Here is a 55115-nt window from a genome sequence, read left to right on the forward strand (position 1 = left end):
CACCATCCAATGATCCGACTCCAACCCGCAGTAATGGGTGGGTATTCCTTCCCGTTCCAGCAACTCGAACAGACATGCCGAGATCTGACAATTAAGTCGTCCTTTGTCTTCAAGTTGTGCGCACTTTTGGGCATTAAAAGCAGTGGCATCGTTCTTAAATTCAACCAAAACCTCAGCCTCTTTGTTTGAGGCATAGATGCGTTTGGCCTTGCCCTCATAGAGAAGCGGCCCACGGGTGCTGGTCATGGCGTGGCCAAGGGATTGGAAGCAGGAGCTTCGGATGCATCCGATTCTCCCAGGGAGGCATGTCCTCCTGCAGCGCGAGGAGAGCGGAGCTGGTCCTCAAGGTCTTGCACACGCTGAGGATCCAAATCTGGTGACATCTGTTCCAACTCGAGCAGCGTTAAGCGGTCATCAAGCCGGCGCGCCAAACGGCGCAACCGTTCGCGAGGTCGGTCGGCATCGCCACCCTGCTGCAGTGCTAAACGCAACTGCAGGCGGAGCAAATCTTCAGCAAGACCCCAGGCTTGCTCAGCGGCAGCTTGATCCAAAGCCGCTTCCAGCAATAGATCGCCTCGCTCTGGATCCAACGGCGCCAGCAACTCAGCAACTTGGCCAAGCCTGCGCGATGCCACAACTCCTGGAGTACGACCCGCCAGGAGAACCGTGACGGCCTCCTCGGGCCGGCCGGCTGCTAACTCATGGTTCGCAAGCAGATCAAGAGCTGAACGAGTCAGCGGCAAGCCATCATCCGATTGGCCCACGATCAATTGCTCAGTATCGAGACGCGTGAGATCACCATCAGCCAACCGCCGAAGCGCCAGCACAGCACGATCTTGATCGAGGGCCGCACTGGCGGCTTGCCATGACAGCAGCAACCATTCCCTTCGTTGCCATCCTGGCCCAGGTCCAAATCGACTCAGCACGATCTGGGTGCTATCGGGAGCCCTACAGGCCATCAGCGCCCGGGCATTCGCCATCACAACAGCAAACGGTTGCGGAGCAGGTGCCACCACCATCAAACGGTTGCGCAGCAGACGAAGGCGCTCTTGCAGACCAAAACGATCCGAATCGGCACACGCCTCCGATAACTCGTTAATGCCACCTTCTTCAAGGACCGCTTCAAAGACCTCTAGGGTCATCGGCAGGGCGACAGGTGGCACAGGAACCGCCTCCAACGGCGGAGCCGCAGCCAATAAAAACAACAGTGGCAGGGAGGAAAGCCCCATGGGCTGACAGTCGTTCAACAAAGATGGATAGGTCAGGGCAACGCGCCGAGCATTGCGCCTGAACTCCAAACCTAGGGGTCACCCCCCGTTCCGCACCCGCCCATGTCCATCTCCAACACCCGTCCCCTCTCACTGCCGCCGTTGCGCAATGTGCTCGTGGTGGGAGGTGGCGGCCGAGAGCAGGCGTTGGCCTGGGCCTTCAGACGCTGTCCAGAGATCGAAGGCATCTGGATCAGCCCAGGAAACGCTGGCACAGGCGATTTGGAAGGCTGCACTCCACTGGAGATCGCAGAAACGGATCACGAAGGCATGGTTGCGGCGTGCAGCGACTACGCCATCGATTTGGTGGTGATCGGTCCAGAAGCCCCCTTGGCCGATGGTCTTGCTGACACGCTTCGAGGACAAGGCTTTGCAGTCTTTGGCCCGAGTGCGGAGGGTGCACAGCTCGAGGCGAGTAAGGCCTGGGCGAAGCAATTAATGCAAGACGCGGAGATTCCCACGGCTGGGTACTGGACCGTGGCCAATGAGCAAGATGGGATTGCTCTTCTGGAACAACTTCAACGCCCCTTGGTTGTGAAGGCAGATGGACTCGCAGCGGGGAAAGGGGTGACCGTCGCGGACAGCGTGGAGGAGACTGCAGCCGCCATTCAAGAGGCGTTTCAAGGTCGTTTCGGACAGGCCGGTGAGCGGCTTGTCCTGGAAGAACGCCTCACCGGGCCAGAAGTGTCGGTGTTTGCCCTCTGTGATGGCGAAGAGATGGTTCTGCTTCCGCCTGCGCAGGATCACAAACGACTCATGGAGGGGGATCAAGGACCCAATACCGGGGGGATGGGGGCTTATGCACCGGCCCCCCTTCTCGATCAAGCGGGCCTCACACAGGTCCGCGAGCAGATCCTGGAACCAACCCTTGCTGCTTTGCGCAAGCGAGGAATCCTCTACCGAGGGGTCATTTATGCAGGGCTCATGCTCACGGCCGAGGGGCCACAGGTGATCGAATTCAATTGCCGCTTTGGCGATCCGGAATGCCAAACCCTGATGCCTCTGATGGGGCCTGAACTCGCACGAGTTCTCCAGGCCTGTGCGCTCGGACGTCTTGCAGAAGCACCACCGCTTACTCAGCTGGAGCTGTGCAGTGCCTGCGTGGTGACGGCAGCAGCTGGCTATCCCGATAGCCCCCGCAAAGGCGATCCAATTGCGGTTGCGTTCAATCTCGACCCAACGACAACCGACCCACTTCAGTTATTCCATGCCGGAACACGTCTCAGCAAGGATGGGGTGCTGGAGACCTCCGGCGGCCGCGTTTTAGCGATGGTGGCTCAGGCGACGGATTTTGATCAGGCCTTCGCTAAGGCCTACGAAGGATTGACGCAGATCCGTTACGAAGGCATGCAATTCAGAACGGACATTGGCCATCAAGTGCGCGCACCTAAGCTTTATTAAGCATTGATGCACCATGAGTAGCGGTTCGGCACCAGCTTCTGCGAACTCCACTGCATCCTCATGGGCAGGGTCAGTCTCTTCGGATACGGCCCAAGAGCAACAGGGTATTTGGAGTGGCATCCGCCTCTGGTGGGCCGAATTCAGCCTTCAGACCAAACTTCTGGCCATCGCCACGCTGGTGGTGAGCCTGATGATGACCAGCATTACCTTTTTCGCGCTCAATGGGATCCAACGCGATGCGGTGATGAATGACACCCGCTACGCCAGGGATTTGGGGCTGCTGTTAGCGGGCAATGTCACCGAGTTGGTGGCAGACGGACACGACCGAGAACTGGCCAATGTGGCCGAACAGTTTTGGCGCTCAAGCCGCAGCCTTCGCTACATCTTTTTTGCAGATCCCGAAGGCGTTGTCTACCTCGGCATTCCCATCAGTGGGAATGACGCAGATACCAGAGGAGACCTTCGTCTTAATCGACGCCTTGAACTCCCCAGTGAACTGAGATCGAGGCCTAAAAACCCCCTTGTCCGTCAACATCTGACCCCTGATGGGCAGGTCACCGATGTGTTTGTGCCCTTGATTCAGGAGGGCCGCTACCTCGGTGTTCTCGCCCTAGGAGTGAACCCCAATGACTCGGCTCTCGCGAGTGCCTCCCTCACCCGAGAGGTCACCGTGGCCGTCTTCATCTCGATCTGGGTCCTGGTGATTCTTGGCGCTGTCTTCAATGCGCTGACCATCACCCGACCCGTGAAGGAACTGCTTCGCGGCGTTCGCTCGATTGCTGCTGGAGATTTCCAAGCCCGTATCGGCCTCCCTATAGGCGGCGAACTTGGGGAGTTGTTGGATGGTTTTAATGCGATGGCCTTGAAGCTCCAGGACTACGACGCGGCCAACATCGAAGAGTTGCAAGCTGCCCAGGTGAAGCAGGCCTCGCTGATTGCAACGATGGCCGATGGCGCGGTCTTGCTGGATGAGAAGGGTCAAATTGTGTTGGCCAATCCAACGGCTCGTCGCTTGTTTCGCTGGGAGGGACGCAATCTTGAAGGGCAGGATTTTCTCAATTCGATCCCAGACTTATTAGCGATTGAGCTCCATGAGCCTCTCGATGGAGTCCTGAATCAAGGCCGTGACAGCAATGAATTACGAAGCAGCATCGGCGAGCCTCCTCGCACCCTGCGTTTCGTACTCCAAGCCGTTCGCGAACCCAGCGGAGAAAACCTAAAAGGGATCGCGGTGACCATGCAGGACCTCACCCGTGAAGTGGAGCTCAACGCGGCCCAGAGCCGCTTCATCAGCAACGTGTCCCATGAACTGCGCACTCCGCTGTTCAACATCAAGAGCTACGTCGAAACCCTCTACGAGATGGGGGATCAACTCAGCGACACAGACAAGCAAGAGTTTCTCGGCATTGCCAATGCTGAAACAGATCGACTCACGCGACTCGTGAACGATGTTCTCGATCTTTCAAGGCTCGAATCCCATCCCAGCGTTCAGTTTTCTGCACTCGATCTCAGGCCTGGCCTAGAGCAAACCCTTCGCAGCTATCAACTGAACGCATCCGACAAACAGGTGGAATTAGACCTGGAGGCGTCGATCGATCTGCCTGACATTCTTGGCAATTGGGACCTGATCCTCCAGGTGCTGGACAATCTCGTCGGGAATGCTCTCAAGTTCAGCCGCAGCGGAAGCCGCATCGTGATTCGTGCCTACGCCTGGCCCGACAGCTGCTGGATGGGACCTCTTCCAGACGATTCATTTCAGGCTCCGCAATGCGAAATGATCTCGCCTCTTCCAAAACTACGTGTGGAAGTAAGTGACACGGGTTATGGAATCAGCGAAGACAAACAACAACGAATTTTTGAACGCTTTTATCGCGTAGAAAATGCAGTCCATACGGAAGTAGGAACTGGCCTTGGCCTCTCCATCGTGAGAGGAATTCTTGAGAAACACAGCAGCGTGATTCGGATGGCAAGCGAACCAGATGTGGGCACAACATTTTGGTTTGACCTACCTCTCGCTCAATCAGATCAAGATGAAATCAAACTGCAAGCCGAGCGGCAAAGTCGTTATGACCAAGAAGAGATCAAGCTAAATTGAAGCAATTCAGATTCAATTTAATATCACCATTTCAAGGACTACTAATCCCTATTCTGGAGAAACTCCACGAGCGATACGCGACAATTCGCTACGCTCATCCATCGTCACACGATGAGGGACGCCGCTAATAATTCTCTCGAAATTCGAGAATGAATCTTGAATCTGTGGCCCATTACCCGTGATCAAGAATTCACGAATACCGCGATCATGCCAGGAGCCACGCATCTTGAATACATTGATTGCCCTAGCCATTTCGCCACGTATCTCGACATACTGGAGCAATAAAATAGTATCAGTAATGGTTGAGATATGAGAGTCAGTGATCGAATGACTTCCCATAAACTCTTCAGAAGTATTTGTAAAAAAGCCAGCAATTTCTTCTTGCTTAGCATATCCGGTCAATGCGATCACAAACTGCCTGAAGGCATTCCGACTTACACCACGGGCCAACGCAGACAACGAGTCAATCGCCATTCGTGTTGGCTTGAATTGACTGATCTCAGTTTTAATAATCTGCAAGTGGTCTTCCAAACCGGTGGACTCCGGGTAGGCGCAAATAATCTTCAGAAGGCCATCTTGCTCCATCTGCTCAAAATCAATGCCCCAACTTGCGCCATTACGCATCAATTGAGCACGTGATTCCTCATAGGCGAATAAAATTGCTCGCTCTTTATTATTGCAAGCATCCTCAATGAATTTTGAAATCAACAACGTCTTGCCTGTACCAGTTGCTCCCGTCGCAAGGATGATTGAATCCTTGAAGTAGCCTCCACCACACATTTCATCGAGCCGCGGCACGCCAGAACTAACCCGCACATTCGATGAACGCTGAGTGAGCCTCATCGCACCAAGAGGGAAGATGCTGATCCCGTGGACACCCATGGTGAAAGGGAATTCACCCTTCATGTGGGTAGTACCTCGCAACTTGAGAATTTCAACAGTCCGTCGTCGGCGCTCTCCCTCCAACACATTGCGGAGGATCACAACATTGTCAGAGACAAATTCTTCAACGCCGTAACGAGCGATAGGCCCATATTCATCAATTCTCTCGGTGGTCATCACAGTAGTGACACCAATCTCCTTCAAGCGTGCGATGAGACGGAAGATCTCCCGACGCACAACAAAAACCGCATCGTATTGTTGAAAGACAGCCGAAATGGAATCGATTGCCACCCTTTTGGCTTTGTACTTTCGTATGGCGTAATTAATTCTTTCAATCAGCCCGGAGAGATCGAAACTGCCAGCCACATCCTGACCATCTGGATCTGGCGAAGCATCAAGAATAAAAAGCTTGTCTTGCTCCACCATCTCCTGCAAGTTCCAGCCAAAACTTGCAGCATTACGCAAAATATCGAGAGGCGACTCCTCAAACGTGACAAAAATCCCTGGCTCATCGTAATGAGCAATTCCATTGTGGAGAAAATGCAAGGAAAAAACGGTTTTACCCGTTCCGGACGTTCCGCTAATCAGGGTGCTGCGTCCAATTGGCAAGCCGCCATGGCACACATCATCAAAGCCCTCGATTCCAGTCGGAAGCTTCTGGACCTGCATCTGAGGGGAACCGCTTGAGCTAGAAATCTGCATAACCGCGACCTTGCTCTCCAAGGTTAATAAGGAAAATCCACAGCACCCTCTAGATCACCCCGTGACTTAAGAATCTGCCTCTTCGATATCCGGGACTTCCAACGCGTCCATCAGGGAAGAGCTGAGGTCGTTGTCAACAAGCTCGTCGTAAAGAAGATCAAGTCCGATCAGCACGCGTTCGCGATCAGAAAGATCACCAATAATCCGACGCACAGGAGGCGGAAGAATTTTGGACAACGTGGGGGTTGCCAGAATTTTGTCTTCTTCTGCAAGCTGAGGATTTTTCAAGACATCAATGACCTTTAGGGCGTAGACACCCTTGAATTCAGTTTCAAGAATATTGCGAAGCGTTTTGAGTGCACGCATCGAATTTGGTGTGTTTCCTGCCACATACAGCTTGAGGATATAAGTCTTCCTAGGGCTCATAAGGTCACCTCCGAATTCTGTAGCTGACGACGTTGAGACCCGGCAGGAACTAAGGGAACATCTCCAGGCACTGACCGTCGGTACATTTCGCAGAGGTGAGCCATGACATCCAGCAGTGCAAGGCGGTAATCCTGAAGGAAGTCGTCTTTATGCCCTTCCACTCTGAGTTGTTTCCAAAAGTCGTCAATCAGATTCATATGGATCTCAACGGTTTGGGTAATGGGCAAGTCGCCAAAAAAAGCGGTATTCACAAAACTCTCTAGAGCCTGGTTGGCAGCAGCAGGGTCACGGAAATAACCAATCAACAGATCTCGATAGGTGCGCTGCAGTGACTGCAGCAACTCGCGCTGTTCATTCGGCGGAAGATTGGCCAAAAATCGCGAAGGATCTCGTTTGTAAAAGACTCCTAGGTAGCCAAGCCTCTCCTGCAAGCGGCTCGACAACTTCCAAGCACTTCCCTCAGGCTGCCCGCCAACCGGATCGGACTCAGAGGATCCGTCTTCAGGGCGAATGTCTTTCTGCCCGTGACGAAGAAAGCGTGAAATCGCTGCGTCAACGTTGTAGCCAAGCTGCTCAAGCTGATCACCGGGCAGGTGAACTTCTTCGGGGTGATAATCGACACGCCCCATCAACTCGCCCACGACAACGGCTGGAAACAACAAACCTCGAGCCAATAAGTCTTCCCGTGTCTGCTCTTGAAGGAGTGATTGCTCAATCACAACTGCATCAACGGCCTCACGTTGTCGTTCCAAAGCCGAGACAACATCAACCGCTGAGTCCTCCAGTCCAAGATCCACAGGCGTGTAGCGATTACCAGGCAACCACTGACAGCAAGCCGATTCGAGCTCAGGCGACCTCAACAAGAACGCGATCGTGAGTGCCGGCCTGGTCATCCAAAACGAAAAGTGTGCAATTAAATCTTGACGAAAGACAGCACGAAGGTCGAAGATCTTTGTTTGTCTTTCGATTGCGGCACAGGCCAAATCGGCGACTCCCAAGTCACCGAGCCTGGTTGCGTCCAGTAGCCCATGGCAGAAACCAGCAGCAGCAGCTCACAAACCACCCCAGAGACAGGCTCCTACGCCATCGTCGAGGCCTCTGGACAGCAATTTTGGGTGCAACCCAACCGTTATTACGACCTCGACCGTTTGCATGCAGATGTGGACGCCAAGATCACCCTTGACAAGGTGCTTTTAGTCAAGAACGGTGACGTAGCCACTGTTGGCAAGCCCTACGTTCAGGGCGCCAGCGTGGAACTCAAAGTGATGGCCCATCGTCGGGGTCAAAAGGTCATCGTTTACAAGATGCGCCCCAAAAAGAAGACACGCCGTAAGAATGGTCACAGACAGGAGCTCACGCGAGTGATGGTCGAATCCATTTCTGTCGGCGGCAAAGCGATCAGCTAATTGCTTCTACCAGCTTCCCTCTCACCATCTCTTTGATTTCCAATGGCCCACAAGAAAGGCACAGGCTCAACCCGTAACGGACGCGACTCCAATTCCAAACGCCTTGGCGTCAAGGCCTATGGCGGTGAAACAGTAACGGCTGGCTCGATTCTCATTCGGCAACGCGGCACCTCCGTGATGCCAGGCGTCAACGTTGGTCGCGGGAAGGATGACACCTTGTTTGCCTTGACCGACGGGATTGTCAAGTTTGAGTCGATCCGCCGCGGCCTCCGCAATCGCAAGCGCATCACTGTTGCTGCTGCTGAGTAATCCGAACCAATCAGAAGCGCAAAGGAATCACAACTTCATCCATCAAAGAGCAATGGTCCCTTCTGAGATCATTGCTCTTCTTTTGTTGGAACAATCATCGAAACAGTTGAGGATCCGACGCCGCGAGGCCGGAGTAGACCTCAATGAAAGAGTGAGTCGCGAAGTGCAGGGGGATTGCAATCCAAAGCAAAGCCAAAACAGACACCTGACCAAACCCAAACCAAATGATGACCGCCGCATCCACGGACAGGCTTAAAAATCATTAAGTTTTATCAACAACTTGTTTTGGGCTTTCCAAAATGTCAACCGAAATCCGCAACTGGGACCTTGTAGCCAAAGCGATGGAAGCGGCTGGGTCAACCTCAAGTCAAATGTATGTGCGTGCCAAAGCGCTAGCAGAAGGGAAACCTGATCCAATGCCAACGAGCTTCCCTCAAGCACCCCACAGCATCTCTGCCGTTGCTGGCTGAGCAAACGCCCTTCACACACACAATCAAATTCTCATTTTCATAAAATCATGTCTGATCAATCAGCCTCCCGCTTCGGCTTCGTGGAATTTGCTGAGACCTGGAATGGACGCCTTGCGATGATTGGATTCGTGATAGGTCTTGGAACAGAGTTACTCACAGGTCAGGGAATTCTGAACCAAATAGGGCTCTGAATATCAACCAACAAGGGGGCAATTCTGCACGCAAATCAATGCTTGCCAACACCATTACGGTAGTCAGCATTGCCCCACCACCAACCAAGCAATCCATTAAAAACATTTTTTCAGCCAGTCAAAGCGAACCATGTTTTGACTTAGCATTAACGCAATTCATAAAAAAGAATTTCGATGTATCACCATTAACTAGCAACTTTCAAAAGAGTCAATCATTATTTGTTTTTTGATTTCAACAATTTAGTGCTGATAATCTAATTGCTGCTTTTCAACAAGTCTACCCATCACTTGCTGACAAGTCCAACGAAGAGGTCTCCAATAAGCAGACCTGGAAAGTTCATAGATCATGTCCATTTGATCGTAAAGTTCAAGCTCCAGACATGCCCAAGCTGCTGCTATCCTCGACTTCGTGTATTGAGGAGTGGTTTCTGAGAGAGCAGCTCGAACCAAATCACTTTTTTGTTGAAATTTACGCAGACCAATAATACATGTAAGATAATAATGAGTCACATAATCAGACCATAACCTTTCTTGCATACTGTTTATTATGTCAAGGCAAGTATTTGACTCAATAGTCATGAGACTTAAAGCGGCCCCATACTGACGTGCTTCATCTCGGTGACTAAGGTTCCTTTCGATTTCAGCAGGATCCACATCGCACTTCCATTCACCTTTAAAGTTGAGATGTTGGGGATTATCAGTTAAAAGTTGTTCTAGAAGCGATTGATTTTTTGCCGTATCCATAGAGTTATTGGCATCAACAATCTCCAAGAAACTTTTTGCCCTAAGGGACATAGAGACTGGTGCTCGCACCAGATCGGACAGTCTACTTTCATCACCAGCATCACCTAAATCAATCACAGCCGAACGTCGCTTCCCAGCCACCAAATCAGTGAGTTGCGGAACCAAAGGATCCAAAAGATCAACCCTCCCGTAGATCTTTGCCTGATACGCTCGAGCTGCACCAGACACCAAGGCGCTCTCATGAGAACAAAGCTCATGGATAAGAGACTGAGATTTGGAATTTCTAATTTTTAGTCTGATGTGAGCTTGAATCACTGCCCGCACAAGGGTCACTTCACCGTTCAATAGTGATAAAAGTAGATCAATATCATCTGGAAGTGGTTCCCAACCAATTCTTACCAAGGAAGTAATGGCGTTAATCACAGCCTCAGTATCAGTACAGCTCAAAACACCAACTAAAGCGGGAATTGCTCGCACATCTTTTCTTCTTCCTAATGCTTCAATAGATTTTCGACGCGTGATCCTGTCATACAATTCATCGGTTGAGAGCCTATTAACAGCATGAAGAAGTAAATCAAGCGATTCCTCAGTAGTACTCAAGCCAAGCCTAGTTGCTGCAAAATAACGATCTGCGGGTCTCTGAACATTCAGAGTGTTTTCCAATAAAAGTTTTAAGGCGTCATTTTCACTCATCCCTTGAACAAGAACATCAAATCTTTCGGCCATAAGACAAAGATTAGCTCAACAAACTCTACTCAGACAATCAAATATCCACAGCAAAAACACAATTCATATGTCACACAATATAGACTATTATTGTCGCAATGATGCACTTCATAGTGAGCATAGTTTATTTGCATCAATACAACATAAGCATTGCGCATATGCAGCAATTCGGTTTTCATAGATCAATACGTCAGACAGGAAAGGCCGACTGAAGGCACACCAGGCGAACCCCTTATCAATCGCAAGGAAGAAGGGCTAAAGCTACATCCAAATACTCAAACCAACTAAAAGGAATAATTAAAAACAAGGAATATGATGACTTAGCTCAGCACAATACCAAGCACAAAGATCACTTCGATCGTTTATCAATTAATTCAATCAAGTGGGCATCATGCTTGTCACAGAAGTCGGAAACACACTGCCTAAGAATGTGCCCAATAGATAAAGACTCTGTATAACAAAGAAGCTTGAGCTTTCTATGAAGCTCATCATTCAACTCAAAGGTGATTCGTTTCATTCTCAAGCAGGATGTATTTGTCGAAAGCTCGACACAAATTAGATTCAGGATTTTCTCAATTATACTCTTTTTGATAAAAACCGGATACCCTAAGAAAAATCTTTATCTTTGCTTAACCCCTGCCAGGCCTCAGTTCTGAGGCATTAAATGTTTCATCAATACTATATTTTAAATAGGGAAATACTTGCTTGTAAGCTCACAAAAGCTTTGAACGCTTAAGTGTCTGGCTTGGCAACTCTCCAAAACTAGTAAAGTATCTTCTTGAAAATCTACCTTGATGCTTAAACCCAAATCGAATCGCTATTTCACGAATAGTGTTAATATCACAGCTTGAGTTCGTAGACTTATAAATCATTGCCCTTCTAGCTTCCTCCAGTCTTACCTGGGTCATCATTTCTATAATTCCCATTCCAAAATAATCTTGGCATACTCGATAGAGAGAAGCTTGGCCAGCATTTAAAAGTTGACAAACCTCTGATAAGGATAATGGTGGGCTCATTTTTTCAGAATCATGCGAAAGATTAACGATCTCAGCAAGTAATCTCTGATTCTTTACCTGTTTCTTTTTATAGCCCCTATGAATTCCTTCTTCAAGGCATATAGTCATTAAATCATAGTATTTAGATGGATTCGAAATTCCCTTCACCAAATCCCTTCGGGTGAGTCTTCGCAATTGGGCAAAAGCTTCATGGTCTATATCTAATCCTATAGATCGACTTAGACTGTCAATGGCATGACTTGCATTGCAATCTCGAAGATTCTTCAGAAGAATTTCCTTATCCAACATGCATGCAGTTGAAGAGCATGATTCTGAATATTTCCCCCACGAATCACCTGAATTTGTATGAAACGTATTAAGACCACCAAGACTATTAGTTTTCATATCATAACCTTCGCAATATCCAAAAGGATATTTTGTTTTCCGCATTGGCGTGATCCAATTAAAATCTACTGACCAACTTGTACCCCATCCCTCATATAAAAGTGGTTTTGATGCACTGATCTCTGCTATAGCCATGCTAGAGCATTTTTTATGTGAAACAGAATAACTACCTTCACCACTTTCAAGTTGTGTAATTCTCGTCACTTGACCATAGGCCTGAAGAGTCTCAGACAATTGCAATGGATCTGTATAAGCAAATTGTAATTTCATGCTCTGCTCCCTCGACGCAAGTCAGAGACAAGAACACTCATCTTGCTTGCCTTATCAATTGTTTCTTCAGGGCTCTCTTGAAACGTCTTAAAATAAAGAAGTTGAAAAGAATTCCAATTTTTGAAGCCATAATATAAAGCATTATGCTTTTTAGTAAATTGCTTCAATCCAGCAGGGACATATGGATTTAAGTATGACTTCTTAACTTGTTCTAGACGAATACTTTTAATGAGATCAAGAATATTCATGTTAAAGGTGGATCTACATACTTGGCCAACAGATTCCTTCTCAGAGTTTAAGTATTTTGTAATTTCTCCTATCGTCAGGGGTGGTAAACCTTCTCTATCTTCATGCAATAACTTGACAAGATCCTCTATCAGCTCCGTTGATTCAGATCTCTCTGTTATGTCATTCTGCTGTTCGCAAGGATCCTCTAGGGTTGCTATAGCTAAATCATAGAATTCATCGGCCGATGTCATTCCCTTCGAAAAATGCTTATCAAATAGCCTTTTAAGCTGAATGCTCGCATTACTATTGGAGTCAATGCCAATGCATTCTTCAATCCTCGCGTATGCATTGTACGCATTCATCTGATTTATTTTCTCTTTCATTATTTTCCACTTCAGGCTCATACAACAGAGGAGAGTATTTGCCCCAACAATGTCCCAAGTGTTTCCACCAGTTTTGTTTAAACGATTAAACCCTGCTATGCTTAAATCTCTCATCTTATGACCGCTGATTATAGTATTGCTGCCTGGCCTTTTGCCTTGATTATTTATCCAACAGAATGCAATTGAATTTTGATTTGCTTCCTCCTCGTATAACAATGTTTGATTTGACTTAAATATTTCAAGATGCACATTGTTAATTGGAGCGCAGATTGAACTCGTTTGCAATTCACCTTTGCTTAACTGGGTAATATTGCAAGAGAAATTGGAAGTGGAATAATAATCATTATAATGATTCTTGCAATATGTTTCCATTCCAAGCAAATTGCTGAAAACATATTCTTTTGCCTTCCTTGCCTTCATCTGAGTTACTGTCTTGGAGTGGGGTACTCTTTGTGAATTTATTAAGTCAAAATTATAATCTCTTTTGGCTTGTGATTGAAAAATCGTGATGATCTATGACATCTTAAGATGAAAAACTTTGCCTTGCCAAGGAGAAGCCTGGAACGGCCAAGCCATAGAAGCGTGACAAATATTTACGACAGGGTCAGCTAAGTCAGTCTTGCGAAAACCATAAAACCGCAAAAGCACATTCACTATTTCTGCATTGCACTCGATATTATTCGCAGTGAGTATGGTTTTGCCTCAATTTTGAGTCGATGCAGTGTATAAAAATAAAAGAGATTATTCTGCCATGTCTAAGTCTCAATTACATGCTTTTATTGATCGAGCACGTAGTGACGAGCAATTTCGTGCTCGGCTCGCATCAATGAATCCACAACAGATCATAGAGTTTGCCGCGGAGAGTGGCTTTCAATTCTCAGACGAAATCAAAGGGAGATTTATCAATCGCTGGAAAGGCGTTTATTTCTGCCCTCAGGCCATTGAAGTTGGAAATCTATGTCCAGGATTAGTGCCGCCTGGCTATAAAAATTTGATTCACTATGCTCAATCTACATGTAGTTCTAAAACTCTTAAGGAAGAAGAATATGATTTCAGAGCAGGAGGCGTTTACTAGTCTTGGGAATTAAACTGGCCCATAAGAGACAAACCATTTAATTTTCTCTGTCTTGCTTTTTAAAAAGCAATTCAAAAAATCTGATTTGGCACTATTGGCTTCAATCAGCAAGAAGATAGTCACTCTGATTATCATTAGATCTCTTAACCCTTAATCGAAACCACCACCAACAAATAGGCAATGCGTGAATTATTGCTTACTTTTGATTTTCAACGTCAAGGCCTATTGCTCCTAACCCCAAAGGATAGACATTAAAGCTGTTACCAATAGCCTTAAACATTCAAAAACTGCACTTGATTCTTCATGCGAGATTTGCATTGAAAGGCTTTCTTCAAAGCAATTGCCAGACTACTCACTGTTGTTTTTAAGGACGTATTACAACGTGATGGATCACACAGATTAAGTGTTAACAGCTATTGGCTTGTAGACCCTAGTCGTAATCAAAAGTGGATGAAAGACTTCGAGAAAGCGAGATTGTAACGTTCGAAAAAAGCAATCAACAAGGTCAGGATCATCAAAGTGAAAAGGATATTCGCCGCTATATCCTTTAAAGAAATACCAGTTCAATAAGGCCCGTCCGTCAGCATTCATCAATGAATGGAATTGCAGGAGCTGATCCGATGGAACAGGGAGGTGTTCCAAGACATCAAGGCAAACAACAGTATCGAAACGTTGACCGTTGAGATCGGCAAGATCACGATGAACGGACATTTTTTGATCCAAACCAAGAGCAACAGCCCTAGACCAGACGAAAGCCCTATTTTGTGGATTCAGATCAACAAAATGAACACGATCAACAGAATTCAATGCCGCTGCAGCCAAGGCATGGGTACCAATACCTCCTCCAAAATCAAGGACTGTGCCTCGAGCAAAATCCTCCTGCAAACGAAGCGTGTCCGCGATGTAGTCAGAGCTGCTGAGATGCCATGCTGCTAATTCAAAGAGATGGCCTGTCCCCACGGTGCTCTCATAAAACTCCGTGGCTTGATCTGGTTGAAACGCCCCCGGATGCAGTGCGGCTAAATCATCCTTCCCATCGGGGAGGCGCTGATCCACCTGCTCCAACGTGAGCTGAAGGTGTTGAGCCAAATGGTCGCGAACAGAAAAGCCGTTGTCTAAAAAGGTCTCAATGTCCACTCGGGAAGAATTGCTCAGACTTTGCATCTTCTGCCGGACGAACATCGTCAATGTACGTGCAGGCCGGATGCCACATTCAGAACAGCTGCCACTGGACCCCCTTGGATGCACCACTCGGCTTCGTGGTGATCGACAAGCCCTCAGGTCTCACCTCCCACGCTTGCGTGAGCCGAATGCGTCGCGTGCTCCAAACCAAAAGAGTTGGTCATGGAGGAACCCTGGACCCAGCTGTGACCGGTGTTCTACCGATTGCCGTGGGCCAGGCCACCCGACTGCTTCCCTACCTGCCAGGCGAGAAAACATATCGAGGTGTGATCCAGCTGGGCACCAGCACCAACACCGATGACCTAGAGGGAGAGGTCGTTGCGATTCAGGCCTGGCCGGATTTAAGCCTGGAGGAGATGGATCAGGCACTCAATCCCTTCCGCGGCAAAATCGAACAGTGTCCTCCCCAGGTTTCAGCGGTTCATGTCAACGGTGAACGCGCCCATGCCAGGGCCCGCCGCGGTGAGGTGATGGACTTACCAGCACGAAGTGTGACCATCCACTCCCTCTCTCTTCAGCACTGGGATAGGAAGGAAGGCAAGCTCACCCTTGAAGTGCACTGCTCTGCTGGCACCTACATCCGGTCGTTGGCCAGAGATCTAGGCCAAGCCCTCGGATGCGGCGGCTGCCTGGGCTGGCTACGGCGCACCCAGGCGCTGGGATTCGTGGAGGCCCATGCAATTGCACTGCCCTTGCATCCCAATGAACAGAGCACTCCAGCAATGGAGCCACTAACCCTCATCCCTCCCCAACTCGCCTTGACCCACCTACCAATCCGAACGCTCTCCAAGCTCGAACGCAATGACTGGAGCTGCGGACGCACAATTCCCCATCAAAATGGTGATGGGCCCACCGTTGTTCTCAGTGAAGACAACATCATGCTGGGTATTGGAATCGCCAACGGCGAAGACCAGCTCAGACCCAAGGTCGTGTTTGAAGCGCGCGGCTGATCCCAATCCTTCTCCCTATGGCTGGCCACAGCAAATGGTCTCAGATCAAACGCACCAAGGCGGTGATAGATGGGAAGCGAGGTGCTCTTTTCACCAGGCTTGGGCGCGAGATCACCGTGGCCGCCCGCAACGGAGCTGACCCCAACGGGAATTTTCAACTCCGAACAGCCATCACGAAAGCCCGATCGGCAGGATTACCAGCAGGCAACATTGAGCGGGCCATTGCCAAAGGATCGGGCCAAGGGGAGGCAGGATCCAGCCTGGAATTGATTCGATACGAGGGGTATGGCCCTGAAGGCATGGCAGTCCTAGTGGAAGCACTCAGCGACAACCGAAATCGCACGGCGGCCGAAGTGCGTCTGGCATTCAGCAAACACGGAGGAAAGCTCGGTGAAACCGGTTGCGTAAGTTATCTCTTTGAACATCGCAGCGAGGTGCGACTCGAAGGACATTGCGAAGAAGAACCACTGTTAGAGAATCTTCTCGAACTCGAGGCAGAGGGATATATCTTGCAAAGTGATGGCAGCACCATGGTTCATGGTGGCTTCGAGGCTCTCGAACAGCTTCAACAAGGGCTGCATGATCGTGGGTGGAACGTGTTGGATTGGGAGCACTGCTGGCACCCCTTGGCACTTTTGGAGATCGAAGACCCAGATCTTGCAGAAAGCTGCCAACGCTTACAAGAAGCCTTGGAGTCGCTCGATGATGTCTGCAACGTGAGCACCAACCTTGCACCAATCGAATCGTCCCAAAATTAGAAAAACTTGTTTGTCAATAACTTGTCCTAGAAGTGAAGATTCAGCGAAGGTGCATCGATGGAGAACGGGTTTACGCAACCAAAGCAAGAACCAAAATCACGAACGCCCCAATACTTCGATCTCCCCATTACAAACAAACTGAAGGCTGAAACCCAGCAGCTATTTCCCTTCAAAGCCGTGCAATGCCAACCTCTTGCCAAGCCCTGTAGCCTTCAGCATCATTGGCTGATTTGTGCGATAGAGCACCACATGCATCTGTGATCATGGAATCATCATCGCTTAAATAAACAGGTCTAGTGACCACCAAATTCCTTGACAATGTTTGAGCTAAGCACATGAACAGCCAGAAAAGCATTGGATAGTCAAAGCAGGCTTAATTAAACTTGCTCTATAAATCATGTCAGTACACGAATTATTTACTCCCGATCAACTAGAAGCCCTTAAGAATGGAGAGGCTATTAGTGGTTCAGTAAAACATGGTGCTGTTGAAGCTCGTGTGTTTCAACCATCTACAACCACTCCTATCTCTGGATATGGCACAAACCTGAAGCCAGTCATTAAGGACAACAGTGGTAAGCCAATCCAACAAGAGTTGGTGACTCGTCCAAACATTGACAGACACAACAAAGCAGCTGCTGAGCGTGCCCTGAGGGATCTTGAACTAGCTGAGGCTGCTAAGGCTGAACAAGCAAAGCTAGACCCTGCTGCTATCAATGCTTCTCTACAAGCACTCAGTCGCAAAGTGGCACGTTTGGAGAAATCATTAAAGGCTTTGAATTAAGATTAACGATTACAACCCCAATGCTTCTTTTGCCTTAGTTTGGCTATCACCGCAATACTTTATCATCACATAATCATCGCCCCATTCGTTTCTACACTTTGAAAGAATTTGATTGTCCATCACAGGGGCAGGCATAATATAAACAGCTTTTGCTGTATTCAGAACTGCCTTCATACCAGCTTTACCGCACAGAAGCTCGGCAGTCTTATTAATCCCAGCATTCGCTTGGGCGATTAGTTTGTTGTATTTGTGAGTTGCTTCAGCATCCTGATGTGCTGAGAGGGGTTGGAAAATATCCAGCCCATGCTCCTGCCTGAAAAGCGTGCTTTCATTAAACTTATTACAGGCTAGCTTCCAGTCTTTGTTCTTTGCGGCTTCCAATACTTCCTCAGCTAGCGAATTTACCTTTTTGCCTAGCTTAACTTTCTCTTCTTGCCTTTTGTTCCACCTCCTTAACCCTTCAAGATCTTCAGCGTTAGCAGGTGCATAAAAGCCCAGAAAAGCTATAGCGATTGTTATCAAAAACATACAAATTATTCAATCGAATCCTTTATACATCATTCAATACTGTACAAAGAGAAACATATGACAGTCACCAAAACCTTTAATCTTACAGAAATAAAACCTCCCAAGATTGCTAAGGAGATGTTGTCCAGGGACTACAATTCTGCAAAGAAAGAAAAGGGTGTTCGTGTGGAAAGTGAAGGTGGTCATCTAACAACCACAGCATCTTTCACAACTAGTGCTAAGGAACAAGACTCAAACAAGGAGAAGCGTTCTGAGCGTGGAGGTGATGCAGATTCGTTCTGTCTCTACGATGGTGTGGAAGTCAGGAGGGACGACCTACCAATCAAATGATTAAACAACTTCTCACCGTTGGACTTGTCGTCATCCCGACGATGATCCCTATTGGAGCAATAGCGGGAATACCACCAACATTTGCCCTAAATAAACTGAGGGCTATCGGTCAGGCATCATTAAGGATGTGCTTTGTAAGTAAAGGCAAATTATCTGAAGCAGAGAGCCTCACAATTATGATGAAAAATCTTAAAAATGCTGGTATCGACTATCTATATCCATGGCTGGAGACAGCGGAAGCTAAAGAAGCCGTTCAGGTTGCAAAGAAATACCTGAGATCTGATTGCCAGGGATTCAATGATGAAGATGCAATGGCGAAAGCACTTATGCCCTATGTCCTTTAATTCGTTCTAACCATAATTAAACATTTTCTTACTCTTGGCGCACTCCTTACACGGCAGCCAGCCGCGAAAAAGTATTACTCCCACGGCATAACCGCATTTCTACATTCTTCGCTAACTGGCCATTCTTCCCTACCCCTCCAGGGCGGGGTGACGCTATTCATCCATGCAGCTATTCGAACATTTACGCATTGCCCCCATTTGTCTTCTACATACTCAGCGATTGGAATAACAACAGCCAAGGTAATCCCAGGGGCAACAATAAAAATAAGTGTCAACCGCCAAATAAACCAAAGGCAACCTTCTTCTTTAGCTTTTTTAGTCATCACTAACGCTGCGTTCCGCTGTTCATCATCTCCGTGTAGGTCATCCTCGTAGCGCTAGTGAGTGTTTTGATGTGAAGTTACACCCTGAGGTAAAGGAGGTGTTTGATCACTGGGGTTAATCAAGGACTTTCACGTAAACAGGATTCCACTGCTCTCCCGTCTGAGTGAGCTGCGCATTGCTCAGTAGAGGCACCGATAAGATCGCCATCGCCAGCAGGGTGATCGATGCAGGCATTGCAAGCTTGATCCAGTCGTCTTTCGTCATTGAGTTTAGGAGTTGTTTTTAGAATATAGACTTTGATTAGAAAGTGAAGTGTTTAGAGAACATTAAACACTTCAGTTAGGACAACCTACTTTGTAAAGACCTAGACCGTAGAAGATAAAAGCACCGGCAAAGGCAGTAGCAAAAAGAATCTTTGGATTGTTAAGTCCACCGTCTCCATTCTCTTCTCCTGCAATACCAATCATTACATGGTGAAGTTGTCCGTAGGCAAGGAATGCAACGGAGATGCAAGCGATTTTGAAAAGATCTCTGAAGAACTCAACTTTAACAAAAGGATGTCCCAATGATGTGTATAAAGCGTACAGCAGAACTACAGCAAGGAAAGAACCAAGGATCTTGAGGATCTTCATTAGTACCTGTGAAGTTGCATCAAGTTGATGTGTGGAGTGTAGAGAGTACCGAAACCGCCAGCACTTTGATTAGTTTCTTTATCGCTAATCCTTAGATCTGATCTGCTTGCTCGCGATTGTGACGATGGATCTCCTTCCAAAAGTCCGTTTGAGCTTGCAGTGGCGGAGACATACGTTCTCTCTGGCAGTCCTGACACTCAGATGTCTTCTGCCCTGCTCTTATGGCCATGCCTACATACCTTCCTTCCAGTCGTACGGGAGTCCCGCAGAACTGGCAAGGGAGCCATACAGGTTGTCCTGGTATGTAATTTTCGAGCATTAGGTACTACGACATAGGTGGATTATTGGCCTTTTTGGGGCCTAGTCATACCAATACTTCTCAGCTTGTGGAAAACCTTCTAGGCGATCCTCGATGGGCTGAGGGGTTGATATTGCTATGGATACCATACACCCAGATCGGTGTATTTTGGCATAAATTTATGAAGTGGTATCGCTATAGTGGTGGGCTCCACTACCCCCCAATGCCCCCTGGAAAGATGATAATAGGGCCCCCTCCCCTTATTAATTAGGGTTATCGACTGGGGTCATTGATTAGTCATTAGATGTGGTACCTGATGGAGCTGGATGAGGCAGGGCTGGGAGGAATAGGCATGAGCATTTGCACTCAGCCCTCAATCCTTCCCACTCTGCAGCTGTTTTCACATCAACACTTGATCCTATCTACCAACTAAGCACTGATCTCATTAGATAATAACCACCTTAGCTTACCCCTTATTGAGAACAGGATAACGGTGGCTACCATATACAACCCTCCAGTATTCATCAGGGTTCTCAATGAATCAAACTATGGATATGCTCAAACAATCTACCACTTAGCAGTTGCAATTAGAACAATCATCCAATCACTTTTCGTGCGTGACCATAAACCGCAAAACGCAGCAACAACGCCAATCGCTGTATCACAGGCTACACGTGCTCTCGGCAAACCATGCAAAATGAAGACGTCTTCATTAATGAGCATTCATGACCTTTTTGATGCATTGGACATTCAAAACTGGTTACCACGCAATTGCGGCGAAAAAGTTTTTATCAACAGGTGCGCCATTCCCGGAATGCAAATCATGGAAGCGGTTTCACGGTCCTGGCTCGGTAGAAGGCTGGATTTTGGTTGAAGCAGATAATGCTGATGCCTGCTACGAACACGCGGCTGAATGGGCAGAGTGCTTGGACTGGGAAGTAACACCTGTTCATACTGACGACCAGGCAGGTCCCTTCATGGCCAAGGTTTACAGCTGATCTCCACCCTAAGAAAGGAACGCCCGCCAACAGCTGATCCTTTGTTGTGCGGGATCTATTCCTTCCGATGGGCCGCCTCCAGATATCATTTGATCTACAAAAGATTTTGCATTAGCATGATTAAAGACAGCTAAGAGCAAGAAATGAACACTGCCTCAACAACAAAATATTTCAGAAGTAGACGAACAACTCAAATATTCTCCTCTTTATCTTTATCCCTTACATTATCACTATTGTCACCATTACTTGCAAAAAGCCATGACGAGCATTCTACAAGCCATGGAGTCAAGATCGAAGAATTAGCAAACTCCAGCAAAATGTGGAATGGCAACATGCTGCCTAATTATCCCGATGGGCAGCCCAAGATCAAAATCCTTCGGATCCAAGTGCCAAGCGGAATGACCTTACCCTGGCACTACCATCCTGTGATCAATGCAGCAGTGATTCTAGAAGGGACATTAGAACTCAAATTAAAAGATGGCAGTCAAAAGATTTACAGAAAAGGTGATGCTTTGATTGAAGTCGTCAACACGATTCATGCCGGGACAGCCTTAGGCAATGTAGATGTAGATCTAATTGTTTTTTATGCGGGAGAGAAGGCAATGCCCACAACAGTTCTCACTCATCCGCAGACCAGTCCGTAACAAGCAGCACTGGGTACTGGTCAGCAATCCTTGATAGAAATCTGCATCTGCACAGATAGAAACAATCACCGGTTAAAAACATAACAGTCCATGGAACTTAGGGATGGAATGGCATCACCGAACAGGAACACCCCTTATTCATCACACTCCTGCTCATCAGCTTTCAAGTGTTCAAGCAAATGTGAATACCAATTACCATAGGCAATGGCATCCTCCTTTGCAACTTCATTGGCTTCTATTGCCGCAAGTAATCGATATGCAGCGGCCCGTTGTTTTTGATCCACTTTCGCTTACCCCCTAATCATGGAGAGAAAACGAAGCGAAGTAGGTGCTGTCATCTCAGACACAAAATTCGCGAAACAGATCTCCATCTGGCAATCATTGGGTTCACACTTAAAGGGAACAGACATCAACTCAATGAGCTCTCTTCGCTCTTTCTTCACAACAAAGAATGGCAATTCAGACATCAAAGACAAAAATTTAGCCGTACAACTATTATCGCCCAAGGCCCTCCAAAAAGGCTCCCCCAAACGGGTGACAACAAACACCATTTGACTCACCCATTCAGGGGAGAAAGAACCATTGCGGCATCAAAGCAACCCTGGTTAGAGCTTAGAGCTGACACCTAGAATTCAATCAACCATTAAAATTAAATTCCACAAACAACATCAAAGACAGGCAATGAAGACCGCTAAACTTGACACAAGCAAAGACGCATTCAGCTGAAATGGGAGAAGAACATTGAAAATCAGTCAACGAATGCAAGCCAAGATCAGTGATCTGCTCGACAAAGTCAGACGAAGAATTGCCTACGTACCAGCCGTGGCTGATACAATTTCAGCCATGAAAGATCTTGGCATAGACCTGAAAGAGGAGAACAACAACAACACATGAGCTTCTGTAGGGGCAAAGCATCTGGATAAACGCTTCAATCTTGGTCTTGCCATCCTCATTCCAAGTATTCAGCAGTCAATCTCAAGCTCTCCAAAAACCCCAGATCCATGCAGTTCCTTGAGAAACCAACTATCACAACCACCGTGTCCTGTTTGACCAAGGGGCTTTTCGATCTTTAGGAATCCCCAAGTCCGATAAAGCCGTTGAGCCGCCACCATTGCTGAAAGAGTTTCGAGATAAATCCAGCGATAGTTCAACACGCGAGCCTGTTCCAACAGGTTCGCCATAAGCCGGCAACCAACACCCTTCCCCCGTGCTGAAGGAGCTAAGTACATTTTCTGCAATTCGCAAGTAGCTTCCACACCACTTAAAGGGCCAATTCCAGCTCCTCCGAGAATATTCCCACCCTCTACTGCCACGTAATAAATCCATCCAGAGGCGGCGTAGGTCTTGCTCATGGCATCAAGCTCCGGATCTTGCCAAGCAAAACCGGGGCGATCAGCACCAAATTCAACAAGTGCGGCCCGAATCACTCCGGACAAGGCCGTTTCATCCAAATGATGTATCGGCCGAAGCTCTATATCTTGCCCTTCACTCAAAAGGATGACCTCCAAAATGCGTGACCTCCAAGAGGTTCATCAGGACAACCTCAATGAGCAAGCTCTGATGGAAGACAGCATCGCCAAAACAAACACTCATAGAAATCAATGACAAAACTATATGCAAAACAGCCAAAGCCCGAGGAAATCAATCATGGATCCCATGCATTCAGTAGTTTTAGTATGACAAGTGCTTCCAGAGCAACAAAAGCTGGAGCACTAGACCCCAAATGCCTTTCATGCTAGGTTCTTGAAACATATAATCAACATGCTGGATATTTTACCTGGATATTATATTGTTTTCTTGGCTTTGGGGCTGGCAGCAGTTCTAGTGGTCTTTTTCTATTCTTTTACACGAAATTCCAAGTACGAAGTGCAGCAGCGAGCCAAAAAAATTCAGCAAAAGAGGCAAGAAGAGAATCAAATCAAATCAGACACTGAATGATCTCCAAGGGATGAGTGGGCCAGAACACCAATTGCCGCTCAGAACGAAAGCAGCCGTTCCATTCCTGGTCTTGGATGCCTGTGCTCCGCCCTTTCCCTGAGAAGAACGCTTTACTCGGTCTGCGTTTGACCTGAGCCGGGCCAGGCAATAATGCCATCCCACTATTCAAGCGAGAACAAAATCCGAGCCATTCCTAATCTCATCGGTTTTGGCTCTGATAGCAACGCGCCACACTTGCTGTATCGAGATCGGAGGAGCCATGACGGCCGATACTCCATCTGCACCGAAACAGGTGCCCTAAGGAGTTCAACCACTCACCACTTAGGAACCAGGCCCCAGGCGCCAGACGCTTCGCACTCCTCTTTCAGTTCACTGTTGTCGTTTCGAGGTTCACGCTTCTCCGATACACATTCACTGAATATTGGTTAGCGATATGCACAAACGAGCGAGCTAGGCCGTCACTTCCATCCGGGAGGTGCGGCCTCTCAAATTTCGAAATTCCAATCAAATTCATAGACTAATATTTGGGTGCTTTCTTGTTAATTAGGCATCAGCTCCAAACCAAAAGCAACAAAAGACAAGGCGAGCTTTTCATGATCAAGCAAGCAACATACTGATCAGCAATAGATATAAACTGATCCGCAACCCTAGGCATGTAGACATGCTAGACAGAGTCGCAAAGCTCAGTCAATACAGACCCCTAAAATCAAAACCCTCTCGAAAGCCGTCAAAGCAATAGGTAAAATAGAACCAACGAATAGGATCAAGCAGAAGCTCTACACTGCATTATCACCTCACTTCCTTTCACTTTGTGAATACAAACAATAAACCCCTGCGCGTGCAAAGCGTTTATTTTCTTCCCGTCAGCTCATCCCAGCTAACCTCAGTCGCAACATCTTCAAACTCTTGACTCAATCGATGGCGAGGAATCTGAGGACAATCAGAGAGGGAGGACTGCTCAATGGCCTTGGAATGGCTTAATACGAACCTACTTAGAGGCACCTGTTTTGCATCAATAGAATCAAACTCATCGCTATATTTACCGGGAGCCATAAATCCAGCCTCAAAAAAGTGTAGGACAACTAGTGGGTATTGGATTATTGAGCCTGCTCAATTCCATCGCGATAGTCATCTAACAGTAAGGACACTCCATTAAAGTAAGCACACAGTTCACCACGCAACTGTGCATAATAGCTCAAAGCCTCGTTACTGTAGGCCTTACTCATTTCCTTCAAAAGGTTGTCAGTAATTCTATCCAATGCCTGATGGGCGACCACAAGGTCTACATGGATCAGGTCCCTCCTTTCATTCGAAGAGATTGGATCATTACTACCAGAAGAACAGCGAGAATTAGCCTCTAACAACTGCTGTCGAAATGCTTCAATTTCGCTCATCGGATCATGAACCCGTTGCTTCAAAAAAATATGACATCGGTTTCTACCATCCTGGTTAATTCAGATACATAACAAGGTGTTAGAGAACACGCATCATAAAATATCCGAGGCCCATAGCTGCCTGTCCAGAGCATCCGGCCAAGACTGGGCTGGCCATGCCTTATTTCGTAGATCAAACCAGACTGAATCGGACCCATTCACCGAACATTGAATCAACAAAGCCAAAGGGGGCAACCACAATATTTTCCTCTAAAGGCCCTGTTTCAAACGGTTCATTGCTTTATTAAGGAGTGACAACCTCTCTCCTGAAGGCAGTTTTCGCTTTTCAGGCGAGAGGCATAAGAGCCACTCCACCACACAAATCAACTCCCAAAAAGCAGAGCACAATTTGCATCAATAGCTACAAATTCACCAAAGGTCAAAATACTCATCACAGAGATTCAGCATCAGGCTTAACCAAAAACGATCATCCGGGTAACAACCAATACGCCCCCTTATGACGATCACGGGGCATGGTGAATGGACAACAGTATTAGCTCTATGGAATTATTCGTTGGCATCTGCATCATCCCATTCCTGAGCGCTCTATTCATTCAAGCCGGTCAAGATGAAAACTCTGAAGATCATGATTTCCTCTAAATAATGCCGTTAAAAACTTTTTTCAAGCTGGTTTTCATAATACATTTTAATCCAACTTGACCCCGCAAAAGGGGGATGCCGTCTAAGCGACTCGAAAACATTTACTCTTTGATGGATCAGGTTGGTTCTGCCATTCCCCAACCACCGCCACCGGGCGTTGCAATCCAAAATCGATCACCCGTTTCCACCCTCTGCTCGAAACAGCCTGGTTGTTCTTGCCAAGGGCCGTCACCTTCACTTATCCAAGTCATCCCCAGAGCACCTGGCTGCCCACCAGCCAAACCAAATGGCGCCACACGGCGAGACCCAGACAGCAAAGCCACCGTCATCGGAGCAAGAAAACGAATCTGACGCTCAAGTCCATCACCACCTGACCAGCAACCTTTCCCCCCACTACCCCGGCGTAGCTCAAAGCGTTCCAAACGCACAGGGAATCGTTGCTCGAGGATTTCCGGATCCGTGAGTCTGGAGTTGGTCATGTGGGTTTGTACGCCGGATGAACCGTGAAATCCCGGACCTGCCCCACCACCCCCAGAAATCGTCTCGTAATACTGAGATCGTTCATCCCCAAACGTGAGGTTGTTCATCGTTCCCTGCGCCGCGGCCATCACACCCATCGCTGCGAATAACAGGTTGCAGAGCGCCTGAGAAGTCTCCACATTGCCTGCCACCACTGCAGCTGGGGGGAGGGGATTCAACAGTGAACCCTGCGGAACCACCAAAGTAAGCGGCTCAAAGCAACCCGCATTGAGGGGTATTGCTTCATCCACCAAGCAGCGCAGGACATACAACACAGCTGCTTTGGTGACCGCTAGCGGAGCATGAAAGTTGTGGTCTCCTTGGGGGCTCGTCCCAGTGAAATCAAGGCAAGCCGTTCGCGCTGTGTGGTCCACATGCAAAGCAAGCTGCAAACGGCCGCCATGGTCTAACTCCACAGTGAACTGCTGATCCGCCAAACGACTGATCACACGACGCACCGTTTCCGCCGCATGGGTTTGAACAAAGCGCATATAACGACTGACGCGCCTAGGTCCCTCTCGCTGCATCAACTGTTCAAGATGCTCTACGCCGAGGCGGTTGGCTGCCACCTGAGCCTGCAAATCCGCCCAAAGCACATCGGGAGAGCGCGGCGACTGCCGCTCTGCCTTCAAAATCGCGTTCCAGCCATCCACATCCAAGACGCCACCACGCAGGAGTGACCAGTTGCGGAGCCGTAGGCCTTCCTCTCCGATCTCACGACTGAAAGGAGGCATGGACCCAGGCGTGAGGCCACCGACATCAGCGTGATGTCCGCGACAAGCAACGTAGTAACTCGGCCGTTCCCCCTCTCCGAAGACAGGGGTCATCACCGTGATGTCTGGGAGATGGGTGCCCCCGTGATAGGGGTCATTACTCAGCACTGTTTCGCCCGGTTCCAAAGGCGGGCGTTCACCGCGTTGGATCTGGTGCAGCAGGTCCACCACCGCCTCACCCATAGAGCCCAAATGCACAGGGATATGGGGAGCATTGGCAACCAATGCCCCGTGGTGATCAAACAGCGCACAGGAAAAGTCAAGCCGCTCGCGAATATTCACTGAACGACTCGTCTGCCGAAGTCGCTCCCCCATCTGCTCAGCAATCACCATGAAACGGTGATGAAACAGGCTTAGGTCCACCGGATCTGGAACATCAACAACCTGATCCCAAGATGACCTTTGGACCGGCAGCTCAGCAGCAGTGAGTAGCAAGCTTCCTGCGGAGTCGCAGTGGGCCGACCAGCCAGGCTCCAGCACGGTGCAGCCCGTGGGGTCAAGGATCAAGGCTGGGCCTTGCAAGGACTCTTGCAACACAGCATCGCAACGCTGCACCACCGGAACTTGTCGCCAACCAACCCCAGCCCAGTGAATGGTGGCTGTTGTGCTGAAAGCTTCAGACACCGACTGTGGCGCTGATGCCATGAGGGTGTCGTTATGAACGTGTGCTGGTGCCGTAAAAACCTCAACCTCCAATCGCTCCAGAATCAAGGCTGTAGTGCGGGGAGGCTTGTAGCCAAAGCGCTGCCGGTGGGCTTGATCGAAATCACCTTCCAACCTTGAAAGGTGCAAATTGGAGGTGAGATCGGTGATCGGGATCAGCAATCCCTGTTCGGAGGCAGCATCGCGAAGTTCAAGCCGAATGCGGTGCTCAAATAGGGACGCATGGCCTGCCCCAGCGGCCTGCAGCTTCTCCTCTGCAAAGGCCAACTCCTGGCGAATCCTTCCAGGAATGGAAGCCAACACTTCTTCTCTGAGAGCACGGCGAACAACGACCTGACGCCATTCCCGCAGGCGTGCCTGACCCAGGCCAAAAGCCGACAACACGCCAGCGAGTGGATGGATCAACACTTGACTGAGCCCAAGCACTCCCGCAACTCGGCACGCCAATTGGCCAGCAGCTCCGCCATAGGCCACCAGCGTCCCAGCACGGATGTCGTGACCACGAAGCAACGACACCTGCTGTATGGCACCCGCCATCATTTCCACGGCGAGGTCAAGAGCGCCCTCCGCAAGCGACTCAGGATCACGTCCCAACCGGCAAGCAAGCTCCCCAAAGCGCTGCCGGACCACCTCAAGATCCGGACGCAAATCCGCAGCTGGCCCAAACACGGGGGGAAAGGCCTCCACCTGTAATCGACCGAGAAAAAGATGGGCGTCGGTGATCGTTAAGGGGCCGCCACAGCGATAGCAAGCTGGTCCTGGGCTAGCACCTGCAGAGCGAGGGCCAACCTGTAAACGATCGCCATCACCCCGAATAATCGAGCCCCCACCTGCGGCGACGGTATGGATCGGCAGTCGTGCAGCAGACAACTCGAGGCCTGCAATTTTGGTCTCAGCGCTGCGCTCCCAGTCCTTGTCAGAGGCACCTGCTGGCAAACAGAACACATCGGTGCTGGTGCCACCCATGTCGACCCCCACGAGCGGCTGATCTGCCAGACCAGCCGCCTCTGCTGCTGCAACGGCACCGACCATTCCTCCAGCAGGCCCGGAGAGAATGGTGTCCTTCGCCAACAGTTGTTCAAGACCTTGCAAGGCGCCACTCGAGGTCATCACCCGCAGTCGTACCTTCCCTCCAAGTGACTGCATCACTTGCTGGAGATAGCGAAAGAGCAGCTCTTCCACCGCCGCCTCAACAACGGTGGTCTGAGACCGGGGGACCAAGCGCGGCAGTGGGCTTACCTGGTGGGAGCAAACCACCGTGGTGAACCCCATCGTTTGCGCCAACTGAGCCAGTTGCCTCTCATGGCACGGCTCTCGCCACGCATGCATCAGTGCAATGGCGCAGGCTTTGATACCAGCACTCCGATGAGCGCGCAGCGTTGCCTCAAGCTCTTCATCGACGCAAAGAGGTTCCACCTCCTCCCCGTCGGCATTCAATCGCCCCCCGGATTCAACAACGGCCACAGCCAACGACGTCGGAGCAGGAATCTCCAGCGCGAACAGATCAGGGCGATGCTGATCACCAATCAACAACAAATCCGCCAGACCCTTGTTGGTGATCAACAGAACAGGCTCCCCTGCCCCCTCAAGCAGGGCATTGGTCGCGACTGTTGTCCCCAATCGCACCTCCTGGATCAAACCTGGCGGGATTGGGGCCGCCGCAGGCAAACCCATCACCTCACGGATGGCACAAACCGCGGGATCACCACGATTGATCGTTGGCTCTGAGAGCACTTTGCGAACCACAAGCTCACCACTGGGGGCGCGACCCACCAGATCCGTGAATGTTCCGCCACGGTCAACCCAAAATTGCCACGACCCTTCAGAGCCTAGTGATTCCAAGGGGTTTTAGCGATGTGTAGTCCGAGAATCGGCATGTATTAGGAGCAGGCGTTTGCAGTGAAATCACTGGTAAGCCACAGCTAGCAGATCCATCAGTCGCAGCCCTCAGCCCATCAAACAGAAGACTTGCCTCTTCAAATTCCGAAATCGATGTATTGGAGGCTCAAATCGACGGAAACACCTGAATCAATATCGATTATTTCCAGAGAGAACAGATCAAGAATGCCTAGGCACAGAGCAACAGTGGAAGCACCTACGCAAACAAGGTTGATCACAAACGACACCTGTATGGGGCGATGGTGTTGAGCCATAAAAAAGAACGGGCGTCTTCACAACCGACCGTTCAAAGCAGGACGCTTCCCAACATCCTGGCCCTAACCAATACAAGCGTGTGACTGTGTCGGTGTCCGTAGAGATACATACTCATCTCCGTTGAAGGACATAAAAAACCCCGTAAGGCAGATGCCTTGCGGAGTGGGTGATGGGGAAATTGGATTTTATTAAACCTTGTGAGTTTTATTACCACTTACTCATCAAATACTCAGCAAAGCAACTCTGGAAACACCTAAAGCAAGCAGGGATGGAAGCAGGCGGAACCTGTATGGGGAGATGCTGTTGCCCCATAAAAAACAGAGGGGTTTAATCCTCTGTCTTGGTGTGTGTGAGGTTGAGCCACTCTTCCCAGCAATGGCTCCCTTTGAAGATGGCTCGGGTGAATGTTCGATGTCCTTGAAACTCCAGTTAGCCGCAAGACCTCAAAGCCTCAACGACTGTTCGAAGGACATAAAAATGGGAGGGTGCTTACTCCTCCCACAATGACTGCTTTCGACTTCTCAACGATGTCCCGTGAGGACGCAAAAGGTGTGACCCATCCGTATCTCTCGTGTGACTGAATGCTCCTGTGGTCTAGCGGTAGCAGTGCCAACCATTGCATCAGCCTGCCGTGCAGCAAAAAACACAGAAGTGTTTCCACTTCAAGCGATCACATGCAAGACCCATGAACGGACTATTAATTAACTTAGCAATTCAAAAATCTAGTTACAGAACATGCAGAAACCTCTAACAACCCATTTGCCTCGACTGTTCAGCAACCCCAATCCCTCTCCATGACCGTGATCTTGAGATTTGACTTATAGAGCAGAGAGCGCAAGCCCTTCAGGTCTTCTCTTCTTCCGAAGACCATGCGACCAACGAAATCAGGAGAGGAATGAGAAGCAATGTCTTTTTCATTATTTATTTTGTATAGGGCTCACAGAACTCATCAATTTCAAAAACTTGTTCCGGCAAGTCTTGTTTCCCCAACTTTTCAATTGCTTCCGCAGTTGTCAATTGTCCGGAAATTTTAAGAGCACAGGTGGTCTTAATTCTCTGCTCCTCATCCTCCGAAGAACAGGAGAGAATGAGTAAGAATAGTGACAGTGTTTGAAGCAGTTGAAACGTTTTCATTGGTAATCGTTTTGGGTGCACGCCCCCCCCTCAACCCATGCTGCATCGTCCACCCACAACCAAAGTTTTGGGTGACGCCGTAGCCAGCTGGCAGGCACCTCTGGATCACCATCAAGATCCAAAGCCTTGCGCAGGATCCCCGCCTTAGGAGCACCGGTCACGATCAAGTGAAGTTCCTTTGCCGCGAGGATCTCGTGGAGGCCCAGGGTGATCGCTTCCTCCGGAACCAACGCTGGACTGCCCTGGAACGAAGAGGCATTTTGCGATCGCGTAGCGGGGCTGAGTCTGACCACACGACAGCGCTCATCTGGACCACATGGGGGCTCGTTAAATCCCACATGTCCATTGCTGCCCAAGCCCAACAGCTGCGAGCCAATCCCCCCAGCAATGTGGATCTCGGCCGCAAAGCGATCAGCGGCCGCGTGAGGATCGGCAGCAGCTCCATCTGGTAACAACACTTGGGCAGGATTAAGCCCTAGGGGCCGCACTAGGTGATGCCCCATAAAGGAAGAGAAAGAGCTGGGATGCTCCTGTGCCAAACCCACATATTCATCAAGATTGAAACTGAGCCAGCGCTGACGCAAACGCGTCAGACGACCCGTAGGCCAGTTGCTTAAACGCGAAACCAATGCGGCGTAAAGCGGCTCCATGGTGCGTCCCGTCGCCAAACCCAGGGGCCGAAACGCCTGGTGCTCAAGAGAGTCCTGCAGGCCTTGCTCAAGCTGATCAACCACAGCCTCCATGAGCTGCAGCGGATTGCGCCTGCGCACGATGGTGATCGTGTCTGAAATCTTGAGCACGATGAACTGCCACTGACGTCAACCCCACCAGGCTGACTCTGAACGGAGCCGAAGCGCCACAGCTGGGTCATCACTAGAGCGGTAGGGGCGAATTTCTGCACCGCGGTAGTAGTGCAAAAGAATCTGACGAAAATCAGCACCTTGAAGCGCCAGACCATGGGCTCCCCACTGACTCATCCCAACCCCATGGCCAAAGCCTTGACCACGAGCTTCGAGAACCATCTCACCCACCCTGAAGCCAGGACGTGGCTGATTAAAAGCTGACTGGTTGAGAGGGGGGAGAGGGGGAGGTGGCAGGAGAGACGCCAGTCGAGCGGAGGGCCTGGCTGGGGTGGCAAGACCACTTGCAGAGTCTTGCCAGAGACCGATCAAAGGTGGGGCTGCCTGCGTTGATGCTTGAGGAACTGATTGGCGGGCTCTCTGAGCAGATGTGGCTGAAGACGCACTGGAGCCATTGATGAGCTCGAATTGAACCATCGTGCTTTTGAGGCCGAGACGCTTGCGCAGCTCTCTCCCCGTCAATACCAAAGAACCACGGGGGCCTTGCACACGCGCCGTACGCACCCGACCGGTTGAGCTTGTCTTGAGCACCTGCAAGCTCTTGACGCCTCCGGTTTCACGGAAGAGGCCACGCAGCTCATCATCATTAAAACGTTTGTTCCAGCGATGCACGGGACTGTGCTGATCGTGATCCGCAACGCTGACCAGGTAGGGAAGTTGATTGCGCCAAACCTCACCACTGGGTTCCGTTGCACCACCTGAGCTGCTGTGAAACACAGCATTGATCAGCCTGCCAGCATGTACTAAGACCAAAGAGCGCGTACTTTCTACCGCTTCGATCGTGCTGGGGGTTTCGGATTCAACCCCGCGGTACACCTGGCTGGACACAGTGGCCTTCACATCGAAGTCTCCAGCCTTCCCACGCTGCCTGAGGGCATAAGTGCGCGCCGCGACCGCCTGAGCTTGCAAGGCTGGTAAGGGCCACTTGTGGGGCATTTCGCTCCCCACAACACTCGCCAAATAGGTTTCGATACCGAGGTGATTCACCACCTGGACCTGGCCGGCACGCACCAAAAATTGCAACCTGCCCCGATAGCGGCGGGAACCCAGCCAAACCCCCCGTGGATCGTTGCTGTTCACCTCAATCGCCGAACGAGCTGAGAGCTGGAGATCCGAACCGTTGCTCGTTTGACCGCTGATCAAGAGGCGCCCCGCTCTCAGGCTCACGTCCATGGAGCGCATGCGCTGATCGCCGCGGCCAAGACCACGGACCAGGAATGGCTGCTCTCCATCAGCTCTTAAACGCACCAACGGAGCTTGTGACAGGAGCACTCGCATCGAGGGCTCCTGTGCAGCCTGCACAGCCCTCTGGTCAAAGCCAACCGCCATGACAGCCATCGGCATGGTCAGGGCGGCAGTCAGGACGGAACAGAGCGCTGACGGACGGGAGACCACTGCAAGCTGAAACTAGGGAGCTCAGTGTGACCTGACGATTCGAAAGCGGCCAGGTCCACATGGCAGATTTGATGGCTTAGCGCGTTGAGACGTGCAGGTCACCTTTCTTGGAACCAGTTCAGGCGTGCCCACCCGTGGTCGCAATGTCTCGTCTGTGGCGCTGCGTTTGCCGCAGAGATCGGAACTGTGGTTGTTCGATTGCGGGGAGGGAACCCAACATCAATTTTTACGCTGCGACTTGCGCCTGTCCCAACTGAGGAGGGTGTTCATCACCCATATGCATGGTGACCATGTCTTTGGCCTCCCAGGGCTGTTGGCAAGTTTGGGGCTTGGCAGCACAAGCAAAGGTGTAGACCTCTACGGCCCTGACCCCTTGGATGCCTATCTCCAAGGGGTTCTGCGCACGAGTTCCACTCGCATCGGCTACCCGCTTGCAATCCATCGTGTGCGTGAAGCAGCTGAACAGAACTCCGTTGTGTTTGAAGACGACGATCTGATCGTGACCGCGGCCCCTCTCAACCATCGCGTTCCGGCCTACGCCTATCGAGCCGAACAAAAACCAAAAGCAGGTCGCTTTGATATCGACAAGGCGCGAGAGCTAGAGATCCCTCCGGGGCCTGTCTACGCAGCTCTGAAGCGCGGCGAATCGGTCACGCTGGACGACGGTCGAACCATTGATGGCAGGACCTTATGCGGGCCAGAACAACCTGGTGTAAGCGTTGTGTATTGCACCGACACCGTCTTCTGCGAAGCAGCTGTGCAGTTGGCTCAGGGTGCCGACCTCCTGATCCATGAATCGACCTTCTCCCATGCTGAAGCCGACATGGCTTTCAAGAGGCAACATTCCACAAGCACCATGGCGGCCCAGACCGCTGCGGAAGCCGGTGTTAAGCAGCTAGCACTGACCCATCTCAGCCCTCGCTATGCCCCTGGAAACGCAGTCACAGCCGACGATTTAGTCGCCGAGGCCCGTGCCATTTTCCCGAACACAATTTTGGCCAAGGATTTCCTCAATGTGGTCGTGAATCCCTCGTAATGAGGGACGCGCGCTGCAACAGTTCGTGATCACTAGACCCTCTAGTGCCTCATCCGCATCCCACCCCGTGATACAAGGACTTGGTGCGCTGTCTACGTCAGTCTCTGACATCTTTCATGGCCTCTTTTTTCTCCACATTGCGTCGATCATTGAATCGACTGCTGATCGCCCTGCCAGTGCTGCTTGGACTGTTGATCAGTACCCCCGCCCAGGCCGCCCAGTGGGATGCCGAGATCCTCACGGTGCCAGCTGACGGCGATGGCGCCCTGGTCACCTTCAGTGAGCAGGAAATCAAGACAGGTCGGAAGGTGTTCAACGTCAGCTGCGGCACCTGCCACGCCGGCGGTATCACCAAAACCAACCAGAATGTTGGCCTGGATACGGAAACGCTTGCACTGGCCACTCCAGCCCGTGACAACGTTGCGTCTCTCGTGGATTACCTGCAAGACCCCACGTCGTATGACGGTGAGTACAGCATCGCCGATTTGCATCCCAGCATGCGCAGCCGCGATCTCTATCCCGCCATGCGCGATCTCACCGACGAGGATCTTCGCCTGATGTCTGGATACATCCTTGTGGCTCCGAAAGTCTTGGGTGTGGAATGGGGCGGCGGAAAAATTTACTTCTAAATCTTTTGATTAGATAATTACCCCACACAAATAATCGGCCTAAGGCCTCAGGCTTGCCTGAGGCCTTTTATTTATGCGTCGATCACGCATGCCATCCAGCGACAAAAGAATCCCGAACCTTGAGCCGAATACCTCCAAAAACGAGAAGCCAATAAACACATATCAACCCACTTTAAACAAAATGTTACTACCTTGCGAAACAAAAATTTTAATCAGACTGCCTAACGATACAAGCCATTCAAGATAAATTAATTCAAGCAAAAGAAATTTGGAGTCTTTTCAGCAATGCTGTCTTCCACCTCAGTCATCACAAGCTTTGGCGGTGAACGCGAAACGAAGCCTTCTATCTCATTCAAGAGCGGTCAGACTAAATCATCCAAGTCCGCAGCACTAAGCAATAGCGAATTCCAGCGAAGACAGTGCGAGGGAATGAAACTAGCGATCGGCCCTCGCCTGCACGATCAATGCGGGACCAAAGTCACTTTCGAGGAATTCCCAGACATCTCTCAGGAGGCACTAGAGAACGCGATAAGCGCTGCCTATCAACATGTCTATGGCAATGCACACGTCATGGACAACGAGAGATCCACTTCTCTTGAAGCAGAATTAAAAGATGGACGCATTTCGATTCAAGATTTCGTGCGTGGGCTCGCAAAATCCGATTTCTACAAGAAAAACTTTTACGACAAATGCTCACCAGAAAGAACGATTGAACTTGATCTCAAACATATTTTAGGCAGAACACCTCATGATCAGCGCGAGATCACAAAATACATTGAGATCCAAGCAGCGAACGGGCATCAGGCTGTGATTGATTCAATGGTGGACTCAGCCGAATATTCAGAGACTTTCGGACGGCATACAGTTCCTTACATGAGGTCTTGGCGTTCGCAAGCAGGATCAGCTCAATCAGCATTCAACAGAACGGCTGCGATTTGTCTTGGATACGCCTATAGCGACAAAGCGATCGGCATCAACTCAAAGTTGAGCCAAGGCTTAAAAACGGGAAAAGCAGAGAGCATTGCCTTCCCGCATGCATCAACACTGAATTTCTCAGGAGCAAACATGATCCTGAAGAGAGGAAAGCCAGCAGCGTGGATCAGAAAATCAGCAACTGTTCTAACAATCGCGGGCACAATCGAAATCACCCGCATCATTCTCACGATTGCCTATAACGCTTTTTCTTCTTAAGGAAGCCAATCAGAGGCACATATCCTGCATTTTCGCAAACAGGATACGTGCCTCTCTGGACAAGAAAACCTCTCAACCAGAGGGAGAAGAGATTTGCGGAATCCTTAGACCTGTTAAAATTATTGTTTATCACAGTGCATAACTTCCTGCTCAGTTCCTTTCGGTACGCCTACAAGGCCTGAGAGAAATTATGCTTTTCCAAACTTTAATTCCATGGCAAAAGGCTATTGGGTTGTGACTGGCACTATTCACACCCCATTGGGAATGGTTCCCTTCATCAACAAGTTCAACGCTTGGCTACCAACAGTGGGCGCACGTTTACTCATTCGCGATCTTGAAACTGACGTGCGGGAAGGGACTCCCGGCTCAGTGAATATCATTGTTGAATTTGATTCAAAAGAACAAGCAGTCACTGCATACGAATCAAAAGAATACCAGGAGTTAATCAATCTCAGGCTTCAGCATTCAGACATCAACCTCACCATCACAGAAGAACTAACAAACTAAGACAGCAATCAGAAACAATCAGCCAACAAATGCCGCCTGATTGGATTACCCTAAAAAAGAAAATTAGCTTTTGACAAGGGTTAGGATTAAGGCATTCAGAGCCATGTCGAACGAGCTTGTTGAAGCAAAGGATATCCCTAGCAATCAACCCTACGCTCCAAAAAGTATATTACATCAGCCAATAACAAAAATATTTTAACGACAAATTCGCTTCAAAAGCACAACAACGATCAAGCCCATCTCTCTTCATAACATCTATCCAAAAAATGAAGCCTGCCTAGCAGAGTCATTTCAACCCCTTCCTTCAACAAAAGGCTCCGGGGGTGAGTCATTCAAATCGACCATTGATTTTGGCAAACGGCTATACCACCACTCCTGCAACTCAGGTGTCAAACGCATCGAGAAGAGAGTTAGGAGCGTAGCCGTAGGGCGAGAGCCGGGCTGGAGCAACTCAACGGAATATGAGGGGCAGCGCCGCGAGGCCAGATCTGGCACAAACCTGCGCCCCACCCGGCGCCAACTCGGCTCTTTGCTGCGCCAAGCCAAGCGACAACAGGGCCAGGGCAGCTCCTCACGATCAAACAAACGACAACAGGGACCAATCACCCGAAAGCTGTACTGTCCGCCTGGACTGGCGTGCACAGATCCATGCTCCAGCAGTGCCTGAACATCAGAACGCAGTGCAGGAACAGGTGTCACAGAATGACCAAAGCCAAGAGCCGTACTCACATTAAAAAGCCACCCGCAAGGGTGGCGAAAGGATCGGCCGAGGGCGACCTCAACTCAAAGCCAAAGGGCTCAATAGAGCTCTTCTTCAGCGTGAGTCTTGATGGTGCAATCAGAGGTTGGATAGGCCACGCAGGTCAGAACGAAACCAGCTTCAATCTGATCGTCGTCCAGGAAGCTCTGGTCGGACTGATCAACAGTACCGGCAGTGATTTTGCCTGCGCATGTGGAACAAGCGCCTGCACGGCAGGAGTAGGGAAGATCGATACCTTGCTCTTCAGCAGCATCAAGGATGTACTGATCGTCAGGAACTTCGATGGTCTTGTTGAGGCCTTCGCTCTCGCTGACCAGGGTGACCTTATAAGAAGCCATGGATGGATGTAATGCGCAGAGATCGAATCGATCTGAATCTGCTGGACCAAACCTTTCTATATCGGACAGACGCCTTGGTACGGGATTCATCAGGGTTTTCCATTCAAGCCCAATGAAAGACGGAGTATTAATAAGAGGGACTTATCAAAAAAGGGGGCTGATTTCGAGCAAACCCCAGCGCCCTTGTTCGCCGATTAGCTTTGCCTGCCAGCCACATTCAGCCAAAACCTCGATCAACCGAGGTGCCTGATCCACCAAAAGGCCACTCAACAGTCCACGACCAGTGGACTTGATCACGGAGGTGAACTGCGGGGCTAACGCTTCGATCACCGGAGCCAGAATGTTGCAGAGGAGCAAATCCGCCGCGTCTCCGTTCAACAAAGTCGCAAGCGTGTCGATCGATCCATGGCTAACGCGGAGTTGCTCGGCCTTCAAACCATTGAGAGCAGCGTTGTCTGTCGTTGCTCGAACCGCCAGTGAATCGGTATCGGCAGCTAAAACCTCATCCGCGCCAAGCGCCAAGGAAGCCAAGCCCAAAACTCCACTCCCACAGCCCAAATCGGCCACCCGCTGGTGGTGTGGCGGCATCGCCTGAAGAGCTTCAAGGCAGAGCCGGGTGGTTGGATGGCTGCCGGTCCCAAAAGCACTTCCTGGGTCCATCTTCAAAACCAAGCGGTGGGCGTGCTCATCGGGGACCTGTAGCCATGCAGGAAGGATCAACAAACGCTGACCCACGGGATCCGGTTGCCAGTGCTTTTTCCAACTAAGACTCCAATCTTCGTCGGCCAGCTCCTCCCAAAGTGGATCTGCCAAGGCAAGTCCGAACGTATCCGCCATCGGGCGAAGACTGTTCAGCAACTGCTCCCGTTGATCCTGCGGCCATTCAGATGCCGGTAGCCATGCGAGCAACGTGCGCTGATCTGGCGACTCCGGGGCATATTGAACAGCCAGGCGATACAGCCCTAGGGACTCCAACTTCCAAAGGAGAGACTCCTCAAGGAGGGGAGGCAGGGGCAGGGAGAGACGCCACCACATCACAACGTGACGGGGTGAGCTTCCTGAATGCCGTTAATGCCGTGGATGGTAGTCAAGAGAGCAGGCGGAATCGGGTCATCAATACTGAGAACCATCACGGCATCACCACGAACGATGCGACGCCCAACCTGCATGGAGGCGATGTTGACGTTGTGCTCTCCAAGAAGAGAGCCAAGGTGGCCAATGATGCCAGGCATGTCGCGGTGCCTGGTGAACAGCATGTGACGACTCGGCGGAACATTCACTGGGAATTCATCAATGCTGGTCACACGCAAATCACCATCTGCGAACACCGCACCGGTCACGCTGTGACCTCCCTGACCACCGCGCGTGGTGAGCTGCAGCGACCCACCTGCAAAATCGCGACTGGCATCGTCCTTAATTTCCAGCACATGAATGCCGCGGCCTTTCGCCTCCAGCGATGCATTCACGTAGTTAATCCGATCTCCCAACGCCGTGCTCAGCAAACCCTTAAGAGCAGCGACCACAAGAGGTTGTGAGGGGTGGCTGGCGAATTCACCTTGCAAGCGCACCTCCAACTCCTGAATCTGCCCACCACTGAGTTGGCTCACCAGCAAACCGAGGGTCTCCGCCAGTTGGAGATGGGGCTTGAGACGCTCCATGATCTCGGCACTGAGACCAGGGATATTCACGGCGCTACGGGCAGGAAGCCCCAGCAAGACATCTCGAATTTGTTCGGCGACATCCACCGCCACATTTTCTTGAGCCTCTTCCGTGGATGCTCCGAGATGAGGGGTTAGAACAAGTCCTCGCTCCACGGCGCGCAGGGGTGAGTCCTGAGCAAGCGGTTCAGACGCAAACACATCCAAACCTGCCCCGGCGATCACCCCCGATTCAATGGCTTCCGCGATCGCAGGCTCATCAACAATTCCACCACGTGCACAATTCACAATCCGTGCCGTACTTTTCATCGTGCGCAGCAGCTCGGCATTCACCAAATTTTCAGTATCAGGTGTGCGAGGGATGTGGAGCGTGATGTAATCGGCCTGCTGGAACAGCGATTCCAGAGTGGTGAGCCTCACCTGCATCTGCTGCGCACGTTCTGCAGAGATGAATGGATCAAAGGCGATCACCTCCATGCCCATCGCTTTTGCGACGCGAGCAACATGAGACCCAATCTTGCCTAACCCCACCACGCCGAGAATTTTTTTATAGAGCTCATTCCCCACATATTTTTTGCGATCCCAAGCCCCTGAACGCATCGAACCATGGGCTTGAGGCACGTGACGAGACACCGATAGCAACATCGCAAGCGCATGCTCAGCCGCTGCGATCGTGTTGCCCTCGGGTGAATTCACCACCAACACCCCGCGTTGCGTAGCCGCTGGCACATCCACGTTGTCGACCCCCACGCCTGCACGGCCGATGATCCGCAACCGATCAGCAGCCTCAATGACATCGGCTGTGACCTGGGTCCCTGAGCGGATCATTAGGGCGTCGTATTCACCAATGATCGATTTGAGCTCTTCCGGTGACAATCCAGTGCGCTCATCCACTTGAGCCACTTGGCCAAGGATGTCGAGCCCCGCCTGATCAATGGGGTCTGAAACGAGAACTTTTGTCATCCAGCGGCGGGAGAAAGCCACCATTAACTGTAGAGATCAGCCCGAAGGTTCTTCTTCAAGTGTCTTCCAGCCCGAACAGTTCTAAAAGAATCGGCTCCAAGAGCAACTGTTCCGAGAGAGAATGATCATTCGGCTGCTGTTGTTTCATGCCCGTTTGCGTTCTGGTATTCAATGAGCGCACTGCTGCCGACCGTCTTCGCCTCTCGCTCCAAGACAAAGGCACGCCATTGCTTCGCGTCGCCCTCGTGGCACCAGCCCCCGGGAAAGGATCCGACCCACCGCAGCAAGACTCCGACTCAGAGTCGGATCTGCCCGCTGAGGGGATGGACGATGTCGACCTGCTCAACCCCAGCCTGGCGCGCCGTCGACGTCAGAAGTCGATGGCGCGCTGGTTGATGCCCTTCGGGTTTTTTGCCGGCTGCACCTTCACCCAGATCACCACGCTCGACACCTTTGCAAGCTTTGGCCCCTGGGGAGAAGCCTTTATTGGAGGATTGCTCGGCATGGGGTCAGGCCTGATGGGTAGCTATGCAGCCGCCGCCAGCGTCCCTTCTGAAAATGAGGACGGTGTCAGGATCCTGCGCAATCGCAACCTCGAAGGCTGCTGGCTACTACTCCTAGAAACGAGGCCCGGGATGGAATTGCCTTGGCAAACCGTCCAAAAGGCGCGTCCACAACAAGTGGTTCGACTCAGCGAACTGTGAGCCTTCCGAGAGACAATCTACTTCGATCCTGCAGGCATCCCACAACGATGACCGCATTGATCGACCTGGCTGAAGATGTTCTGCGGACCTGGCAACCGCGATGGAGTCCCTTCCTATCAGCTTTAATGCTGGAAGATGCCAACCAGCTTGAGTCACTGGCAGAACTGCAGATCAGCCGAGATGGCGGCTACCCGGGAGCAGAGCGCAAACGGTTGCTCATCCAACACGCAGCGACCACAGAGCCTGAGCCCCCTTGCCCTCTAGCTGGTCTCAACGTGGAGGGGAACTTCCTGTTCGATCCAACCTCACCCGACGAGATGCGTCTGGCCCTGCAACGCATCGGGGTGGCTGACGAGTCCCTCGGTGATCTATGGATCCGTGGAGATAGAGGTGCTCAAGCCATTTGCACACCGGAAGCCGCGGCCCTATTGCAGGGACAACGAGGCAGCCTGCGGGAGGTGATCATCACCTGCGAATCCTTGCCACTCGAGGCACTGCAATGGCCTGTTCAGAGAGTCGCTCGGCGGTTGAGCAGCGTTGAAGCCTCATGCCGTCTTGATGCCATTGCCTCTGCAGGCTTCGGAATCTCTCGCTCGAAGGTCGTCAAACAAATCAAGGAAGGGCGCTTGCGGCTCAACTGGGAACCCGTGCGGCTAGCAAGTCGGGATTTAAAAGTGGGTGACCGCTTGCAACTTCAAGACAGAGGCAGTATCGAGATCTTGAACATCGAGCGCACAAAACGCGAGCGATGGCGCGTCGACATCCTCCGCCAGTGAGCGGAGTGGATTCAAACGGCACTCCAACTGCTAACTTCAGTTCCTGGTTGAGCCATAGATCAACCACCCATCTCAAACGACAAACTTGAGAGCTGGGGGCGATTAGCTCAGAGGTAGAGCACTACCTTGACACGGTAGGGGTCACTGGTTCGATTCCAGTATCGCCCACTTCCCTTTAGGGACAGGAGTTCGACAATGGCATGCAGCTTGATCGTGGGGCTTGGCCGCTCCGGGGTCGGCGCAGCGCGCCTCCTTCATGCCCAAGGCCATCACGTCGTTGTACTCGAGCGAGATGAAGGTCCCGAACAACAATCCAAAGCACAGCAACTAAGGGATCAAGGCATCCAAACCGAATTGGGATGTCCTTTGGAGCTCTCAAGCTTTCAACCCTGGTTGGATGAAGTTGAGCAAGTGGTCATCAGCCCAGGGATCCCCTGGGATCATCCCACCTTGATGCAGCTCCGCGACCACGGCGTGATTGTTAGAGGAGAAATGGCTGTGGCATGGCAAGCCCTCTGTGATTGCCCTTGGATTGGAATCACCGGCACCAATGGCAAAACCACCGTGACGCATTTACTGCATCACGTTCTTAACCAAGCGGGACTGCACGCTCCGATGGCTGGAAATGTGGGCCATTCCGCCGCCGAATTAGGTCTGCAGTGCATGGATCCATCCCAATCCAAACCGGATTGGATCGTGATGGAGATGAGTAGCTACCAAATCGAATCAGCGAATGAGGTCAGACCCACCATTGGCATTTGGACCACGCTGACTCCCGACCATTTGGAACGGCACGGCTCAATGGATGCCTACAGAGACATCAAACAGGGCCTGCTTCAACGCTCCACGCATGCCGTTCTCAATGCCGACGACGCAGATCTTCAGAGCAGGCACACTGACTGGCCAGATGCCCAGTGGGTTAGCTCTGCACAAACGACACGGGAGCCAGCAGACCTTGAGCTTTGGATTAATCCGGAAGGCTTGGTTTGCGGGAAACAAGGGTCACTCTTTCCAGCCAATGCTCTCGCCATGCCTGGAGAGCACAATCGCCAAAACCTGATGCTCGTCACCGCAGCTGCGTTGCAAGCTGGATTAGAACCGCAAGCCATCGAGCGTGGGTTACGCAGCTTCCCAGGAGTGCCACATCGCCTAGAAAATCTGGGGTCGCTCCACGGAATGAACGTGTTCAACGACAGCAAAGCCACGAATTACGACGCGGCCGCGGTTGCAATTCAAGCCGTTCCTGGCCCGATCATTCTGCTTGCCGGTGGACTATCGAAGCAAGGCGATGCCAGTGGCTGGCTACAACTTCTACAAGAGAAAGTTTGCGCAATTGCTCTATTTGGAAGCGATCGAGATATTTTATTGAGCCTAATTCGTGGCTCCGGCTATACAGGAGAGGTGATGTCTCACCCCAACATGGCGGACGCCGTGACGGCAGCAATCGAGCAGGGGAAAAACGGCAATGCAGCCTCTCTGTTGTTATCACCAGCCTGTGCGAGCTTCGATCAATACAAAGATTTCGAAGCCCGAGGAAATCATTTCAGGGACATCATTCAGCACCACTCCTGCTACCAATCGACGGGTTCAAATTAAGCAACACCAAATAATATCTTCGTGCAATGAAGATCCAATCAAGGTCACGGTGAATCAAAAACCTCACCAGACAAGCATCATCAAGCCAGCCTCAAACACCAGATGCATGCCCTAAATTCGCTACATGAAGACATTGAAACGGTTTTTACCCTTCGCTCTCATCGCCCTCTTGATGTCTTGCGACTCCCAGGGAGCCAGAGATCAACAGACCTGCGCTCTTTACAACGCTGACCAAATTGATGCTGTCGAAGCACTCAAACGCTTAGGGCTTCAACCCAAGAATGGTCAAAGGTTTGAACCAGTCGAAAGAGCCTGCGCTCACTCCAAAAAGTCTTCTTAGAGAGCCAACAAGACGGATCCGAGTCCAACAAAAGGAAGAGCAGTGATCACCTGACTTTCACCTGGAGTTGTCCTACCGATTACAGGAAACTTATTGAGCAATCATCCTTAGAAAAAGTTGAGGAGGATTGCATGGCCTAGCAACAAACAGGCCAGGTCCATCCGTCGCTGACTGAAGACGACAGAACAGCAACATGGGCCCCTCAGCTACAAACAGTTGACCCAGTGATCCCCTCATTAGGGCGGAGATTCAGCAATCAGCTCAAGCGGAAGAGCCTTGTCCACTCAAGGCTTTGCATCAATGGTCGCTCAAAGAACGAGATCATTGGGACCATCAAAACAGCAATGGAAGAGGGAACATGGTCCAGGCAAAACAACTGCATCTACAAAGCCAGCTCTTACCTCCATTACTAGACAAACACTCTCAATCAACTTATCGCGGTGATCAACAGCAAAATAAAAACCTGATGCCCAGAACAACAATACAAAACGCCGGCATCAAAGCCACTAGCAGCGGAATCAAATTACCACCAATCACAGAGCAAAGCCAACAGCCAACAAAGCAATGGCATCAACAAATAAAGAGTCATTTTCGATTAACTTGGCAGAGAGATACGCCTCCCAGAGCCATCGACATGAATTTTTAAATATAACTCCAAGCATCCAGGGCAAAAGGGCTCTTCCCCGGGCAATCAACCAGAAAATCCACCCTCACTGGCATTGCCAACATTGGCAGTTAAAATCGCATGGCTACTAGGGCAATTTTCAGAGCATGCCCTGAATGCGATACCGACAATGCACCTCCATCAGACCTTCCCTTTAAGCCTCTTATCATGACTAGTGCTTCTTACTGGCTGATGAAAAGCGAGCCAAATGTTTATGGCATTGAACATCTGAAGGACGAGAAAATTACTCTATGGGATGGCATCAGAAATTACCAGGCTCGTAATTTCATGCGAAAGATGAAGGTTGGAGATCAAGCTTTTTTCTACCATTCCAATTGCAAGCCTCCTGGGATTGTTGGTCTAATGGAGGTCACAGAAACTGGCCTCGTTGATCCAACGCAGTTTGATAGCAGCTCTAAGTATCACGATCCAGCCTCCAAGCAGGACTCTCCACGTTGGGATTGCGTGAAACTTGCCTATCGCGGCCAGTTTTCCAACATGTTGACCCTTGACGATCTTCGCCAGTCCTACGAAGCAGACCAACTGACTGTTGTGCGTCGTGGTAATCGACTTTCGATTCTTCCGGTTGACACAGAAATCGCGATGGATTTATTAAAGAGGCTTGGACCACTTCAATGATCCGCTCGCAAGTATTTCTGCTGAGCGACTGCCGATTGCCACCATTATTCCAAGGGCCTGGATCGGCTTCAGGAAAGCGCCTTGGTCCTTCATCGGGCTCACTGCATTGATGCTGTGCTGCCTGATGGGCTTAGGCGTGGTCGCACGAGATCTCCAGCTCAGCAGCAATCGCTTCCTTCAATACACCGGCGATCTGGTGCTCGTGATGGCGGCACTTGTTCCATTAGCACCCTTGATGGCACTGCTGCAGCTGGCAGACGAACACCTGCCCGGGGGATTGGATCGAAACCCAGAGCAACCGGCTGCAAGACACCGATTTCTTTGGCTGCTGAAGCAGACCTGCGGCCTTGCGATTTTAGAAGTCCTCATTGGCATTGGCGGAATCAGTTCGATTCGTCTTTTAAGTCAATTTTTGGCACCCCACAGCGGTGTGCTCGCCAGCCTGGTTGTCGTGTTGGGTGGTGTCGGCATCGCCATCTGGTTGATTGGCCAACTCCTCTCCATTCCATTGCTGATTCATCACGGCTATCGCCCACTCCGAGCCATGGAGCACAGTCGCAAACTTGTTCAAGCCAATCGCCTCAAAGTATTGGCATTGCTTGGACTTCTTCTAGGAATCAACTTGCTTGGCCTCATGGCTGCGAGCCTCGGACTGCTCTTCAGTGTTCCGTTTAGCGCCCTTCTATTGATGGCCAGCTGCCGGACTCAAACACCTTGGCGAAGCGAGTCGCGACGAAACATGTTGCCGACGTAGAGACGGGTGAGCTCTCTGGAGTCGGCACCGTTCTGAACAAGAAATCCAGCCAATGCCGCCTGAACGAGTCGGTACTGATCCCAATTTGGGCAGCGCTCAATAAAGTCAGCCATGGCCTGGTGCAAAGGCAAAGGCATCTCCGTTTGAAAGCTCACGACGTCATCACCCTGAACCTGTTCAGGCGCTTCTTCACCTGTAAGAACTGCTGAGGACTCAACAATCTGATCGGTCGCCAATTGGCCGTGAAACACTCCGGACTCCTTCATCACCACGGCCTGAATCTATGGCCTGTTCTCCACAACCACAAGGGGCCACCCAGAGAAGCGAATCCACCAATCGACAACCGCTCTCTCCATGAGATTCAGGCCATAAACGCAGTGAGGAACAGGAGTTACGCTTTCCCAAGGAGGTCCGCACGCCGTACGCCGTTAATACCACACAAATCCCAAATCCTATGTTTTTCCACAGGATGAAGCCCGCAACTCAAAAACAAGGCGGCACCCTGTGGAAAAGCTGTGCAGTTTGCCCTGAACTTCGTGGAGAAATCAATAAAGACTGATTGATTAGACCAGCTAATCTGATGTTCAATCCCACACTGTTCTCAAAGCGGCCAAAAAAGCTTGAGCCGCTGGAGCAGGCCAACCGCCTTCCATGCCTCTACATGGCATGCCAGTGCCTTGAAGCACAACCTGCAGCCCCCAGCGATCACGCGTGCCATCAAGACACCCCCACCACTCCTGCTGTTCCAACTCCAGAGTGATGGATTCTTCCTCCATCAACTGATCGCGAATCAGCGTGTACTGCTTGTCGAGCTCGTCGAGAAGGGCATGGAGCCCCTTTGCTTCCATCTCGGTGAGCTCGACAGCCCAGTACTCCCCTCCAATGAGGAAAGGAAAGCCTTGACGTCTGAAGTCTCGGGCGAGACGCCAGCCAGGCCCCTCCTGTTGGATCATCCAGGCAGGAGATCAGGCTGATCCTGCTCGTCGGAGAGCTCAACAATTGCGCGATGGACCGGCTTCACACTGGATTCTTCTAGGAGGCCGTCGAAGTCATCAAAACGACGCTGCTTCGCGCGAAAAGCAATCTTGACCGTAGTCAAATAACGGTTGGTGGACTGACGAATCAGGCTCTCGCCCCGCTTCGCGAGGTCCTTTGAGTCCACACCTGCAGAAATCATCTCTGTCTGATCATCGACTCTTCACTCTAAGTGAGCAAATCGCTGTGAAACGGAACCTGCATGGGATACGTACGCTGAGGGCGACCCGGCACTCGCAAAACAATCTGGCGGCCTAATCCCATCGCAAGCAGTGGACGTCTCAGGTGCGTCATCAAACCACTGACCTCCTCAAGGTGTTTACTGTCAATGCACTCAATCCGAATGCATCCCCAACTTCGGGACATGCGGCAATCACGCAATGGTTCCAACTCGGCCTCAATCTCCGGATCCTCTCTATAAAAGGAAAAAACCAGGCGTCTCAACCGATCCATCGCTAGGCCCCGTAGCCTGAACTTCTTATCAAGATGGCCATGGCTGAGGTTCAGCCCCCCAAGGAAGAACAAAACCTTCATCTTTCCGCTCAAGGAACACTTGCGATCGACATTGGGAGCACCAATACGGTGGTTGCCTTTCAGGACGGCAGCGCGTCGCCCCCTCAACTCCTAGACCTGGCACCCATCAGTCAACGACCGGGAGAAATCCCAAGCCTCATCTGGAGCAACTCCCCAACCAACCACCAACCTCTCGTGGGCCGGCAAGTCCTCGACAGCGGCCTCTCCGATGGGACGTCCCTAGAACTTCATCGCGACTTCAAACGCTGGATCGGAGTTTTGGACAAATCCGACCTGCCATCTCATCCCCTCAGTCCTGAGCAAGCTGGCGAAATTCTCTTGCACCAGATCTGGAAACGCCTGCCTCCGACAGTGTCGGTGAAGCGGCTGGTGCTCACGGCTCCTGTTGATCAGGCGCTTGGTTATCGCCAGTGGCTCTTGCAAGCCTGCTCGAGGCTTCCTGTTGATGAGGTAGCGCTCGTGGACGAGCCAACTGCAGCGGCCATGGGCGCAGGACTGCCTGCAGGCTCGAAGTTGTTGGTGGTGGATCTAGGGGGCGGCACGTTGGACCTCTCCCTTGTCGCCTTAGAAGGCGGCGAGGGAAAAGCAGCGCCACTGGCGCAGCTGCTGCGCTTTCGTGGACGCGACCTCAAAAACAGCAAACAGACCCTGCGCTCGGCAAGGGTCTTAGGAAAAGCCGGCATCGCCCTTGGCGGCAGAGATCTGGATCACTGGATCCTGGATCATCTGCTCCCAAACGATCCCGGCCTGATCCTGAGAAATCAGACGAGCCTTTTAAATGCGGCTGAACGTTTGAAATGCAACCTCAGCGATCCCAATCTCGGAAATGAAGAGACCCTCACGGAGTTAGCCAGCGGCATCGATCTGGCTCAACCGATCACCTTGTCGCTCAATCGAAACCAATTCCACGCGCTGCTTGAGCGCCGAGGATTGCTCAAGGTTCTTGAGGGACTGCTCGATCGCACGTTGGCCTCGGCCCGCCAGCAGGGCTGCAGACCAGATGACCTCAACGCCGTCGTCGCAGTTGGTGGTGGAGCCTATCTTCCGCTAATGCGCCAGTGGTTGTCAGAGACAATGCAGCCGGTGCCGTTGCTGACACCACCACCTGTTCAAGCCGTGGCAACCGGTGCTCTCAATCTCACCCCTGGGGTAAGGATCCGAGATCTCCTCCAAAAAGGCGTCTATTTGAGGTGCTGGGATCGTCGTAGTAGTTCCCATCACTGGCATCCCTTATTCCTCTGCGGCCAGCCATGGCCTTCTCTTCAACCCCTGGTCCTGAACCTGAGCGCAAGTCGCAGCAATCAACAGGATCTTGAGCTTGTACTCGGTGAACCCCACGGCGACCGACGACACGAAGTGGTGTTCGTCGGAGGGATCCCCACCGTTAGGGATAACAGCAACGTTCCGGAAACCATTCGGCCTCTGTTGAGCAAGACCATTCGCCTTGAGCTCCATCCACTGGGTCAACCAGGAGAAGACTGTGTGCGCCTAGCTTTTCACCTTGATGACGACGCTCAACTTGTCATGAGCGGAGAAGATCTAAGAACGGGGTTAGCCATCGAACCGTGCACGCTGATAACGGTGCAGTGAACGGTCCGTCCACACACAGTTGAGAGTCCTTTCTCCCCTCCATAGAAAGGAGTTCGTCTAAAGAGGCTTTGGATTTTGGCGCTGCGTCGCCATCTGCCCCATTTTTGGATCATCGCGACTCTTGGTGGAGTCGCAGCACTTTGTACTGGAGCTTATTTATGGGAGCAACAGCTGCCGCGGAAATTAAGTCAGGCGCTCTTAACGGATAACCTCCCAGCCTGCTTGCGCTACGGAGAGCAGCTAGCTGCCCTGCGTTGGCTCGGGCAGAAAGCGCCTGAAGAGCTTGCCATTTGTCGTCGAAGACTGGCTCAACAGGCTTGGGATCCAGCTGATCCAGGTCAGGCTCTGCTTCTTCAAGAGCAGCTCGTCAATTCAGGTGTTGGCTCCCTGCAGCAACAAGAGCAAGATCAAAAGCAGCTGAAACTCTGGAGAGATGAGCTCCGCGACCAGGCTCTCTCTCAATTTCGAGCGGGCCAATTAAACGAGGCCTTGACCATGCTTCGTCCCCTGGAGAAGCACGATGGTCGACCCGGAAGTCGCTTAAGTGACAGCCTCAAGGAAAGCTGGAATCGCAATCGCCATCAGCTTGAACAGCTGAGAGAGCATGTGAACCAAGATCAGTGGTGGGAAGCCCTCAGCGCGCTCAACCAGCTCGATCATCCCTGGTGGCAACGCCAAGCCGAACCCATGCGTCAGGAAGTAGAGCAGGCCATTGACGATCTAAGGGATCGGAAAGAACACCAAAGCCATGGAGCCTTGCCGGCTCACACTGTGGCAAGAGATCTGTTGAACGAGGCGGTGGAGGCATACATCCTCGAAGGAATGCCTCCTTGGGAAGCCTTCATGGCCGGTTGCCGCGATCTAGGTGGAACCATCGTTGAAGACGGCCCTGAGACGCTGTGTCAGGCCAAGCACTAAGGGACCTTGATCTAACTCTCCGTGAGACAATCGCCTGACTTGAACGGACGTCCATGCAGCCGGGTGACAAGGTTGTCGTCTCCACCAGTGTTGTTGTTTTCAACCACCCCCAACATCGTGGAGAAAGTTTCGATATGGAAGGAAGTGAGGGAGAGGTTTTCAAGGTGCTTGACGATTGGAAGGGACGTCCAATCAGCCCAACTCTTCCCGTCGTTGTGGCTTTTGGCCGTTACAAGGCCCACTTCCGAGCGGACGAGCTGACCTCGGCGAGTTGAGGCAAGCCAGATTATTCGGGGATGTTTTCATTCACGCGGCGAAGGAAAACTCCCTCCTCTCCATCCAAGCCAAGAAGACGCAGTTCGATGGTTTCCGATCGACGCGTCGGCACGACCCTGCCACAAAAATCCGGCTGAATGGGCAATTCCCGATGGCCCCGGTCCACCATCACCAGCAATGAAACTCGGCGTGGTCTGCCCCAGGCCTGGATGGCCTCCAACGCTGCTCTGACGGTTCGCCCAGTGAAGACAACGTCATCCACGAGCACAACATCTCTTCCTTCCACGCTCACGGGTAGATCGGTGGCCTGGACCATGCGCACACCCACTCGACCTAAATCATCACGATGAAAGGTGGGGTCGAGGGTGCCAGTCGCCACAACGTGTCCGCTCTGATCTTGTAAGGAGCTGGCAATGACACCAGCCAATTGAACGCCGCGGGTTGGGATCCCCAAAAGCACCAGAGATTCAACGGTTGGCACAGACTCCAAAACCTGAGATGCCAGGCGCGTTACGGTTTTTCGCAACTCATCCGCAGAGAGAATTTCAATCCGATCATCACCAACGTTTCGATCAGCCATCGCTTTTTTTTAAGGCGATCAGTGTATGAACGATTTTCCCCAGCACGATCAGCTTTTGCAAACCTGAAAGGCAAGAATCAGAAGCATTGGGCTGCAGGGAGGTAACTTGATTCTGTAGAGGGACTTAAGAACTGAGATTGACGGAGTGAACGTACCGAACGACCTCGAAGGAAATCTTCTCCGCAACGCTCCCGTTGCACCTGTGGTTCTTGCGATCCTCGATGGATGGGGATTTTGTGACTCCACTGAGCACAACGCCATCCGCAGCGCTTCAACTCCGGTCATCGATGCGCTCTGGCATGCCTATCCCCACGCCCTTATTGAAGCGAGCGGATCCCATGTGGGACTCCCCGACGGTCAGATGGGGAATTCAGAAGTAGGGCACCTCACCATTGGAGCCGGTCGGATTATCCGTCAAGAGTTAGTGCGTATCAGTGAAACTGTGCGCGAGCGCCGACTTGGCAGTACCTCAGCTCTTCAATCAGTCGCCGAACGTCTACGCAGGACTGGTGGCACCCTGCATCTGCTTGGTCTCTGCTCCGATGGCGGCGTACACAGCCATGTAGAGCACGTTTGTGGGCTTCTCGAATGGGCGGCAGAGGAGGGTCTCAAGAACGTGGCCATCCACGCGATCACCGACGGACGAGACACGCCGACCCAAAGCGCACCAACACACCTGAGCAAAATCCAAGCGGCAATCAACACCCATGGAATTGGCCGAATTGCCAGTCTCTGTGGGCGCTACTGGGCGATGGATCGTGACCATCGATGGGAGAGAACAGAGCGGGCTTATGACTTACTGACCGATCCTGATTTGGACCTTCAAGAGGATGACCCCGCGTCCGTATTAGCCAGCAGCTACGCCAAAGGCATCACCGACGAATTCTTGGAACCCGTTCGCTTCTCCGATGATCCACTTCGAGATGGTGATGCGTTGCTGATGTTTAACTTCCGTCCAGATCGGGCCAGACAAATTGTTCAGGCCCTCTCACTACAGGAATTTGAAGGCTTCAAGCGCGCTCATCAGCCAACGCTTGACGTGGTGACATTTACTCAATATGAAACTGACCTACCTGTCTCTGTGGTCTTTCCACCCGAATCACTCGACCAGCTTTTGGGTCAGGTGGTCGCTGATGCCGGCCTGAAGCAGTACCGCACAGCAGAAACGGAGAAATATCCCCATGTCACCTACTTCATGAATGGGGGAATCGAACAACCCCTTAAAGGGGAAAAGAGGCACCTCGTTCCCTCTCCCCGTGTCGCCACCTACGACCAGGCTCCAGAAATGTCTGCCGACACTCTCACCGAAAGCTGTGTTGCCGCGATCCAGCAGGGTGAGCACTCACTTGTTGTGATCAACTATGCAAACCCAGACATGGTGGGGCATACCGGCATGATGGAAGCAGCAACGAAAGCGATTGAGACCGTTGATCGCTGCATCGGCAAACTGCTGGATGCCGTCGGGCGAATGGGTGGCACCTTGCTGATCACTGCAGACCACGGAAACGCAGAGCGCATGCAAGGACCGGATGGTCAAGCCTGGACAGCACACACCACCAATCCAGTGCCGGTCATTTTGATCGAGGGAGAGAAACGCAAGGTTCCGGGGTTGGGGAATTCCATTCGTCTGCGTGAGAATGGCGGTCTTGCCGATATTGCGCCAACTCTTCTTCAGCTGCTCAATTTGGACAAACCAGAAGCCATGACGGGCATCTCCTTGATTGAACCGATCGAAGCCTCAGCTCCAGCCACGACCAAGCTGCCTCAACCCGTTTAAGTAAGATCAATCCATGCTTACGACTGTTCTCTCTTGGGTTTGGATCGGCAGTGGCGCCGTTCTGATTCTTCTTGTTCTCTTGCACAGTCCCAAAGGGGATGGAATGGGGGGTATTGCAGCAAGTGGAAGTTCATCGTTCACCAGCTCTAGCAGTGCAGAAGCAACCCTCAATCGCATTACCTGGACAACCCTTTCATTTTTCCTCGCACTAGCTGTGATTTTGAGCGCTGGCTGGCTCGGCTAAAAAGTAAAAAGCCCATCGAACCTCATCGGCAATTCAAAGTATTCAAAAAAATTGCCGCAAAAACGAACGCCCCTTAATCTTTATCAAACTCAGAAATATTAACCTTGTCAGATATTCTGTTTCTCCAAAAACCTTGCAGTAGAATTACACAAACAGTTCAGCCTAGACAGCAAGGTTGAAAAACAGCCGAATTCAAAGAGCACTCACCGGAACCGAAGTGAACACGAGCAAAGCAAGATATCGCTGGCTGCCAGAGCACCTGATATCAGTGGCGCAGAACCAGCAAAGCAGTTCTGGGAGACTCAAGCCTGATGAGCGCTGATTCGGCCACCCTGAATCAACAAAAACAGAGTAAATGCTTTGCTGTCGTCATCATCAGGCCGGGCATCAACTTGTTGGCTTATGAGTCATCGTCTGAAGACTTCACGCTACGCAAACGGTCGAAACCGCCCGAAGCAAGCCGCTGAGATCGATTAATCGCTTTAACAAGCAGGAACAACACCCACCCCACAATCAAAGAATTGAGCATCACGTTCATGGCCTGACCAAGAAGCAGCTCTCCACCGGCATAGGGAATCACCCACTCTTCCCAACCACCATTACGAATCAAGGGATTCAACAAGGGCATTAACAGATCCTCCGTCAGAGCATTGACAACCTGCTGGAACTGGGTGCCCACTACAACAGCAATCGCCAAATTCAAGGCATTTCCCTTTTGAAAGAAGAATTCGGTGAATTCACGAAACCAACGGAGAGACATTAAGAGAACAAGAAACCATATATTGGAGCACATCCATTAAAAAAGCCCCCGTGTGAACGGAGGCTGCAAACATGGTCGAAACGGAGCGCTTAGTAGTCGAAGTCGCCACCCATGCCACCGGCACCAGCAGCAGCTTCTTTCTTCTCTGGCATGTCAGCAACGATGCACTCGGTGGTTAGCACCATGCCAGCGATCGAAGCAGCATTTTGCAAACCAGAGCGGGTCACCTTGGCCGGGTCAACAATGCCAGCAGAAAGCATGTCGACATACTCACCGTTGGCTGCGTTGTAGCCCTCATTAAACGACTTGGACTTGACGTTTTCAGCAACGACAGCACCATTCACGCCAGCATTTTCAGCAATGCGCATGAGGGGAGCGGTCAGCGCTGAGGCCACGATGTTGGCACCGATCAACTCTTCGCCGGACAGGTTGGCGGAAGCCCAGTCTTCCAAGGCTGGGGCCATGTGAGCCAAGGTTGTACCGCCACCAGGCACGATGCCCTCCTCAACGGCTGCCTTTGTCGCGTTGATGGCATCTTCCAGACGAAGTTTCTTGTCCTTCATCTCGGTTTCGGTGGCTGCTCCCACCTTCACAACAGCAACGCCACCAGCCAGTTTGGCAAGACGCTCCTGAAGCTTCTCTTTGTCATAGGTGGAATCGGTCTCATCCATCTGCTTCTTGATCTGCTCGCAACGGGTGCTCACAGCCACCTCATTGCCTTCGGCAACAATCGTGGTGGTGTCTTTGTTGATGGTGACGCGACGGGCAGTCCCCAACATCTCCAGCTTGGCGTTTTCAAGCTTCAGACCTTGGTCTTCCGTGATCAACTGACCGTTGGTCAGGACCGCCATATCTTCGATCATCGCCTTACGGCGATCACCGAAACCAGGAGCCTTCACTGCTGCCACATTGAGAACTCCGCGCAAGCGGTTCACGACCAAAGTGGCGAGGGCTTCTTTCTCGATGTCCTCAGCAATGATCAAGAGAGGCTTACCAGTTCGAGCAATTTGCTCAAGAACAGGTACCAGATCTTGTACCAAGCCAATCTTCTTGTCGGTTAAGAGGATGTAAGGCTCGTCCAGAACCGCTTCCATCCGCTCAGTGTCTGTCGCGAAATAAGGGGAGATATATCCCTTATCGAAACGCATCCCCTCAGTGACCTCAAGCTCAGTCTCCATGGATTTCCCTTCTTCAAGGGAAATCACACCTTCTTTGCCAACTTTATCCATGGCGTCAGCAATCATCTTGCCAACTTCTTCGTCATTGCCGGCAGAGATTGTGCCAACCTGAGCGATAGCGTTGCTGTCTGCAATCGGCTTTGCATTTTCTTGGATCTTTCCAACCAAGAAATCGGATGCCTTATCAATACCCTTCTTCAGGGTGATTGCATTAGCGCCGGCTGCCACATTGCGCAAGCCTGCTTTCACCATGGCATGAGCCAAAACAGTTGCTGTTGTGGTGCCGTCTCCAGCAGCGTCGTTGGTTTTGGATGCAGCCTGACGTATGAGAGCAACACCGGTGTTTTCGATGTGATCCTCAAGCTCGATCTCTTTAGCGATCGTGACTCCATCATTGATAATCTGAGGAGCACCAAATTTTTTCTCGAGCACCACATTTCGGCCTTTAGGACCG

The 55115-nt window shown here is 51.1% G+C and carries 63 protein-coding genes, 1 tRNA gene and 1 pseudogene (2 of these 65 running past the window's edge); 32 read left to right on the forward strand and 33 right to left on the reverse strand.

The window, feature by feature from the left end:
• Window positions 1–246: the start of a phosphoribosylaminoimidazolesuccinocarboxamide synthase gene (purC, locus tag SIC18_RS13320; protein WP_250395680.1), read on the reverse strand. The gene continues 507 nt to the left of window position 1, outside the view; the window shows 246 of its 753 coding nt (coding positions 1–246); the start codon lies at window positions 244–246; the stop codon falls past the left edge of the window.
• Window positions 243–1229, reverse strand: a complete 987-nt coding sequence (locus SIC18_RS13325; RefSeq protein WP_250395679.1) for a hypothetical protein — start codon at window positions 1227–1229, stop codon at window positions 243–245. The genes purC and SIC18_RS13325 overlap by 4 nt, the downstream gene beginning before the upstream one ends.
• A gap of 102 nt (window positions 1230–1331) precedes the next feature.
• Here SIC18_RS13325 and purD point away from each other — a divergent pair, with 102 nt between their 5' ends.
• Together purD and SIC18_RS13335 are read left to right on the forward strand one after the other, a co-directional pair.
• The gene (purD, locus tag SIC18_RS13330) at window positions 1332–2669 is read left to right on the forward strand and encodes a phosphoribosylamine--glycine ligase (RefSeq protein WP_413429844.1); all 1338 of its coding nucleotides are present in this window, start codon (window positions 1332–1334) and stop codon (window positions 2667–2669) included.
• Window positions 2670–2682: 13 nt separating this feature from the next.
• The gene (locus SIC18_RS13335) at window positions 2683–4764 is read left to right on the forward strand and encodes an ATP-binding protein (protein WP_413429845.1); all 2082 of its coding nucleotides are present in this window, start codon (window positions 2683–2685) and stop codon (window positions 4762–4764) included.
• Between the two features lie 48 nt (window positions 4765–4812).
• On the opposite strand, the gene kaiC is transcribed toward SIC18_RS13335, so the two are convergent.
• The 3 genes from kaiC to SIC18_RS13350 form a co-directional block, all read right to left on the reverse strand.
• A complete protein-coding gene (kaiC, locus tag SIC18_RS13340) occupies window positions 4813–6348 on the reverse strand; it encodes a circadian clock protein KaiC (RefSeq protein ID WP_413429846.1) in 1536 nt (511 codons plus the stop codon).
• A 66-nt stretch (window positions 6349–6414) separates the two neighbouring features.
• Complete coding sequence (gene kaiB / locus SIC18_RS13345; protein ID WP_048347100.1) at window positions 6415–6774, reverse strand: circadian clock protein KaiB; 360 nt, start codon at window positions 6772–6774, stop codon at window positions 6415–6417.
• On the reverse strand, window positions 6771–7667 hold the full coding sequence (locus SIC18_RS13350) for a circadian clock protein KaiA (RefSeq protein ID WP_048348289.1): 897 nt from the start codon (window positions 7665–7667) through the stop codon (window positions 6771–6773). Before SIC18_RS13350 ends, kaiB begins: the two co-directional genes overlap by 4 nt.
• Before the next feature lie 135 nt (window positions 7668–7802).
• Between SIC18_RS13350 and rplU the strand changes: the two genes are divergently transcribed.
• The 4 genes from rplU (at window position 7803) to SIC18_RS13370 (ending at window position 9150) form a co-directional block, all read left to right on the forward strand.
• Complete coding sequence (gene rplU, locus SIC18_RS13355; RefSeq protein WP_048347101.1) at window positions 7803–8180, forward strand: 50S ribosomal protein L21; 378 nt, start codon at window positions 7803–7805, stop codon at window positions 8178–8180.
• 42 nt (window positions 8181–8222) lie between these two features.
• A complete protein-coding gene (gene rpmA, locus SIC18_RS13360) occupies window positions 8223–8489 on the forward strand; it encodes a 50S ribosomal protein L27 (RefSeq protein ID WP_048347102.1) in 267 nt (88 codons plus the stop codon).
• 299 nt (window positions 8490–8788) lie between these two features.
• On the forward strand, window positions 8789–8959 hold the full coding sequence (locus SIC18_RS13365) for a hypothetical protein (protein WP_245407120.1): 171 nt from the start codon (window positions 8789–8791) through the stop codon (window positions 8957–8959).
• A 47-nt stretch (window positions 8960–9006) separates the two neighbouring features.
• Window positions 9007–9150: a high light inducible protein gene (locus SIC18_RS13370; RefSeq protein ID WP_048347104.1), complete on the forward strand. Its 144-nt coding sequence runs from the start codon at window positions 9007–9009 to the stop codon at window positions 9148–9150.
• A 240-nt stretch (window positions 9151–9390) separates the two neighbouring features.
• Here the strand turns inward: SIC18_RS13370 and SIC18_RS13375 are convergent, their stop codons facing one another.
• The 3 genes from SIC18_RS13375 to SIC18_RS13385 form a co-directional block, all read right to left on the reverse strand.
• Window positions 9391–10620 (reverse strand): HEAT repeat domain-containing protein, encoded by a 1230-nt coding sequence (locus SIC18_RS13375; RefSeq protein ID WP_048347105.1) that lies wholly within the window; start codon window positions 10618–10620, stop codon window positions 9391–9393.
• A 713-nt stretch (window positions 10621–11333) separates the two neighbouring features.
• A complete protein-coding gene (locus SIC18_RS13380; protein ID WP_048347106.1) occupies window positions 11334–12290 on the reverse strand; it encodes a helix-turn-helix domain-containing protein in 957 nt (318 codons plus the stop codon).
• Complete coding sequence (locus SIC18_RS13385) at window positions 12287–13321, reverse strand: AraC family transcriptional regulator (RefSeq protein WP_048347107.1); 1035 nt, start codon at window positions 13319–13321, stop codon at window positions 12287–12289. The genes SIC18_RS13380 and SIC18_RS13385 overlap by 4 nt, the downstream gene beginning before the upstream one ends.
• Window positions 13322–13652: 331 nt before the next feature.
• Here SIC18_RS13385 and SIC18_RS13390 point away from each other — a divergent pair.
• Window positions 13653–13727, forward strand: a pseudogene (locus SIC18_RS13390) (Nif11 family protein); the annotation flags it as partial.
• On the forward strand, window positions 13728–13976 hold the full coding sequence (locus SIC18_RS13395; RefSeq protein WP_245407368.1) for a Nif11-like leader peptide family natural product precursor: 249 nt from the start codon (window positions 13728–13730) through the stop codon (window positions 13974–13976).
• A gap of 399 nt (window positions 13977–14375) precedes the next feature.
• Here the strand turns inward: SIC18_RS13395 and SIC18_RS13400 are convergent, their stop codons facing one another.
• Window positions 14376–15140 (reverse strand): class I SAM-dependent methyltransferase, encoded by a 765-nt coding sequence (locus tag SIC18_RS13400; RefSeq protein WP_048347108.1) that lies wholly within the window; start codon window positions 15138–15140, stop codon window positions 14376–14378.
• A gap of 74 nt (window positions 15141–15214) precedes the next feature.
• Between SIC18_RS13400 and truB the strand changes: the two genes are divergently transcribed.
• The 3 genes from truB (at window position 15215) to SIC18_RS13415 (ending at window position 17647) form a co-directional block, all read left to right on the forward strand.
• Window positions 15215–16108, forward strand: a complete 894-nt coding sequence (gene truB, locus SIC18_RS13405; protein ID WP_413430579.1) for a tRNA pseudouridine(55) synthase TruB — start codon at window positions 15215–15217, stop codon at window positions 16106–16108.
• Between the two features lie 17 nt (window positions 16109–16125).
• Window positions 16126–16866 carry a YebC/PmpR family DNA-binding transcriptional regulator gene (locus tag SIC18_RS13410; protein ID WP_413429847.1) on the forward strand — a complete coding sequence of 247 codons (741 nt, stop codon included), beginning with the start codon at window positions 16126–16128 and terminating at the stop codon, window positions 16864–16866.
• Window positions 16867–17263: 397 nt separating this feature from the next.
• On the forward strand, window positions 17264–17647 hold the full coding sequence (locus tag SIC18_RS13415; RefSeq protein ID WP_413429848.1) for a hypothetical protein: 384 nt from the start codon (window positions 17264–17266) through the stop codon (window positions 17645–17647).
• Window positions 17648–17656: 9 nt separating this feature from the next.
• Here SIC18_RS13415 and SIC18_RS13420 read toward each other — a convergent pair whose 3' ends face one another.
• Window positions 17657–18175: a hypothetical protein gene (locus SIC18_RS13420; protein ID WP_413429849.1), complete on the reverse strand. Its 519-nt coding sequence runs from the start codon at window positions 18173–18175 to the stop codon at window positions 17657–17659.
• Window positions 18176–18232: 57 nt separating this feature from the next.
• Between SIC18_RS13420 and SIC18_RS13425 the strand changes: the two genes are divergently transcribed.
• Together SIC18_RS13425 and SIC18_RS13430 are read left to right on the forward strand one after the other, a co-directional pair.
• Window positions 18233–18505, forward strand: coding sequence for a hypothetical protein (locus tag SIC18_RS13425; RefSeq protein WP_413429850.1), 273 nt, complete (start codon window positions 18233–18235; stop codon window positions 18503–18505).
• Window positions 18502–18849, forward strand: coding sequence for a hypothetical protein (locus SIC18_RS13430; RefSeq protein ID WP_413429851.1), 348 nt, complete (start codon window positions 18502–18504; stop codon window positions 18847–18849). The genes SIC18_RS13425 and SIC18_RS13430 overlap by 4 nt, the downstream gene beginning before the upstream one ends.
• A gap of 74 nt (window positions 18850–18923) precedes the next feature.
• Here SIC18_RS13430 and SIC18_RS13435 read toward each other — a convergent pair whose 3' ends face one another.
• The 3 genes from SIC18_RS13435 to SIC18_RS13445 form a co-directional block, all read right to left on the reverse strand.
• A complete protein-coding gene (locus tag SIC18_RS13435) occupies window positions 18924–19172 on the reverse strand; it encodes a hypothetical protein (RefSeq protein WP_413429852.1) in 249 nt (82 codons plus the stop codon).
• 115 nt (window positions 19173–19287) lie between these two features.
• Window positions 19288–19437 (reverse strand): hypothetical protein, encoded by a 150-nt coding sequence (locus SIC18_RS13440; protein ID WP_413429853.1) that lies wholly within the window; start codon window positions 19435–19437, stop codon window positions 19288–19290.
• Between the two features lie 71 nt (window positions 19438–19508).
• Window positions 19509–19805: a hypothetical protein gene (locus tag SIC18_RS13445; RefSeq protein WP_413429854.1), complete on the reverse strand. Its 297-nt coding sequence runs from the start codon at window positions 19803–19805 to the stop codon at window positions 19509–19511.
• A 1023-nt stretch (window positions 19806–20828) separates the two neighbouring features.
• Here SIC18_RS13445 and SIC18_RS13450 point away from each other — a divergent pair.
• The gene (locus tag SIC18_RS13450; RefSeq protein WP_048347112.1) at window positions 20829–21101 is read left to right on the forward strand and encodes a DUF3303 domain-containing protein; all 273 of its coding nucleotides are present in this window, start codon (window positions 20829–20831) and stop codon (window positions 21099–21101) included.
• 143 nt (window positions 21102–21244) lie between these two features.
• Entirely contained in the window at window positions 21245–21745 is a 501-nt protein-coding gene (locus SIC18_RS13455) for a cupin domain-containing protein (RefSeq protein ID WP_245407121.1), read from the forward strand.
• A 134-nt stretch (window positions 21746–21879) separates the two neighbouring features.
• Here SIC18_RS13455 and SIC18_RS13460 read toward each other — a convergent pair whose 3' ends face one another.
• Complete coding sequence (locus SIC18_RS13460; protein ID WP_157028599.1) at window positions 21880–22029, reverse strand: hypothetical protein; 150 nt, start codon at window positions 22027–22029, stop codon at window positions 21880–21882.
• 678 nt (window positions 22030–22707) lie between these two features.
• Window positions 22708–23172, reverse strand: coding sequence for a GNAT family N-acetyltransferase (locus tag SIC18_RS13465; protein ID WP_413430581.1), 465 nt, complete (start codon window positions 23170–23172; stop codon window positions 22708–22710).
• A 334-nt stretch (window positions 23173–23506) separates the two neighbouring features.
• Between SIC18_RS13465 and SIC18_RS13470 the strand changes: the two genes are divergently transcribed.
• Window positions 23507–23683 (forward strand): hypothetical protein, encoded by a 177-nt coding sequence (locus SIC18_RS13470; protein ID WP_157028601.1) that lies wholly within the window; start codon window positions 23507–23509, stop codon window positions 23681–23683.
• 849 nt (window positions 23684–24532) lie between these two features.
• On the opposite strand, the gene SIC18_RS13475 is transcribed toward SIC18_RS13470, so the two are convergent.
• The 7 genes from SIC18_RS13475 to SIC18_RS13505 form a co-directional block, all read right to left on the reverse strand.
• Entirely contained in the window at window positions 24533–24736 is a 204-nt protein-coding gene (locus SIC18_RS13475; RefSeq protein WP_048347116.1) for a hypothetical protein, read from the reverse strand.
• A 44-nt stretch (window positions 24737–24780) separates the two neighbouring features.
• Window positions 24781–25077: a hypothetical protein gene (locus tag SIC18_RS13480; RefSeq protein WP_048347117.1), complete on the reverse strand. Its 297-nt coding sequence runs from the start codon at window positions 25075–25077 to the stop codon at window positions 24781–24783.
• A 755-nt stretch (window positions 25078–25832) separates the two neighbouring features.
• Window positions 25833–29513, reverse strand: coding sequence for a hydantoinase B/oxoprolinase family protein (locus SIC18_RS13485; RefSeq protein ID WP_413429855.1), 3681 nt, complete (start codon window positions 29511–29513; stop codon window positions 25833–25835).
• Window positions 29514–29647: 134 nt separating this feature from the next.
• Complete coding sequence (locus SIC18_RS13490; RefSeq protein WP_413429856.1) at window positions 29648–29824, reverse strand: hypothetical protein; 177 nt, start codon at window positions 29822–29824, stop codon at window positions 29648–29650.
• Window positions 29825–30746: 922 nt separating this feature from the next.
• Complete coding sequence (locus SIC18_RS13495) at window positions 30747–30959, reverse strand: hypothetical protein (protein ID WP_413429857.1); 213 nt, start codon at window positions 30957–30959, stop codon at window positions 30747–30749.
• Window positions 30956–31702, reverse strand: coding sequence for a glucosamine-6-phosphate deaminase (locus SIC18_RS13500; RefSeq protein WP_084764251.1), 747 nt, complete (start codon window positions 31700–31702; stop codon window positions 30956–30958). The genes SIC18_RS13495 and SIC18_RS13500 overlap by 4 nt, the downstream gene beginning before the upstream one ends.
• 75 nt (window positions 31703–31777) lie before the next feature.
• Window positions 31778–33163 carry a SpoIID/LytB domain-containing protein gene (locus SIC18_RS13505; RefSeq protein ID WP_413430583.1) on the reverse strand — a complete coding sequence of 462 codons (1386 nt, stop codon included), beginning with the start codon at window positions 33161–33163 and terminating at the stop codon, window positions 31778–31780.
• A 142-nt stretch (window positions 33164–33305) separates the two neighbouring features.
• Between SIC18_RS13505 and rnz the strand changes: the two genes are divergently transcribed.
• The 4 genes from rnz to SIC18_RS13525 all read left to right on the forward strand — a co-directional run bounded on the left by rnz (window position 33306) and on the right by SIC18_RS13525 (window position 36577).
• Window positions 33306–34250: a ribonuclease Z gene (gene rnz / locus SIC18_RS13510; RefSeq protein WP_048347121.1), complete on the forward strand. Its 945-nt coding sequence runs from the start codon at window positions 33306–33308 to the stop codon at window positions 34248–34250.
• A 116-nt stretch (window positions 34251–34366) separates the two neighbouring features.
• Window positions 34367–34879 carry a photosystem II cytochrome c-550 gene (gene psbV, locus SIC18_RS13515; RefSeq protein ID WP_048347122.1) on the forward strand — a complete coding sequence of 171 codons (513 nt, stop codon included), beginning with the start codon at window positions 34367–34369 and terminating at the stop codon, window positions 34877–34879.
• Between the two features lie 285 nt (window positions 34880–35164).
• Window positions 35165–36070 carry a phycobilisome rod-core linker polypeptide gene (locus SIC18_RS13520; RefSeq protein WP_048347123.1) on the forward strand — a complete coding sequence of 302 codons (906 nt, stop codon included), beginning with the start codon at window positions 35165–35167 and terminating at the stop codon, window positions 36068–36070.
• A gap of 213 nt (window positions 36071–36283) precedes the next feature.
• Window positions 36284–36577 carry a DUF1330 domain-containing protein gene (locus tag SIC18_RS13525; RefSeq protein ID WP_053068555.1) on the forward strand — a complete coding sequence of 98 codons (294 nt, stop codon included), beginning with the start codon at window positions 36284–36286 and terminating at the stop codon, window positions 36575–36577.
• A 291-nt stretch (window positions 36578–36868) separates the two neighbouring features.
• Here the strand turns inward: SIC18_RS13525 and SIC18_RS13530 are convergent, their stop codons facing one another.
• From SIC18_RS13530 to serA, 4 genes are all read right to left on the reverse strand, one after another.
• Window positions 36869–37276, reverse strand: coding sequence for a hypothetical protein (locus tag SIC18_RS13530; RefSeq protein WP_245407124.1), 408 nt, complete (start codon window positions 37274–37276; stop codon window positions 36869–36871).
• Between the two features lie 99 nt (window positions 37277–37375).
• The gene (locus SIC18_RS13535) at window positions 37376–37675 is read right to left on the reverse strand and encodes a ferredoxin (protein WP_006043345.1); all 300 of its coding nucleotides are present in this window, start codon (window positions 37673–37675) and stop codon (window positions 37376–37378) included.
• Between the two features lie 144 nt (window positions 37676–37819).
• The gene (gene prmA, locus SIC18_RS13540) at window positions 37820–38710 is read right to left on the reverse strand and encodes a 50S ribosomal protein L11 methyltransferase (RefSeq protein ID WP_413429858.1); all 891 of its coding nucleotides are present in this window, start codon (window positions 38708–38710) and stop codon (window positions 37820–37822) included.
• Window positions 38710–40296, reverse strand: a complete 1587-nt coding sequence (gene serA / locus SIC18_RS13545; protein WP_048348294.1) for a phosphoglycerate dehydrogenase — start codon at window positions 40294–40296, stop codon at window positions 38710–38712. The genes prmA and serA overlap by 1 nt, the downstream gene beginning before the upstream one ends.
• A gap of 146 nt (window positions 40297–40442) precedes the next feature.
• On the opposite strand from serA, the gene SIC18_RS13550 reads away from it, so the two are divergent.
• The 7 genes from SIC18_RS13550 (at window position 40443) to SIC18_RS13580 (ending at window position 45769) form a co-directional block, all read left to right on the forward strand.
• Entirely contained in the window at window positions 40443–41000 is a 558-nt protein-coding gene (locus tag SIC18_RS13550; protein WP_048347125.1) for a hypothetical protein, read from the forward strand.
• A complete protein-coding gene (locus SIC18_RS13555) occupies window positions 40997–41776 on the forward strand; it encodes a photosystem II S4 domain protein (protein ID WP_048347126.1) in 780 nt (259 codons plus the stop codon). The genes SIC18_RS13550 and SIC18_RS13555 overlap by 4 nt, the downstream gene beginning before the upstream one ends.
• 96 nt (window positions 41777–41872) lie before the next feature.
• A tRNA-Val gene (locus tag SIC18_RS13560) sits at window positions 41873–41944 on the forward strand.
• A 27-nt stretch (window positions 41945–41971) separates the two neighbouring features.
• Window positions 41972–43372 carry a UDP-N-acetylmuramoyl-L-alanine--D-glutamate ligase gene (gene murD, locus SIC18_RS13565; protein WP_413429859.1) on the forward strand — a complete coding sequence of 467 codons (1401 nt, stop codon included), beginning with the start codon at window positions 41972–41974 and terminating at the stop codon, window positions 43370–43372.
• A 698-nt stretch (window positions 43373–44070) separates the two neighbouring features.
• Window positions 44071–44358, forward strand: coding sequence for a hypothetical protein (locus tag SIC18_RS13570; protein ID WP_413429860.1), 288 nt, complete (start codon window positions 44071–44073; stop codon window positions 44356–44358).
• Window positions 44359–44544: 186 nt separating this feature from the next.
• The gene (locus tag SIC18_RS13575) at window positions 44545–45015 is read left to right on the forward strand and encodes an EVE domain-containing protein (protein WP_048347129.1); all 471 of its coding nucleotides are present in this window, start codon (window positions 44545–44547) and stop codon (window positions 45013–45015) included.
• Window positions 44999–45769 carry a hypothetical protein gene (locus SIC18_RS13580; RefSeq protein WP_413429861.1) on the forward strand — a complete coding sequence of 257 codons (771 nt, stop codon included), beginning with the start codon at window positions 44999–45001 and terminating at the stop codon, window positions 45767–45769. Before SIC18_RS13575 ends, SIC18_RS13580 begins: the two co-directional genes overlap by 17 nt.
• Here the strand turns inward: SIC18_RS13580 and SIC18_RS13585 are convergent.
• From SIC18_RS13585 to SIC18_RS13600, 4 genes are all read right to left on the reverse strand, one after another.
• Window positions 45721–46020 (reverse strand): DUF2811 domain-containing protein, encoded by a 300-nt coding sequence (locus SIC18_RS13585; RefSeq protein ID WP_350223230.1) that lies wholly within the window; start codon window positions 46018–46020, stop codon window positions 45721–45723. The two genes, SIC18_RS13580 and SIC18_RS13585, sit on opposite strands and share 49 nt — an antisense overlap.
• 333 nt (window positions 46021–46353) lie before the next feature.
• Window positions 46354–46722, reverse strand: a complete 369-nt coding sequence (locus SIC18_RS13590) for a DUF1818 family protein (RefSeq protein WP_048347131.1) — start codon at window positions 46720–46722, stop codon at window positions 46354–46356.
• A complete protein-coding gene (locus SIC18_RS13595; protein WP_011620178.1) occupies window positions 46719–46946 on the reverse strand; it encodes a DNA-directed RNA polymerase subunit omega in 228 nt (75 codons plus the stop codon). The genes SIC18_RS13590 and SIC18_RS13595 overlap by 4 nt, the downstream gene beginning before the upstream one ends.
• Before the next feature lie 26 nt (window positions 46947–46972).
• Window positions 46973–47257, reverse strand: coding sequence for a hypothetical protein (locus SIC18_RS13600; RefSeq protein ID WP_413429862.1), 285 nt, complete (start codon window positions 47255–47257; stop codon window positions 46973–46975).
• A 39-nt stretch (window positions 47258–47296) separates the two neighbouring features.
• Here SIC18_RS13600 and SIC18_RS13605 point away from each other — a divergent pair, with 39 nt between their 5' ends.
• The 3 genes from SIC18_RS13605 (at window position 47297) to SIC18_RS13615 (ending at window position 50121) form a co-directional block, all read left to right on the forward strand.
• On the forward strand, window positions 47297–48928 hold the full coding sequence (locus SIC18_RS13605; RefSeq protein WP_048348296.1) for an Hsp70 family protein: 1632 nt from the start codon (window positions 47297–47299) through the stop codon (window positions 48926–48928).
• A gap of 75 nt (window positions 48929–49003) precedes the next feature.
• Entirely contained in the window at window positions 49004–49846 is an 843-nt protein-coding gene (locus tag SIC18_RS13610; protein WP_048347133.1) for a hypothetical protein, read from the forward strand.
• A gap of 53 nt (window positions 49847–49899) precedes the next feature.
• Entirely contained in the window at window positions 49900–50121 is a 222-nt protein-coding gene (locus SIC18_RS13615; protein ID WP_011620183.1) for a ferredoxin-thioredoxin reductase variable chain, read from the forward strand.
• 11 nt (window positions 50122–50132) lie between these two features.
• Here SIC18_RS13615 and pyrR read toward each other — a convergent pair whose 3' ends face one another.
• Window positions 50133–50702: a bifunctional pyr operon transcriptional regulator/uracil phosphoribosyltransferase PyrR gene (gene pyrR / locus SIC18_RS13620; RefSeq protein ID WP_048347134.1), complete on the reverse strand. Its 570-nt coding sequence runs from the start codon at window positions 50700–50702 to the stop codon at window positions 50133–50135.
• Between the two features lie 145 nt (window positions 50703–50847).
• Here pyrR and gpmI point away from each other — a divergent pair, with 145 nt between their 5' ends.
• A complete protein-coding gene (gene gpmI, locus SIC18_RS13625) occupies window positions 50848–52479 on the forward strand; it encodes a 2,3-bisphosphoglycerate-independent phosphoglycerate mutase (protein ID WP_048347135.1) in 1632 nt (543 codons plus the stop codon).
• A 13-nt stretch (window positions 52480–52492) separates the two neighbouring features.
• Window positions 52493–52723, forward strand: coding sequence for a preprotein translocase subunit SecG (gene secG / locus SIC18_RS13630; protein WP_048347136.1), 231 nt, complete (start codon window positions 52493–52495; stop codon window positions 52721–52723).
• Window positions 52724–53123: 400 nt separating this feature from the next.
• Here secG and SIC18_RS13635 read toward each other — a convergent pair whose 3' ends face one another.
• Both SIC18_RS13635 and groL read right to left on the reverse strand, forming a co-directional pair.
• Complete coding sequence (locus SIC18_RS13635; RefSeq protein WP_048347137.1) at window positions 53124–53483, reverse strand: MscL family protein; 360 nt, start codon at window positions 53481–53483, stop codon at window positions 53124–53126.
• 89 nt (window positions 53484–53572) lie between these two features.
• On the reverse strand, window positions 53573–55115 hold the 3' portion of the coding sequence (gene groL, locus SIC18_RS13640; RefSeq protein WP_048347138.1) for a chaperonin GroEL. Its footprint extends 89 nt past the window's final position; the window shows 1543 of its 1632 coding nt (coding positions 90–1632); its start codon lies off the right edge, out of view; it ends in the stop codon at window positions 53573–53575.

This window comes from Synechococcus sp. Cu2B8-bc1011, from assembly GCF_047302735.1.
In the GTDB taxonomy this organism is placed as follows: Bacteria; Cyanobacteriota; Cyanobacteriia; order PCC-6307; family Cyanobiaceae; genus Synechococcus_C.

Bases quoted from the DNA above. Each gene is read 5' to 3' on its own strand.
- SIC18_RS13325 (WP_250395679.1), bottom strand. From the start codon at position 1,229: ATGGGGCTTTCCTCCCTGCCACTGTTGTTTTTATTGGCTGCGGCTCCG.
- purD (WP_413429844.1), top strand. From the start codon at position 1,332: ATGTCCATCTCCAACACCCGTCCCCTCTCACTGCCGCCGTTGCGCAAT.
- SIC18_RS13335 (WP_413429845.1), top strand. From the start codon at position 2,683: ATGAGTAGCGGTTCGGCACCAGCTTCTGCGAACTCCACTGCATCCTCA.
- kaiC (WP_413429846.1), bottom strand. From the start codon at position 6,348: ATGCAGATTTCTAGCTCAAGCGGTTCCCCTCAGATGCAGGTCCAGAAG.
- kaiB (WP_048347100.1), bottom strand. From the start codon at position 6,774: ATGAGCCCTAGGAAGACTTATATCCTCAAGCTGTATGTGGCAGGAAAC.
- SIC18_RS13350 (WP_048348289.1), bottom strand. From the start codon at position 7,667: ATGACCAGGCCGGCACTCACGATCGCGTTCTTGTTGAGGTCGCCTGAG.
- rplU (WP_048347101.1), top strand. From the start codon at position 7,803: ATGGCAGAAACCAGCAGCAGCAGCTCACAAACCACCCCAGAGACAGGC.
- rpmA (WP_048347102.1), top strand. From the start codon at position 8,223: ATGGCCCACAAGAAAGGCACAGGCTCAACCCGTAACGGACGCGACTCC.
- SIC18_RS13365 (WP_245407120.1), top strand. From the start codon at position 8,789: ATGTCAACCGAAATCCGCAACTGGGACCTTGTAGCCAAAGCGATGGAA.
- SIC18_RS13370 (WP_048347104.1), top strand. From the start codon at position 9,007: ATGTCTGATCAATCAGCCTCCCGCTTCGGCTTCGTGGAATTTGCTGAG.
- SIC18_RS13375 (WP_048347105.1), bottom strand. From the start codon at position 10,620: ATGGCCGAAAGATTTGATGTTCTTGTTCAAGGGATGAGTGAAAATGAC.
- SIC18_RS13380 (WP_048347106.1), bottom strand. From the start codon at position 12,290: ATGAAATTACAATTTGCTTATACAGATCCATTGCAATTGTCTGAGACT.
- SIC18_RS13385 (WP_048347107.1), bottom strand. From the start codon at position 13,321: ATGAAGGCAAGGAAGGCAAAAGAATATGTTTTCAGCAATTTGCTTGGA.
- SIC18_RS13395 (WP_245407368.1), top strand. From the start codon at position 13,728: ATGAATCCACAACAGATCATAGAGTTTGCCGCGGAGAGTGGCTTTCAA.
- SIC18_RS13400 (WP_048347108.1), bottom strand. From the start codon at position 15,140: ATGCAAAGTCTGAGCAATTCTTCCCGAGTGGACATTGAGACCTTTTTA.
- SIC18_RS13410 (WP_413429847.1), top strand. From the start codon at position 16,126: ATGGCTGGCCACAGCAAATGGTCTCAGATCAAACGCACCAAGGCGGTG.
- SIC18_RS13415 (WP_413429848.1), top strand. From the start codon at position 17,264: ATGTCAGTACACGAATTATTTACTCCCGATCAACTAGAAGCCCTTAAG.
- SIC18_RS13420 (WP_413429849.1), bottom strand. From the start codon at position 18,175: ATGTTTTTGATAACAATCGCTATAGCTTTTCTGGGCTTTTATGCACCT.
- SIC18_RS13425 (WP_413429850.1), top strand. From the start codon at position 18,233: ATGACAGTCACCAAAACCTTTAATCTTACAGAAATAAAACCTCCCAAG.
- SIC18_RS13430 (WP_413429851.1), top strand. From the start codon at position 18,502: ATGATTAAACAACTTCTCACCGTTGGACTTGTCGTCATCCCGACGATG.
- SIC18_RS13435 (WP_413429852.1), bottom strand. From the start codon at position 19,172: ATGACTAAAAAAGCTAAAGAAGAAGGTTGCCTTTGGTTTATTTGGCGG.
- SIC18_RS13440 (WP_413429853.1), bottom strand. From the start codon at position 19,437: ATGACGAAAGACGACTGGATCAAGCTTGCAATGCCTGCATCGATCACC.
- SIC18_RS13445 (WP_413429854.1), bottom strand. From the start codon at position 19,805: ATGAAGATCCTCAAGATCCTTGGTTCTTTCCTTGCTGTAGTTCTGCTG.
- SIC18_RS13450 (WP_048347112.1), top strand. From the start codon at position 20,829: ATGACCTTTTTGATGCATTGGACATTCAAAACTGGTTACCACGCAATT.
- SIC18_RS13455 (WP_245407121.1), top strand. From the start codon at position 21,245: ATGAACACTGCCTCAACAACAAAATATTTCAGAAGTAGACGAACAACT.
- SIC18_RS13470 (WP_157028601.1), top strand. From the start codon at position 23,507: ATGCTGGATATTTTACCTGGATATTATATTGTTTTCTTGGCTTTGGGG.
- SIC18_RS13475 (WP_048347116.1), bottom strand. From the start codon at position 24,736: ATGGCTCCCGGTAAATATAGCGATGAGTTTGATTCTATTGATGCAAAA.
- SIC18_RS13480 (WP_048347117.1), bottom strand. From the start codon at position 25,077: ATGAGCGAAATTGAAGCATTTCGACAGCAGTTGTTAGAGGCTAATTCT.
- SIC18_RS13490 (WP_413429856.1), bottom strand. From the start codon at position 29,824: ATGGCTCAACACCATCGCCCCATACAGGTGTCGTTTGTGATCAACCTT.
- SIC18_RS13495 (WP_413429857.1), bottom strand. From the start codon at position 30,959: ATGAAAACGTTTCAACTGCTTCAAACACTGTCACTATTCTTACTCATT.
- SIC18_RS13500 (WP_084764251.1), bottom strand. From the start codon at position 31,702: ATGGAGGCTGTGGTTGATCAGCTTGAGCAAGGCCTGCAGGACTCTCTT.
- SIC18_RS13505 (WP_413430583.1), bottom strand. From the start codon at position 33,163: ATGCCGATGGCTGTCATGGCGGTTGGCTTTGACCAGAGGGCTGTGCAG.
- psbV (WP_048347122.1), top strand. From the start codon at position 34,367: ATGGCCTCTTTTTTCTCCACATTGCGTCGATCATTGAATCGACTGCTG.
- SIC18_RS13520 (WP_048347123.1), top strand. From the start codon at position 35,165: ATGCTGTCTTCCACCTCAGTCATCACAAGCTTTGGCGGTGAACGCGAA.
- SIC18_RS13525 (WP_053068555.1), top strand. From the start codon at position 36,284: ATGGCAAAAGGCTATTGGGTTGTGACTGGCACTATTCACACCCCATTG.
- SIC18_RS13535 (WP_006043345.1), bottom strand. From the start codon at position 37,675: ATGGCTTCTTATAAGGTCACCCTGGTCAGCGAGAGCGAAGGCCTCAAC.
- prmA (WP_413429858.1), bottom strand. From the start codon at position 38,710: ATGTGGTGGCGTCTCTCCCTGCCCCTGCCTCCCCTCCTTGAGGAGTCT.
- serA (WP_048348294.1), bottom strand. From the start codon at position 40,296: ATGACAAAAGTTCTCGTTTCAGACCCCATTGATCAGGCGGGGCTCGAC.
- SIC18_RS13550 (WP_048347125.1), top strand. From the start codon at position 40,443: ATGCCCGTTTGCGTTCTGGTATTCAATGAGCGCACTGCTGCCGACCGT.
- murD (WP_413429859.1), top strand. From the start codon at position 41,972: ATGGCATGCAGCTTGATCGTGGGGCTTGGCCGCTCCGGGGTCGGCGCA.
- SIC18_RS13570 (WP_413429860.1), top strand. From the start codon at position 44,071: ATGGTCCAGGCAAAACAACTGCATCTACAAAGCCAGCTCTTACCTCCA.
- SIC18_RS13575 (WP_048347129.1), top strand. From the start codon at position 44,545: ATGACTAGTGCTTCTTACTGGCTGATGAAAAGCGAGCCAAATGTTTAT.
- SIC18_RS13590 (WP_048347131.1), bottom strand. From the start codon at position 46,722: ATGATCCAACAGGAGGGGCCTGGCTGGCGTCTCGCCCGAGACTTCAGA.
- SIC18_RS13595 (WP_011620178.1), bottom strand. From the start codon at position 46,946: ATGATTTCTGCAGGTGTGGACTCAAAGGACCTCGCGAAGCGGGGCGAG.
- SIC18_RS13600 (WP_413429862.1), bottom strand. From the start codon at position 47,257: ATGGATCGGTTGAGACGCCTGGTTTTTTCCTTTTATAGAGAGGATCCG.
- SIC18_RS13605 (WP_048348296.1), top strand. From the start codon at position 47,297: ATGGCTGAGGTTCAGCCCCCCAAGGAAGAACAAAACCTTCATCTTTCC.
- SIC18_RS13615 (WP_011620183.1), top strand. From the start codon at position 49,900: ATGCAGCCGGGTGACAAGGTTGTCGTCTCCACCAGTGTTGTTGTTTTC.
- pyrR (WP_048347134.1), bottom strand. From the start codon at position 50,702: ATGGCTGATCGAAACGTTGGTGATGATCGGATTGAAATTCTCTCTGCG.
- secG (WP_048347136.1), top strand. From the start codon at position 52,493: ATGCTTACGACTGTTCTCTCTTGGGTTTGGATCGGCAGTGGCGCCGTT.
- SIC18_RS13635 (WP_048347137.1), bottom strand. From the start codon at position 53,483: ATGTCTCTCCGTTGGTTTCGTGAATTCACCGAATTCTTCTTTCAAAAG.